Source organism: Megasphaera lornae (assembly GCF_000214495.1).
GTDB classification, from domain to species: Bacteria; Bacillota; Negativicutes; order Veillonellales; family Megasphaeraceae; genus Megasphaera; species Megasphaera lornae.
Window position 1 is genome coordinate 1 of the sequence record NZ_AFIJ01000020.1, and the last position, 57,671, is coordinate 57,671.

General features: G+C 46.4%; 53 protein-coding genes, 2 pseudogenes and 1 other annotated feature (1 of these 56 running past the window's edge). Of the genes and pseudogenes, 12 read left to right on the top strand and 43 right to left on the bottom strand.

Going from position 1 to position 57,671, the window contains the following annotated elements:
* Nucleotides 1–165 precede the first annotated feature (165 nt).
* From HMPREF1039_RS02910 to HMPREF1039_RS02920, 3 genes are all read right to left on the bottom strand, one after another.
* Nucleotides 166–1,482, bottom strand: a complete 1,317-nt coding sequence (locus HMPREF1039_RS02910; RefSeq protein ID WP_007390907.1) for an MFS transporter — start codon at nt 1,480–1,482, stop codon at nt 166–168.
* 93 nt (nt 1,483–1,575) lie between these two features.
* Nucleotides 1,576–2,091 (bottom strand): transcription repressor NadR, encoded by a 516-nt coding sequence (locus tag HMPREF1039_RS02915; protein ID WP_007390933.1) that lies wholly within the window; start codon nt 2,089–2,091, stop codon nt 1,576–1,578.
* A gap of 121 nt (nt 2,092–2,212) precedes the next feature.
* Complete coding sequence (locus HMPREF1039_RS02920; protein ID WP_007390952.1) at nt 2,213–3,466, bottom strand: diaminopimelate decarboxylase family protein; 1,254 nt, start codon at nt 3,464–3,466, stop codon at nt 2,213–2,215.
* A gap of 145 nt (nt 3,467–3,611) precedes the next feature.
* Here HMPREF1039_RS02920 and HMPREF1039_RS02925 point away from each other — a divergent pair, with 145 nt between their 5' ends.
* Nucleotides 3,612–4,469 (top strand): LysR family transcriptional regulator, encoded by an 858-nt coding sequence (locus tag HMPREF1039_RS02925; RefSeq protein ID WP_007390969.1) that lies wholly within the window; start codon nt 3,612–3,614, stop codon nt 4,467–4,469.
* A 108-nt stretch (nt 4,470–4,577) separates the two neighbouring features.
* On the opposite strand, the gene HMPREF1039_RS02930 is transcribed toward HMPREF1039_RS02925, so the two are convergent.
* The 21 genes from HMPREF1039_RS02930 to HMPREF1039_RS03030 all read right to left on the bottom strand — a co-directional run bounded on the left by HMPREF1039_RS02930 (nt 4,578) and on the right by HMPREF1039_RS03030 (nt 20,409).
* Nucleotides 4,578–4,835, bottom strand: coding sequence for a heavy-metal-associated domain-containing protein (locus tag HMPREF1039_RS02930; protein WP_007390914.1), 258 nt, complete (start codon nt 4,833–4,835; stop codon nt 4,578–4,580).
* A 104-nt stretch (nt 4,836–4,939) separates the two neighbouring features.
* On the bottom strand, nt 4,940–5,827 hold the full coding sequence (gene dapA, locus HMPREF1039_RS02935) for a 4-hydroxy-tetrahydrodipicolinate synthase (protein ID WP_007390918.1): 888 nt from the start codon (nt 5,825–5,827) through the stop codon (nt 4,940–4,942).
* Nucleotides 5,828–5,847: 20 nt separating this feature from the next.
* Nucleotides 5,848–6,882: an aspartate-semialdehyde dehydrogenase gene (locus HMPREF1039_RS02940; RefSeq protein ID WP_007390944.1), complete on the bottom strand. Its 1,035-nt coding sequence runs from the start codon at nt 6,880–6,882 to the stop codon at nt 5,848–5,850.
* A 21-nt stretch (nt 6,883–6,903) separates the two neighbouring features.
* Complete coding sequence (dapB, locus tag HMPREF1039_RS02945) at nt 6,904–7,701, bottom strand: 4-hydroxy-tetrahydrodipicolinate reductase (RefSeq protein ID WP_007390917.1); 798 nt, start codon at nt 7,699–7,701, stop codon at nt 6,904–6,906.
* A gap of 66 nt (nt 7,702–7,767) precedes the next feature.
* On the bottom strand, nt 7,768–9,474 hold the full coding sequence (gene recN / locus HMPREF1039_RS02950; protein WP_007390950.1) for a DNA repair protein RecN: 1,707 nt from the start codon (nt 9,472–9,474) through the stop codon (nt 7,768–7,770).
* A 7-nt stretch (nt 9,475–9,481) separates the two neighbouring features.
* Nucleotides 9,482–9,937, bottom strand: coding sequence for an arginine repressor (argR, locus tag HMPREF1039_RS02955; protein WP_007390926.1), 456 nt, complete (start codon nt 9,935–9,937; stop codon nt 9,482–9,484).
* A gap of 39 nt (nt 9,938–9,976) precedes the next feature.
* Nucleotides 9,977–10,549 (bottom strand): class I SAM-dependent methyltransferase, encoded by a 573-nt coding sequence (locus HMPREF1039_RS02960; RefSeq protein WP_007390972.1) that lies wholly within the window; start codon nt 10,547–10,549, stop codon nt 9,977–9,979.
* A 1-nt stretch (nt 10,550) separates the two neighbouring features.
* Entirely contained in the window at nt 10,551–11,423 is an 873-nt protein-coding gene (locus HMPREF1039_RS02965; RefSeq protein WP_007390906.1) for an NAD(+)/NADH kinase, read from the bottom strand.
* Nucleotides 11,424–11,434: 11 nt separating this feature from the next.
* Nucleotides 11,435–12,232: a TlyA family RNA methyltransferase gene (locus HMPREF1039_RS02970; RefSeq protein WP_007390984.1), complete on the bottom strand. Its 798-nt coding sequence runs from the start codon at nt 12,230–12,232 to the stop codon at nt 11,435–11,437.
* A 16-nt stretch (nt 12,233–12,248) separates the two neighbouring features.
* Nucleotides 12,249–13,136, bottom strand: a complete 888-nt coding sequence (locus HMPREF1039_RS02975; protein WP_007390976.1) for a polyprenyl synthetase family protein — start codon at nt 13,134–13,136, stop codon at nt 12,249–12,251.
* Entirely contained in the window at nt 13,123–13,371 is a 249-nt protein-coding gene (gene xseB / locus HMPREF1039_RS02980; RefSeq protein WP_007390978.1) for an exodeoxyribonuclease VII small subunit, read from the bottom strand. The genes HMPREF1039_RS02975 and xseB overlap by 14 nt, the downstream gene beginning before the upstream one ends.
* Complete coding sequence (xseA, locus tag HMPREF1039_RS02985; protein ID WP_007390979.1) at nt 13,358–14,563, bottom strand: exodeoxyribonuclease VII large subunit; 1,206 nt, start codon at nt 14,561–14,563, stop codon at nt 13,358–13,360. The genes xseB and xseA overlap by 14 nt, the downstream gene beginning before the upstream one ends.
* Before the next feature lies 1 nt (nt 14,564).
* Nucleotides 14,565–15,512: a tRNA (adenosine(37)-N6)-threonylcarbamoyltransferase complex transferase subunit TsaD gene (locus tag HMPREF1039_RS02990; protein ID WP_007390940.1), complete on the bottom strand. Its 948-nt coding sequence runs from the start codon at nt 15,510–15,512 to the stop codon at nt 14,565–14,567.
* Nucleotides 15,509–15,934, bottom strand: a complete 426-nt coding sequence (gene nusB / locus HMPREF1039_RS02995; protein ID WP_007390961.1) for a transcription antitermination factor NusB — start codon at nt 15,932–15,934, stop codon at nt 15,509–15,511. Before nusB ends, HMPREF1039_RS02990 begins: the two co-directional genes overlap by 4 nt.
* A gap of 9 nt (nt 15,935–15,943) precedes the next feature.
* Nucleotides 15,944–16,249, bottom strand: coding sequence for an Asp23/Gls24 family envelope stress response protein (locus HMPREF1039_RS03000; RefSeq protein WP_007390913.1), 306 nt, complete (start codon nt 16,247–16,249; stop codon nt 15,944–15,946).
* Complete coding sequence (locus HMPREF1039_RS03005; protein ID WP_007390985.1) at nt 16,233–16,622, bottom strand: Asp23/Gls24 family envelope stress response protein; 390 nt, start codon at nt 16,620–16,622, stop codon at nt 16,233–16,235. The genes HMPREF1039_RS03000 and HMPREF1039_RS03005 overlap by 17 nt, the downstream gene beginning before the upstream one ends.
* A 75-nt stretch (nt 16,623–16,697) precedes the next feature.
* Nucleotides 16,698–17,255 carry an elongation factor P gene (gene efp / locus HMPREF1039_RS03010; RefSeq protein WP_007390964.1) on the bottom strand — a complete coding sequence of 186 codons (558 nt, stop codon included), beginning with the start codon at nt 17,253–17,255 and terminating at the stop codon, nt 16,698–16,700.
* Between the two features lie 14 nt (nt 17,256–17,269).
* Nucleotides 17,270–18,331, bottom strand: a complete 1,062-nt coding sequence (locus tag HMPREF1039_RS03015) for a M24 family metallopeptidase (RefSeq protein ID WP_007390954.1) — start codon at nt 18,329–18,331, stop codon at nt 17,270–17,272.
* A gap of 61 nt (nt 18,332–18,392) precedes the next feature.
* Nucleotides 18,393–19,109, bottom strand: a complete 717-nt coding sequence (locus HMPREF1039_RS03020; RefSeq protein WP_007390945.1) for a pseudouridine synthase — start codon at nt 19,107–19,109, stop codon at nt 18,393–18,395.
* Nucleotides 19,110–19,118: 9 nt separating this feature from the next.
* A complete protein-coding gene (gene cobC, locus HMPREF1039_RS03025) occupies nt 19,119–19,772 on the bottom strand; it encodes an alpha-ribazole phosphatase (RefSeq protein ID WP_007390967.1) in 654 nt (217 codons plus the stop codon).
* A 148-nt stretch (nt 19,773–19,920) separates the two neighbouring features.
* Nucleotides 19,921–20,409 carry a MogA/MoaB family molybdenum cofactor biosynthesis protein gene (locus tag HMPREF1039_RS03030; RefSeq protein WP_007390932.1) on the bottom strand — a complete coding sequence of 163 codons (489 nt, stop codon included), beginning with the start codon at nt 20,407–20,409 and terminating at the stop codon, nt 19,921–19,923.
* 234 nt (nt 20,410–20,643) lie between these two features.
* Here HMPREF1039_RS03030 and HMPREF1039_RS03035 point away from each other — a divergent pair, with 234 nt between their 5' ends.
* Complete coding sequence (locus HMPREF1039_RS03035) at nt 20,644–21,609, top strand: 3'-5' exonuclease family protein (RefSeq protein WP_007390941.1); 966 nt, start codon at nt 20,644–20,646, stop codon at nt 21,607–21,609.
* 91 nt (nt 21,610–21,700) lie between these two features.
* Here HMPREF1039_RS03035 and HMPREF1039_RS03045 read toward each other — a convergent pair.
* The 3 genes and pseudogenes from HMPREF1039_RS03045 to HMPREF1039_RS03055 form a co-directional block, all read right to left on the bottom strand.
* A pseudogene (locus HMPREF1039_RS03045) lies at nt 21,701–26,909 on the bottom strand (TonB-dependent receptor plug domain-containing protein).
* A gap of 184 nt (nt 26,910–27,093) precedes the next feature.
* On the bottom strand, nt 27,094–27,792 hold the full coding sequence (locus tag HMPREF1039_RS03050) for a TVP38/TMEM64 family protein (RefSeq protein ID WP_007390959.1): 699 nt from the start codon (nt 27,790–27,792) through the stop codon (nt 27,094–27,096).
* A gap of 229 nt (nt 27,793–28,021) precedes the next feature.
* Nucleotides 28,022–31,240: an adhesin gene (locus tag HMPREF1039_RS03055; protein WP_007390953.1), complete on the bottom strand. Its 3,219-nt coding sequence runs from the start codon at nt 31,238–31,240 to the stop codon at nt 28,022–28,024.
* 429 nt (nt 31,241–31,669) lie between these two features.
* Here HMPREF1039_RS03055 and HMPREF1039_RS03060 point away from each other — a divergent pair, with 429 nt between their 5' ends.
* On the top strand, nt 31,670–32,284 hold the full coding sequence (locus HMPREF1039_RS03060; RefSeq protein WP_007390934.1) for a DUF4125 family protein: 615 nt from the start codon (nt 31,670–31,672) through the stop codon (nt 32,282–32,284).
* Between the two features lie 75 nt (nt 32,285–32,359).
* On the opposite strand, the gene rplT is transcribed toward HMPREF1039_RS03060, so the two are convergent.
* The 3 genes from rplT to infC are packed head-to-tail and all read right to left on the bottom strand — an operon-like array spanning nt 32,360 to nt 33,485.
* Nucleotides 32,360–32,710, bottom strand: a complete 351-nt coding sequence (rplT, locus tag HMPREF1039_RS03065; protein ID WP_007390935.1) for a 50S ribosomal protein L20 — start codon at nt 32,708–32,710, stop codon at nt 32,360–32,362.
* Nucleotides 32,711–32,750: 40 nt separating this feature from the next.
* Entirely contained in the window at nt 32,751–32,948 is a 198-nt protein-coding gene (gene rpmI, locus HMPREF1039_RS03070; RefSeq protein ID WP_007390957.1) for a 50S ribosomal protein L35, read from the bottom strand.
* Between the two features lie 18 nt (nt 32,949–32,966).
* Entirely contained in the window at nt 32,967–33,485 is a 519-nt protein-coding gene (gene infC, locus HMPREF1039_RS03075; protein WP_176603339.1) for a translation initiation factor IF-3, read from the bottom strand.
* A gap of 635 nt (nt 33,486–34,120) precedes the next feature.
* Between infC and HMPREF1039_RS03080 the strand changes: the two genes are divergently transcribed.
* From HMPREF1039_RS03080 to HMPREF1039_RS03090, 3 genes are all read left to right on the top strand, one after another.
* Entirely contained in the window at nt 34,121–35,302 is a 1,182-nt protein-coding gene (locus tag HMPREF1039_RS03080) for an acetyl-CoA C-acetyltransferase (protein WP_007390928.1), read from the top strand.
* A 188-nt stretch (nt 35,303–35,490) separates the two neighbouring features.
* Nucleotides 35,491–36,816, top strand: coding sequence for a putrescine-ornithine antiporter (gene potE, locus HMPREF1039_RS03085; RefSeq protein ID WP_007390970.1), 1,326 nt, complete (start codon nt 35,491–35,493; stop codon nt 36,814–36,816).
* Between the two features lie 327 nt (nt 36,817–37,143).
* Nucleotides 37,144–39,081, top strand: a complete 1,938-nt coding sequence (locus HMPREF1039_RS03090; RefSeq protein ID WP_007390982.1) for an OPT family oligopeptide transporter — start codon at nt 37,144–37,146, stop codon at nt 39,079–39,081.
* A gap of 81 nt (nt 39,082–39,162) precedes the next feature.
* Here HMPREF1039_RS03090 and HMPREF1039_RS03095 read toward each other — a convergent pair whose 3' ends face one another.
* The gene (locus tag HMPREF1039_RS03095; RefSeq protein WP_007390966.1) at nt 39,163–39,594 is read right to left on the bottom strand and encodes a hypothetical protein; all 432 of its coding nucleotides are present in this window, start codon (nt 39,592–39,594) and stop codon (nt 39,163–39,165) included.
* A gap of 188 nt (nt 39,595–39,782) precedes the next feature.
* Nucleotides 39,783–40,025, top strand: a binding site (T-box leader).
* Between the two features lie 56 nt (nt 40,026–40,081).
* On the opposite strand from HMPREF1039_RS03095, the gene HMPREF1039_RS03100 reads away from it, so the two are divergent.
* A complete protein-coding gene (locus tag HMPREF1039_RS03100) occupies nt 40,082–41,368 on the top strand; it encodes an O-acetylhomoserine aminocarboxypropyltransferase/cysteine synthase family protein (protein WP_007390905.1) in 1,287 nt (428 codons plus the stop codon).
* A gap of 19 nt (nt 41,369–41,387) precedes the next feature.
* The gene (locus HMPREF1039_RS03105; RefSeq protein WP_007390911.1) at nt 41,388–42,314 is read left to right on the top strand and encodes a homoserine O-succinyltransferase; all 927 of its coding nucleotides are present in this window, start codon (nt 41,388–41,390) and stop codon (nt 42,312–42,314) included.
* Nucleotides 42,315–42,363: 49 nt separating this feature from the next.
* Here HMPREF1039_RS03105 and HMPREF1039_RS03110 read toward each other — a convergent pair whose 3' ends face one another.
* From HMPREF1039_RS03110 to ispE, 4 genes are read right to left on the bottom strand one after another with little or no spacing between them, the layout of a single operon-like run.
* Complete coding sequence (locus HMPREF1039_RS03110; RefSeq protein WP_007390977.1) at nt 42,364–43,761, bottom strand: FAD-binding oxidoreductase; 1,398 nt, start codon at nt 43,759–43,761, stop codon at nt 42,364–42,366.
* A 52-nt stretch (nt 43,762–43,813) separates the two neighbouring features.
* Nucleotides 43,814–43,981 (bottom strand): hypothetical protein, encoded by a 168-nt coding sequence (locus HMPREF1039_RS08135; RefSeq protein ID WP_007390910.1) that lies wholly within the window; start codon nt 43,979–43,981, stop codon nt 43,814–43,816.
* Between the two features lie 11 nt (nt 43,982–43,992).
* Complete coding sequence (locus tag HMPREF1039_RS03115; protein WP_007390938.1) at nt 43,993–44,721, bottom strand: GntR family transcriptional regulator; 729 nt, start codon at nt 44,719–44,721, stop codon at nt 43,993–43,995.
* On the bottom strand, nt 44,714–45,589 hold the full coding sequence (gene ispE, locus HMPREF1039_RS03120; RefSeq protein ID WP_007390922.1) for a 4-(cytidine 5'-diphospho)-2-C-methyl-D-erythritol kinase: 876 nt from the start codon (nt 45,587–45,589) through the stop codon (nt 44,714–44,716). The genes HMPREF1039_RS03115 and ispE overlap by 8 nt, the downstream gene beginning before the upstream one ends.
* 176 nt (nt 45,590–45,765) lie before the next feature.
* Here ispE and HMPREF1039_RS03125 point away from each other — a divergent pair, with 176 nt between their 5' ends.
* A complete protein-coding gene (locus HMPREF1039_RS03125; RefSeq protein WP_007390920.1) occupies nt 45,766–46,701 on the top strand; it encodes a YitT family protein in 936 nt (311 codons plus the stop codon).
* A 336-nt stretch (nt 46,702–47,037) separates the two neighbouring features.
* Here the strand turns inward: HMPREF1039_RS03125 and HMPREF1039_RS03130 are convergent, their stop codons facing one another.
* From HMPREF1039_RS03130 to hrcA, 8 genes and pseudogenes are all read right to left on the bottom strand, one after another.
* Nucleotides 47,038–47,379: a histidine triad nucleotide-binding protein gene (locus tag HMPREF1039_RS03130; RefSeq protein WP_039891728.1), complete on the bottom strand. Its 342-nt coding sequence runs from the start codon at nt 47,377–47,379 to the stop codon at nt 47,038–47,040.
* The gene (gene mtaB, locus HMPREF1039_RS03135; RefSeq protein WP_007390955.1) at nt 47,379–48,701 is read right to left on the bottom strand and encodes a tRNA (N(6)-L-threonylcarbamoyladenosine(37)-C(2))-methylthiotransferase MtaB; all 1,323 of its coding nucleotides are present in this window, start codon (nt 48,699–48,701) and stop codon (nt 47,379–47,381) included. The genes HMPREF1039_RS03130 and mtaB overlap by 1 nt, the downstream gene beginning before the upstream one ends.
* A gap of 3 nt (nt 48,702–48,704) precedes the next feature.
* Nucleotides 48,705–49,430, bottom strand: coding sequence for a 16S rRNA (uracil(1498)-N(3))-methyltransferase (locus HMPREF1039_RS03140; protein WP_007390958.1), 726 nt, complete (start codon nt 49,428–49,430; stop codon nt 48,705–48,707).
* On the bottom strand, nt 49,431–50,312 hold the full coding sequence (gene prmA / locus HMPREF1039_RS03145) for a 50S ribosomal protein L11 methyltransferase (protein ID WP_007390962.1): 882 nt from the start codon (nt 50,310–50,312) through the stop codon (nt 49,431–49,433).
* Between the two features lie 31 nt (nt 50,313–50,343).
* Complete coding sequence (gene dnaJ / locus HMPREF1039_RS03150; RefSeq protein WP_007390956.1) at nt 50,344–51,561, bottom strand: molecular chaperone DnaJ; 1,218 nt, start codon at nt 51,559–51,561, stop codon at nt 50,344–50,346.
* A 26-nt stretch (nt 51,562–51,587) separates the two neighbouring features.
* Nucleotides 51,588–53,442: pseudogene (gene dnaK / locus HMPREF1039_RS03155) on the bottom strand (molecular chaperone DnaK).
* A 30-nt stretch (nt 53,443–53,472) separates the two neighbouring features.
* On the bottom strand, nt 53,473–54,045 hold the full coding sequence (grpE, locus tag HMPREF1039_RS03160) for a nucleotide exchange factor GrpE (protein WP_007390909.1): 573 nt from the start codon (nt 54,043–54,045) through the stop codon (nt 53,473–53,475).
* 14 nt (nt 54,046–54,059) lie between these two features.
* Nucleotides 54,060–55,097, bottom strand: coding sequence for a heat-inducible transcriptional repressor HrcA (gene hrcA / locus HMPREF1039_RS03165; protein ID WP_007390930.1), 1,038 nt, complete (start codon nt 55,095–55,097; stop codon nt 54,060–54,062).
* Between the two features lie 214 nt (nt 55,098–55,311).
* Here hrcA and HMPREF1039_RS03170 point away from each other — a divergent pair, with 214 nt between their 5' ends.
* The 3 genes from HMPREF1039_RS03170 to HMPREF1039_RS03180 form a co-directional block, all read left to right on the top strand.
* Nucleotides 55,312–56,595, top strand: coding sequence for a M18 family aminopeptidase (locus HMPREF1039_RS03170; protein WP_007390904.1), 1,284 nt, complete (start codon nt 55,312–55,314; stop codon nt 56,593–56,595).
* Between the two features lie 194 nt (nt 56,596–56,789).
* Nucleotides 56,790–57,143, top strand: coding sequence for a helix-turn-helix transcriptional regulator (locus HMPREF1039_RS03175; protein ID WP_007390947.1), 354 nt, complete (start codon nt 56,790–56,792; stop codon nt 57,141–57,143).
* Between the two features lie 26 nt (nt 57,144–57,169).
* On the top strand, nt 57,170–57,671 hold the 5' portion of the coding sequence (locus HMPREF1039_RS03180) for a YigZ family protein (RefSeq protein WP_007390925.1). Its footprint extends 167 nt past the window's final position; only the first 502 of its 669 coding nucleotides appear in the window; it begins with the start codon at nt 57,170–57,172; its stop codon lies beyond the right edge, outside the window.

Consider the following 57,671-nt stretch of genomic DNA (forward strand, 5'->3'; position numbering starts at 1 on the left):
ATATCTTATTTCCTGTCAAGACCGAATTTATTTTACCGCCGTGTCGTCTTTTCCGAAAAATAAAAGCGGCATAAGAAGTGACGGAAAAATCCCGCACTTCTTATGCCTCTATGTATACGAGTGTCTAAAATAAAGATTTTCTTCTTACAACCATCCGGCTATACTTCATGCCAAATCTTCCAACGCTTTCTTTTTACTTTCTCTTCCTAAAAGAAGGATGAGCGCCGCAATAATACAAAAAACAGCGGCAAACAAATAAAACACGCCATTCATACCGACAGATTCACTTAATAAATATCCTACCAATATCGGCGCCACAATACCGCCGATACGGCCGAATCCGGCAGCCCAACCGCTACCCATCGCCCGAATTGCCGTCGGATATTGTTCCGGTGTATACGTATACAATACACCCCATGCTCCCAAATTAAAGAAAGACATAATGGCGCCGGCACTGATCAACGCCGCTACACTGCCGGCATGACCGAAGAAATAACCGGCAATGCCGCTTCCCAATAAATATATGGCTAACGTATATTTACGTCCCCACCGTTCCACCAAATACGCCGCGCTGAAATACCCCGGCAATTGCGCCAGCGTCATCATCAGTACATATTCGAAGGTCTTAATAACGGCAAATCCTTGTTTAAACACAAACGACGGTAGCCACATAAAAATACCATAATAACTAAAAATAATTCCGAACCAAACAAGCCACAACAAAATAGTCCGCACGCGATAAGAAGGGCTCCATAACGTCCGAAAACTTTGCTTAACTTCCGGAACATCCGCTTCCGCATCCGTCATACCTGTCGTTCTTTCTACATGCAATGCAGTTTCCAAGGTCGATACAATTTGTTCCGCCGCTTCTCGTTTTCCCTTGCTGAGCAAGTACCGCACCGATTCCGGCATATGTAACCGAATAATAAAAATATACAGTGCCGGGATCGCCCCGATCAGAAAAGTAAGTCGCCAGCCGTAATGCGGAATAAATAAATACGCAATACACGCCGCTCCAATCCAACCTACCGCCCAAAAACTTTCCAATAAGACAATGAAGCGCCCGCGTACCCGTGCCGGCGCATATTCCGACACTAAAGTTACGGCCACAGGCAATTCCCCGCCCAAACCGAAACCGACTAAAAATCGGCAAAGCAGCAAACTGTGGTAAGTAGGCGCCCACGCGCAAAGTCCGGTAGCCAACGAATACAAAAGAATCGTAAAAGAAAACACATTTTTTCGTCCCCAACGGTCGGCCATCGTTCCGGAAACTACCGCACCCAACGCCATGCCGGCTAAACCGATACTGCCGATTAATCCCATTTGCGGCGGAGCTAAATGCCACTCTTTGGCCAATACGGGCAGGACAAAAGCAATCAACCCCGTATCAAACGAGTCGAACATCCAGCCTAACCCGGCCACCCCCAACAGTTTATAATGAAAACTGCTGACCGGTAATTCTTCTAAACGACGTAAAATCATGTATAGATCCTCTCTTTCCATTGTCATGACAGCTGTCTATACATAATATACTCTTCTATCTCAAAAAACGCAAGTCCTTTCTTTATGCGCCGTCTATCCGTGATATAAAATTTTTAATTCTTCCAAGGCCTGCCGAATCACTTCCAGCTCCTCTTCCGTATCGGCCCTCACGGCATGAGTATGAACGCCGCCGCTAAGACAGCAAAGCATTTCCGCTCCGGACTCAAGCATTAACGACAAATAATGCTGTAAATCCCGCCGTGATCGCAAATTCAATTTCGCCTCCAACGTGCCGTATACTTCATGTTCAACCACGACATTTTCCACAATGCCGCCATTATCAATAATCGCTTCCAATTCTGCCCGCATTTGATCCATTCCATGGCGACACACGAAAATCTTCCGCCTGCCTTTTTCTTCCACCTTTAAAAGTTGATATCCGCGCGGCGTGGAAATAATCTCCGTACCTTCCGCTCGCAAAATGGCAATATCCCCCACAATAATCTGACGGCTGACTGCGCATCGTTGCGATAAAACCGTGCCGTTCACAGGCTTTTGTGAGCGACTTAAAATGTTGATAATTTCGTTACGTCGTGCTGCATTATCCATAACCGCCTCCTTATTTTCATTATAACATGTATCCCCCGATCCTCAAACGTCTCCGAATGCAAATAAAAAAACATGTTTTTCCGCGCCGCTCCGAGGGCCCGTAAAACATGTTTTTTATTCTTTATAATGCCGAAAAATCCAAGGTGGCAAATAAGTCTTCCAACGTTTCGGCACGGCGAATTTGCCTTACCTTGCCGTCTTTTTGTAACAATAATTCTGCCGAACGCAACTTGCCATTATAGTTAAATCCCATAGAATGGCCATGAGCGCCGGTATCATGAATAACTAAAATATCACCGTCTTCAATCTCCGGCAAGGCCCTGTCCACCGCAAATTTATCACAATTTTCACAAAGTGATCCCGAAATGTCATAAATATGATCTTTCGGAAGATGTTCTTTTCCCATAACGGAAATATGATGATACGCCCCGTACATACCGGGACGCATAAGATTGGCCATGCACGCATCCACCCCGATATATTCCTTCCAAATATGTTTGTGGTGAATAGCTGTCGTCACTAAATAGCCATAAGGCCCGGTAATGGCGCGACCGCATTCAAATGCCAATTGCACCTGCCCTAACCCGTGCGGTTTCATAATCGTTTCAAAGTGTTGCCGTATCCCTTGACTCAATTCGTCATAGGAAACAAATGATTCTTCCGGTCTGTACGGCAAGCCGATACCGCCGCCGAAATCAATAAATTCGACAGTAATCCCCATATGCTTCTGCACATCCGCCGCCAATTCAAACATCATCTTGGCCGTATGAATTAATCCTTGTACAGCCAATTCATTGGATACAACCATCGTATGTAACCCGAAATGGCGTACGCCTTTTGCCTGTAAAATACGAAAAGCTTCAAAAATCTGTTCCCGTGTCATGCCGTACTTCGCTTCTTCCGGTTTCCCGATAATCGCGTTTCCTTCCTGCAACAGCGGTCCCGGATTATAGCGTGCGCAAATCCGGTCCGGCAAGGAGGCATGTTGTTCTAAATACGCAATCATGGAAATATCATCTAAATTAATCAGCGCCCCCATTGCCAAGGCTTTTTGATATTCCGCATACGGTGTATCGTTAGATGAAAAAACAATATCACGGCCGGTAATTCCCACTTTTTCGCAAAGCATCAATTCCGCCATCGAACTGCAATCCGCGCCTACCCCTTCCGCCTTTAACAACTTCATAATATACGGATTCGGAGTCGCTTTCACGGCAAAATATTCCTTAAAAGACGGCGCCCATGAAAATGCCCGTAAAAATTGACGTACATTATCAATCATCGCCTGTTCATCGTAAATATGAAACGGCGTAGGATAGTCAGCTATAATGTGTTGTATCTGTTCCTTTGTAAAAGGTACGGTTTTGGAATTCATTTTCATCCCCCTATACTATAACCCATAAACGACATTGTCATGTATTGTTTCTATATATTTTTTATTATATAATAAGGCTATATTATTTGTAAAATAGATTATTTCAATTCAACCGATTCGTTTTTATAATTACAATGAGGATAGTATGGATACATCGACACTTCGCACCTTTATTGCTTTGTCCCAAATAAAAAACTTTACCAAAACCGCCCGTCAACTTTATATTGCGCAATCTACCGTCACCAATCGCATTCGCGACTTGGAAAAAGAATTGGGCGTATTACTCTTTACCAGAAATCGCAAACAAGTAGAATTAACCTCGGCAGGCGAAAAATTTTTACCCTATGCCCAACAACTGATTCGTATTGAAACCGCCGCCTTACAAGATGTACATATTTCGCCGCATGACACGCACCCAATCCATATCGGCACTACCAATACCATTTATGAATGCCATTTGCAAAAACGACTCCATGTCTATTTACAAACCGCCTCGCACGCCTCCCTGCACATTACCATCGGCCATACGCCGGATATGTTGGCACAATTACAAGACCATGTCTTCGATGCCGTATTTTCATTCAATCCCTTACTGCGCGACGGCTACATTTCCCTTCCCTATCGTACAGATACGTTAGTCTTGGTCTGCGCCTACAACAGAACGACCTATGCACAGGGAATCCGTAAAAACGAATTACAACACATAGACTATCTGTTTTGCAACTTCGCCCTACAAGGTATCGGGCTCTATATTCGCGATCTTTTTCCCAAACATCACCGTTTTCCCCTGGAAATAGATAACAGCACCAAATTGCCGCACTATGTGGCTGCCGGTTTCGGCTATACTTTTTTACCGCAAAGTCTGATTGAAGATACTGTCGCTTGTAAAAAACTGCGAGTCATTCCGCTGCTGGATTTTGCCGCCCCCAAAGTGGACAGCTATTATATTACGCGCAGCCCCTCTACCGTTCCCGATACGCTGACCCGCATTTTATGGGAATAAACCGAACTAAAAACATAAAAAAATCGACACAAAGGCTTTCACCTTTATGTCGATACAACAAACCGGTTGGTATACTGCTGCCGGTCTATACCCGTTATTTTTCCGGCATCAGTCGTCGGAAATTCGCGTTACCGTATAGCCTGCCTCACTGACGGCCTGCGTCAGCGCTTCATTCGTAACCTGTGCCGCCACTACCACTTGGGCTTGCCCGGACGACAGGTTCACGCGAACCTGTTTTACGCCCTCTACCCCTTTCAAGGCCGTTTCTACATGTTTCACACAGTTTTCGCAGGTCATGCCGGTTATACAAATGTGCTTTTTTGTTCCTTCCGCCTTACTGCCGAATAATCCGCTCAAAAACCCCATGCGAATCCCCCCATTCTTTTTGTTTTTCCGTCTCTTTCATTATATTCGTCCGGTCGCGTAAACACAAGACGAAATTTCCGCACTTTACGCCTTGCGGAACACCCTTATTTGATAATATGAAATTGTTGCAACAAGCGTGTTAAAAATTGTTTTTCTTCCACCGAAGCTTCCACCAACGGCAACCGGAAGGGACCCGAAGGGCGTCCCAGTATTTGACAGCACGTCTTTACGGGAATCGGATTGACAGTACAGAATACGCCGTTTAATACCGGTAAATACGTCTGATGCAACGCACATGCTTTTTGTACATCTCCGGCCTTATAAGCTTCTATCATGGTTTGCAGTTCCCGTCCGATCAAATGCGAAGCAACGCTGATCACGCCGCAACCGCCGACGGCCAATATCGGCAAGGTTAAATTATCTTCACCGCTATATACCGAAAAATGCTCATCCGTATCTCTTGCCATTACGGTCACTGCCGATAAATCACCGCCGGCTTCTTTAATACCGACAATGTTTTTGAATGCCCGCGCCAACCGAACAACCGTAGCGGCTTCCAACTTGCCGCCTGTCCGTCCGGGAACATTATACAATATAACCGGTGCGGTCACCGCTTTGGCTACTGCCGCAAAATGGGCATAACATCCGGCTTGATTGGGCTTGTTGTAATAGGGAGTAATCACTAAAAGCGCATCGACGCCCGTTTTTTCCGCTGCTTGGGCAAAAGCGACAGTCTGCGCCGTATTATTACTGCCCACATTCGCTATAACCCGTTTATGCGGCGGCAAAGCCGTACGGACCGCCCGAAACAATGTCAACTTTTCTTCTTCGGTCATGGTCGCGCCTTCTCCCGTAGTTCCGGCAAGCAACACACTGTCCGAACCGTTTTGACACAAATCTTGCGCCAACTGTACGGCCCCTTCATAATCAACACTGCCGTCTTCATAAAAGGGAGTAATCATCGCTGTAATAACATTCCCCAATTGTACCATACACCCTCACTCCTTTATTTTTACAGCATATTATGAGCCAGCATATATTCTGCAATTTGCAGTGCATTTAAGGCGGCGCCTTTGCGAATTTGATCTCCCGACACCCATAAATTCACCGCTTTGGGATTAAATAAATCCTTCCGAATACGACCTACATAACAGTCATACTTTTCAGACGTATATAAAGGCATGGGATACTGCATATGTTCAAGATCGTCCTGCACTTGTACCCCCGGAAATTGTTGTATAGCATTGCGTATGTCTTCTACGTTCAACGCCGTCGCCGTTTCCGCATAAATCGCTTCGGCATGACTTCGAAATACAGGTACCCGCACGGTTGTAGGAGAAACGGCAATCGTGTGATCATGCAAAATTTTGTGGGTTTCATGTACCATTTTCATTTCTTCTTTAGAATACGCATTATCTAAAAATACATCAATATGCGGAATCAGATTAAATGCAATCGGATAATGAACGGGTAAACTTTTCGTCGGTAAAATCTTGGGCATCATCGGTTCGCCCCGCATATATGCCGACACTTCTTCCCGCAATTCTTCAATAGCTTCTTTTCCCGCGCCGGAAACGGCTTGATACGTACTGACTACAATCTTGGTAATAGGAGACAGGTCATAAATGGGTTTTAATGCCATCAGCATAATAATGGTCGAGCAATTGGGATTGGCAATAATTCCTTTGTGCAGCGCAATATCCGCCGCATTCACTTCCGGCACAACCAAGGGAACCTGCGGATCCATGCGAAACGCGCTGGAATTATCAATTACCACACAACCGCGTTGCACCGCTTCGGGAGCCAACACTTTGCTGATCGAACCGCCGGCAAACAAGCCTATATCAACGCCTGCAAACGATGCCGCCGTAGCTTCTTCTACAGCATATTCGACACCGTTTACCGCCATTTTTTTTCCTACGGAACGAGCGGACGCCAGTAATTTTAATGCGCTGTACGGAAATTTCCGCTCTTCAATTAACCGAATAAATTCTTGCCCCACTGCACCGGTGGCGCCTAAAATTGCTACTACAGGTTTCTTTTTCATGTGCCGACTTCCTCTCATTGGTTATAAATAACGCTCCAGTCCGAAGGTCAATCCCGTATGCCCGCTTACCTTCTTGATCGCTAATAGAACGCCGGGCATAAACGACTTACGATCCAGTGAATCATGGCGCAAAGTCAGTAATTCTCCCTGCCCGCCGAATAACACTTGTTGATGGGCCACATATCCCGGCAAGCGTACGCTGTGAACGGGAATGTCTTCCACTGTCGCACCGCGGGCGCCGCGCAAACTTTCTTGCGTATGAGCCGGAGCCGCCGCCGCGCCCGCCTGTTTACGGGCCGCCGCCACGCGTTCCGCCGTAAGAATGGCAGTACCTGAAGGAGCATCCAATTTATTGTTGTGATGCAACTCAATAATTTCCACGTTCGGCAAATACGGTGCCGCTTCAGCGGCAAACCGCATCATCAACACGGCACCGATGGAAAAATTCGGAGCAATAAATAACCCGACACCATTTGCCGCCGCCAATTTTCCCAATCGTTCTCGTTGCACCGCCGTCAAGCCGGTAGTGCCTACAACCATATGCACTCCTTTGGTTAAGCAAATTTCAGCGTTTTCATAAATAGCATCGGGAGTGGTGAAATCCACCGCCACCTCCGGATGACAAGTGTCCAACACTGCAGCCAAGTTATTTCCCATAGAAATTCCCAACGCCTGCATGCCTGCCGCCACCCCTATATCTTCGCCGACATGCGTCAAACTGACGCCGCCGACCAACGCCAATTCCGCATCGGCCGTAACCGCCTTTACGACTTCACTGCCCATGCGTCCGTCCGCTCCGTTTACGACTACCCGAATCATGATCCGTCCTCCCTGCTACAGTTTATTAAAATGTAAGAATACTATATACCTATTACAAGGTTTACGTCAAGAACCGCCAACGGTTTCACAGTCACTTTGTTTACTTTTGGCAATTAATCCCCTGGCGGCGGTCAATCCGGCTTCGCGTATATCATCGCCACCGAACATCCGCGCGATTTCCTGTACATGTTCCTCTGCCGTCAATGCTTTCACTTGCGAAACGGTTCGTCCCTCTATTTCCTGTTTATAAATAAAATAATGCTTATCTGCCGCCGCCGCCGTCTGCGGTAAATGAGTAATACAAAAAATCTGTCCGTCTTGACATAATTTGCGAATATGCTTCGCCACTTGCACCCCGGTTTGACCGCTGATACCGACATCAATTTCATCAAAAATCATTGTTTTTTCCGCCTGCGTGCAACCGCTTACCGATTTTAAGGCCAAGGCAATACGGGATATTTCACCGCCCGAAGCAATTTTAACCAGCGGCATCATAGCTTCCCCGGCATTGGCCGAAAAATATAACGCTACCGTTGCCGCTCCCAAAGGCGTAATCTCCCGCATCGGTTCTATATGAAAAGCAATACGGCTGCGCGCCATACCCAATTCCTTCAACGTCGCGGTCATTTGTTGTTGAAAGTCTTTTGCGGCTTGCAGTCGTAATACCTGCAAGCCGGCGGCTTTTTCCTTCGCCGTCTGCGCCGCCTCCCGCTCCTTCTTTTGCAACGCCGCCAAAACGCTTTCCGATTCCTCCAGCCGTTCGTATTCCTTTTGCGAGCGCGCTAAAAACGCCAATATATGGGGAATGGAAAACCCGTATTTTCGTTTTAATTTTTCAATAACCGCCAACCGCGACTGCATCCTGTCCAACGCCCGCTCATCAAAATCGAAAGCCTCGGCATACGAAACAAGGCTGTCATGCACATCCGCCACTTCATAGATCAAGGCTTCCAAACGCGTCGCCATTTCTTGAAAAGAAGGGTCATACGAGGCGGTTTTAAGCAATACCCGTTGCACCGTTTCCAACTGTTCCAACAGTCCTTTTTGCCGTTCCCCGCCCTCAAACGCAAACAACATATCTTGTATATTATTTTTAATATGTTCACTATGGGCGGCCGTCTTAATATGATGTTCCAGCTCGTCGTCCTCGCCTTCGCGCAATTGCGCCGCTTCAATTTCTTTAATTTGAAACTCCAACACGCTCAACAGACGGGCCTTTTCACTTTCCTCTTTTTGCAATGTCTTTATTTCTTTAACAATTCGTGCCCATGTTTTATACGCCAGGTCATAGGCGCGACGCGCTTCTGTCAATGCCGGCGTTAAAGAATCCAATATTTCCACATGATACGCGGCATCAAAAATTAAGCGATTATCATATTGCCCGTGAATATCCAGTAATTGTTCACCGATTTGTTTTACTGTCGTTAACGGCACCAACGTTCCGTTAATCAAAGTCGTGCCGCGGCCGTTTCGACGGAATTGTCGTGAAATCACGAGCTGCCCATCTTCCGCCTCTATATGATTAGCCGCCAATACTTGTTGAAGAACTTCATTTTCATTAGAAAAAAAGAAGGCGCCTTCAACAACAAACGACTCCGTGCCTTGTCGCACGAAGGATGCTGAAGCGCGCTTTCCTGCCAACATGCCCATGGCATCGAGCAGAATCGATTTCCCCGCACCTGTTTCCCCGGTAAAAATCGTCAACCCGTCGCCAAAGTGAATATGCAATTCTTCAATTAACGCAAAGTGCCGAATATGAAGGGACTGCAACATATATACCTCATTCTTTCATTAAAGACAAAATAAGTTTTACCAACTGAGGTACCGCATCTTCCCCATTCGTAATAATCAAAATGGTATCATCTCCTGCCAGCGTACCGATTACATTTTCCCATCGCGCATGATCAATCGCCGCGGCTACAGGATTGGCCGAACCGGGCAAGGTGTGAATAACGATCTGATTCACGGCCGCATCCACCCGGATAATCGAATCTTGAAACAAGCGTACCATACGGTTCTTGGACATTAATAAATTTTGTTCCGGCGACAGCGCATACCGATAATGCCCGTCACTGGTGGGAACTTTAATTAACATTAATTCTTTAATATCCCGAGATACGGTAGCCTGCGTTACTTCAATGCCTTCTTCCTGCAAAGCTTTCGCCAATTCTTCCTGCGTTTCAATCGGTCTTGATTGCACAATTTCCTTTATTTTTGAATATCTGAATCTTTTCATAATACAGCCTCTCCTTTTTATGTCCTACGTTTCAAGCAATTAACTTCTTCGTTGTACAATATATAAAATAGGCGGTTCATGTATTTGATTTAACGGTTGCCACAACGATACATGGTATTGTTCCTGCGGTAATTGCTGTAAAAACTCGGCCACCCCCATGGCCTCTTCCGCCCCGGCACGTGTACCGGGATATGCCGCCATTATGATCATACCTTTTTTAGAAAGTTTATGCAAGCAAATTTTCAATGCTTTTAAAGTAATTGCAAATTCTGTATGAATATTATGATTTCCTGCCGGTAAATAGCCTAAATTGAATACACAAATATCGATCTCCGCGTCTATCATATGTATTAATTTTTCATGCGATCCCTGCCGCAAAATAACCTGTTCATCCCATTTTCCGGCTTGTTGCAGCCGTTTTTTCGTGGCCTGCACCGCCGGTTCCTGAATATCAAACGCATACAATGTTGCCCGCGGCGCCAAACGCTCCCGCAAAAACAGCGTATCATGCCCATTTCCGCACGTCATATCAACCACAATCGAAGCGTCGGCAACATAGGATTCAAGTAATAAATGACATAATGATACGGCATTATGTAACGTATAGCTCATATTACTTCCTTCCTGTCATTTTCGTAAATAAATTAGTGTAAAAATAATTTTCATCAAAGCGGATCATCTGTAAAGTATACGGCGACCGTTTCACCCGCAAGGTAACGGAACGAGGCAATTCTTGATCTCGCATGCCGTCTATGGAAATCCGTACGGCATTCCGACTGTGGGCGGCACTGAACGTAATTACCGCATCTTCCCCCAGTACTAACGGCATTTTCAATAATAAATGCGGACAAATAGGGGACACCATCAAACATTTCACTTGCGGCGCCACAATCGGCCCGCCGCCGGAAAAATTATATCCCGTGCTCCCCGTAGCAGTAGATACGATCATCCCGTCTCCCGGATATTGTTGCACAAAATACCCGTTAATACTCATATCCAAGCGAATCATTTTCCCCACATTACCGTGCGCTACAACAATTTCGTTCAACGCCGTCGGCAATTCTTGCACCGAACCGTCGGCACAACATAATTCGGAGTGCAATAATGTACGTTCTTCCAAGAAATATAACCCCTGCAAAATTGCCTCCAACCGCGTTTCCATTTCTTCCGGCTCTACTTCCATCAAAAATCCCAGGGAACCGAAATTAACGGCACACACCGGCACCTTAGCCAAAGCAAAAGAACGGGCAAATTTTAAAATCGTCCCGTCACCGCCCAATACAAACGCAAAATCTATCGTATTCATAAGTTCGGAAAAAGGTTGATAATGAACGGCGGCAATTTCCCGGTATATAGTCTGTTCACTTTCCGCCACATACGCCGGCAATAACGCTTCCACCCCATGTCGCCGACAACCGGCCATAAGTTTTTGTACCCACGGTGCACATTCTCGTTTCGTTACATTGGGAAAAATTCCAATACGCATTCTTCTCTCACCTACATTTCATGCGATTCATTCACTACCGCCGTAAGCCGCTCTATAGAAACGGGCGTTGACGGTATGCGTGTACTGTATAATAAATACTCGATATTGCCGTCCGCGCCCTTAATGGGCGAAAACGTCAAGCCGATCGGATACACCCGACATGCCTCAAACCCGGCAATTATCCGCCGCAACACCTGATAATGAATCGCGCGATCCCGTACAATACCGCCCTTGCCGACATATTCACGTCCCGCTTCAAACTGCGGTTTAACCAGCGTAACCATGGTACCGTCGGTACGCAACAACGGCACAACGGCAGGCATGATTTTCAATAAAGAAATAAACGAAACATCAATCGAAATAAAATCCGCCGCTTCCCCAATCATAGACGGGTCTATATACCGAATGTTGGTCCGTTCCAAATTCACAACGCGCGGATCCGTACGTAATTTCCATGCCAATTGCCCATACCCGACATCAACGGCAAACACTTTACGTGCGCCGTTCTGTAACGCACAATCCGTAAAGCCGCCTGTTGAAGCGCCGATATCAATCATACATTTTCCCGTCAGGTCAAGGGAAAAATAAGAAATAGCCTTTGCCAATTTTAAGCCGCCCCGCCCGACATACGGAACGGCATTGCCTTTTACCGTAATCCGCACATCTTCGGAAAATTTCGTACCGGCCTTATCCACTCGTCGATTCTCCACAAAAACCAGGCCTGCCATAATCGCGGCTTTGGCCTTTTCCCGACTTTCCGCCATGCCCCGTTCGGTCAGCAATATATCCAATCTTTCTTTACTTTGCATGCCTTACCTCATCTTCTCACTTCACACGCACTAAAAGATACTCCGGCAAATCCCGTAAAAACCGGGCCGACGCTCCTAACGGCGCTACTGCCGCCACTGCCTGTTGTGCCGATTCTTGCGCTAATTGCTTCGCTTTGTCCAATGAAAATAGGGTAACATAGGTTGCCTTATTATTTTTAACATCGCTGCCTACGGGTTTTCCCAATTCCGCTTCCGTACCGCAGGCATCCAAAATATCATCGGTAATTTGAAACGTCAGCCCGAGTTGCTCCGCATACACCTGCAACACTTGTCGTACAGCTGCGGGCGCCGCCGCCAAAATCCCGGCCATGGACATAACGGCTTCAAAAATAACCCCCGTTTTTCCCCGATGCATCAACTTCAGTCCTTCCGTACCGATATCCCCATGTCCTTCCGACAATAAGTCATACGCTTGTCCGCCCACCATGCCGGCCGGACCTGCGGCATGTGCCAATACACGGATACATGCGCCGATTTTTTCCGCATCCGCTACCCGTTGTCGCGCCAACAGCTCAAAGGCGAACGTCAACAAACCGTCACCGGCTAAAATCGCCATTCCTTCCCCGAAAACCCGGTGATTCGTCGGTTTACCCCTTCGCAAATCGTCATTGTCCATAGCCGGCAAATCATCATGAATCAAAGAATACGAATGCACACATTCCAAGGCGCAGGCCACATCCATATATACAGACGACTCTTTTCCCAACGCTTCCAACGCGGCCAAAAATAAAATCGGCCGAATCCGTTTACCGCCGGCCAATAAACTGTAATTCATCGCTTTATATAATGGAGCAAACGCCGGTTCCGTAACGGGAAGCAATTGCTGTAAGTGTGCTTCTATCACCGTTTTCTTGGCTGCCAAATAGGCTTCACACGGATTCATCGTCCGACTCCCGCACACGTTCCGTCAAAACAGGCCGGGTATTTGCCAATTCCGTCGCCCGTTGTTGCGCATAATCCAACGCCTGTACACATGCATTGGACACTTTCATGGCCTTTTCATAGATATCCAACGACTCTTTTAACGTCAAATCCGTGGCTTCCAATTCATTTACCAACGTTTCCAGCTTGGAAAAATTCGCTTCAAAATTTTTTAGCTGTTCACTACCTTTTGCCATATGGTTTCACTCCCTTAACTACCGTTTCCACAATACCGTCCAATACTTGTATCTGTAACGTTTCCCCCGTTTGCACCGACTGTACGGAGGCGATAGGTTGTCCGTCTTTGAAAACCTGACCATATCCCCGACGTCCCAAATTCTCAGGATTCAGCCCCGCCAATCGTGCCGCCAACGTTTGCAGGTCTCCCCGCTTTCGCATTTGACATACATGCCACTGCCGCTGCGCCAAGGCTATGCGGGATATCGCCTGTTGTCGCCGCAGCGTTAAATACTCCCGGTACCGGTCCGGTCGAATCGCCGCTATCGCTTGCCGCAGGCTGTGTCTGTATCGCTCTTGTCGTTCTTGCATCCTTTGTATTGCCGTTTCGGTTAATTGTGTCAGTAATAACTGCAAATCCGCAAAAGAAGGAAAGGCCAATTCCGCCGCATGTGTCGGCGTTGCCGCCCGCACATCCGCCGCATAATCCGCCAACGTGGTGTCCGTTTCATGTCCGATAGCCGTAATAACCGGCACGGCAGCCTCATAAATAGCCCGTACCACCTCCGAATGATTAAAACACCACAAATCTTCCATCGAACCGCCGCCGCGCGCCAAAATCAACACATCCAATGTACGATTTGCACCGGCCTTGCGCAAAGCCGCCGCGATCTCCGGAACCGCACTCTCTCCCTGCACCGGAATCGGATACAAGTGAACGGTTATATACGGATTTCGTTCCGACGCAATTTTCCGAATATCGTGCAAAACCGCTCCCGTATGCGAGGTCAACACACCGATATGCCAAGGAAATCGCGGCAACGGCTGTTTATGAGCCGCATCGAAATACCCGGCCGCCGCCAGCCGTTTCTTTTGCTCCGCCAATTGTACTTGCAAACTCCCCATCCCCTGAGAATACAGCCGTTCAATCAGAAAAGATACGGAGCCGCCTTTTTCATATACATTTAAAGAGCCGACAACGATTACTTTATCGCCTTCCCGTACGTGCGCCATCGCCTGTCCCGCTCGACCTCTAAAGAACACGGCATGAATCGAACTGTACGCATCATGCAAATTCATATAATAATGCCCGGTAGAAGCACGTTTTAAGCCGATAATGTTACCTTCCATCACTATATGTTGCAACTGATTATCGCCTTCCACCTTTTGTTTCAGTCGTTTTACAACGTCCGTAACGGATATACTTTCCATGTCAGCTCCTTTCCCGCCATGCCGCCCAAAAAGCGGCGCCGGCGCCATTATCCGTACTGTATCCCGGAGGTGCCAACAGCAACCGCACCTGCCGTTCCTGACAATACTTTGCCATTTGCCGACGTAAATACCCGTTGGCCATCACCCCGCCGGCCGCCACCAATTGTGTCATATGTTGCGCCGCAGCCGTGTCCAACAACTGTTCCAATCCTCGCCATACGGTTGCCAACGTATGCGAACAACATCCGGAAGGCGTCCTTTTCTTCGCCTGAATATCCCGTTGAACCTGTGATTCGGGACCGGAAAAACTGATATAGCCGTCCTTGCAAAAAACCGGCGCCCCGACGACTGTCGAAGCTTCGGCAGCCGCCAACCGTTCCACATGCACGCCTGCCGGAAACGGTAATTGCAACGCCACGCCGACCCGATCAATAAATTGCCCGGCACTTAAATCGCTCGTCCCGCCGATACAAGTAATTTCCAACCCTTGTGCATCCGGACGGACATGCAACAATTCCGTTGTTCCTCCCGATACATGCAGCGCAAAAAAAGGAGCGGTGGCAATATTTCCCACAGCACGCAACACCGCCAACATATGATTTTCCTGATGGCTGATGATATATACGCGTATGCCCAACATAGCGGCAATAGAACGGGCATATCCCAATCCCGGCAAAAATGCCGGCATATACGATTCCGGTCTTCGTCGCGGTTGTCCCGTCACGCCCACACCGGCCAACTCATATTGCTGAAAAATAGGTTGCAGCCGTTCAAACAATTCCGGCAAATTGCGCGTATGTTGATAAATCATATTCGCTTGTGACAGCCCGCGTTCTCCGGAAGGTACCTTTAATATTTTACGGGCATCCGCTAAAATTTGAAATTTTTCATCCACCACACAAAGCGACGTGGTGTAACAACTGGTATCGATTCCCAAAAAAGCTTTCATTCTTCCTTCATCCTGCTATAAGTTCCTAACACGCCATTGACAAAACGAGCCGCCTCACTGCTGCAATATTCTTTTGCCAACAACACCGCTTCATTTAAAACCACGGCCGTCGGCACCGGTTCTTTCGGATACTTCATTTCACATAAAGCCAGCCTCATAATATTCTTTTCCGTATAATTCAGCCGCTGTATATCCCAGTCTTTCGCCAAAGAACCGATAATCCGATCCAATTCTTCTTTCCGCGCTCCTACAGTTTGCACTAAGTACATACAATACGCGCGTCGTTCCGGCGTTAAGGCACGTGCCTCCGCCGCAGTATGATCAAATATTTCCTGCTCCGCATATTGTATATCATCGGGTGCATGAAATTCTCGCGAATACAATATTTCCAACGCCTCTTGGCGTTCTCTGTGTCTACTCACCTGTACCTCCTATCCTGCCGCTTCGGGAAACAAATCTTCCACCTTTACCTGTACCGTCCATCGCGTCGCTGTCGGTAAAGACTGCAACGCCCGCACGACCGCCTGTTGCACCTGTAACGCTGCGGTCCGCACCGATTTTCCCTGCTGTACAGCAATACGAATCGTTACCACCGCCTCATTTTCCCGTTGCCGTACCCGCACCCGCCGCGTGTCGCACAGCGCAACATACGACACGGTCTTTACCGCCGCTTGTACGACATCGGCAACGGCAGCGGAACGAACGACATACGAAAACCGCTCATTGTTCCGATCCATGTTCCGCACCGCCTATACCGACCGAAGAAAACACCACCGCTTGTACGGCAATATGTACTGCCGTTACCTGACAACCGGTCATTTGTTCCACCGTTTCTTTCACTGCTTTCTGAACCGCCAATGCCACATCGGGAATACGACAACCGTAAACCACGACAATACGCACCGTAATTTCTATGTCCTGTCCGGATATTGCCGTTTCCACCCCGTATGAATGCTGCGTACGCCCCATTTTTCGTGCCGCCGTTTCGGTCAACGTCGCTTCCAAATCCGCAACATTCGGAATACGCCGCGCCGCGCCGGCCGCCAACAGAGAAATCACGCGCTGTGAAATATGAATATCCCCGAATATCGTCGTTTCCGTCGTTTCCATCCTGCGTCCTCCGTAAAATTCACAAAAAGCGATGATATTCTCATCGCTTTTAAAAAATCGCTCCTTTATAATGTATTACGCTCTGCCGATATATTGCCCCGTTCTCGTATCAATCTGCAGGACTTCGCCTTCATTAATAAAGAGAGGCACTTTGACAACATATCCGGTTTCCAACTTCGCCGGTTTACTGCCGCCCGTTGCCGTATCACCGCGTACGCCGGGATCCGTTTCAATAACCTTTAATTCTACGGCGGCCGGCAAATCAATGCCGATTACCTTGCCCTTAAACATCATCACCGAAACTGTCATCTCTTCTTTCAGGAAATTCGCGGCATCCCCCAGATTATCCCGATTCAATTCAATCTGTTCGTATGTTTCATTATCCATAAAACAGTACATGCCGTCATTTTCATACAAATATTGCATTTGACGACGATCCACATGTCCGTCCTGTACTTTTTCTCCGGCATTCCATGTGCGTTCCACGACAGCCCCGGTTTCCAAATTTTTAATTTTCGCACGGACAAACGCGGCACCCTTTCCCGGCTTTACATGCTGAAATTCGACAACCTGCCATACTTGACCGTCAATTTCAATTGTTACTCCCGGTCTGAAATCATTACTTGTAATCATCGTTAAAATTCCTCCTAAAACAGCTCCATCAACTCTTTAGATGTCTGTGTTAATACTTCACAGCCAGTAGCTGTAACGGCAAGGGAATCCTCTATACGGACACCATATTTGCCTTCTATGTATAATCCCGGTTCAACCGTGACTATCATATTCTTCCGTAACGTCGCCGTAGAACGCGGCGACAAAATCGGGGCTTCATGAATTTCCAGTCCCGTTCCATGTCCCAAGGAATGAGTAAAATACTTCCCCATGCCCCGTTCGGTCAAAAACGCTCGCACCTCGGCATCCGCTTCCCGACAATTCATTCCGGGTTTGATAAGCGAAAGGCCTAATTGTTGACTTTCCCGGACTAACCGATAAAACTCTTTCTGCTCTTGCGAAGCGTGTCCCAACACAATCGTCCGTGTCATATCCGAATGATAGCCGTTCCAAACGGCGCCAAAATCAAACGTAATAAAATCCCCCGTTTCCAAGGGTTTATCCGTCGCCGTACCGTGAGGCATGGCGGAACGTTTACCGGAAGCGACAATCGTCGTAAACGACTTCTCTTCCGAACCGGCCAAAAGCATTTCACATTCCAGTTGCGCCGCCGCCTCCCGTTCCGTCATGCCGGGATGCAATCGCGGCAATACCTTGGCAAACGCCGCATCGGCTATAGCACACGCTTTACGAGTAGCCGCAATTTCCGCAGACGTTTTAACCGCCCGCAACGGGGTCAAATCTACGCCGACAAATCGCCCCTGCGATCGTGCCGCCAACGCTTCATACATGTAATGGGTCAACACTTGTTGTTCATACAACACCTGTCCGGCCGCCGCCAAAGACCCGCTTATAGCGGCCGCCAATTTTCCTTCATGATTTTTAACCGCATACACCGTTCCGGATTGCAATGCAGCTTGCTCCGTATACCGTGCATCGGTCCACAATTCCGCCGTGGCATGCGTCACTACCAACGCTCCTTCGCCACCGGTAAAATCGCTGAAATAGCGCAAGTTTTCCGGCTGTAGAATAACGACACCGTCGGCATGTTGCGTAGCCATATATGCTCGTAAATTCTTCACTCTTTCTTGTATCATGCGCATCTCCTAATTTATATTTTACATCTTATCTTACCATATCGACGGCCATTTGAACAGCTTATTTATTCACAAAAGGCAACTCTCTTTCAACTTCCGTCAACTTTCGCCACTGTCCCGGAGAAAGTGCCGGATCCAAACCTAACGCCCCTATCTTGCGACGATGTAGAGAAAGCACTTGTAAACCGACTGCGGCACACATGCGTTTCACTTGATGATACCGCCCTTCGTACACGGTAATTTCCACGGTTTGCCCGTCAGTGTGAAGCGCTCGTGCCGGCAAACAAACTGTGCCGTCGGCTAATACAATCCGTGATGCAAAACGTACTGTCAAATCTTCGGGAATATTGCCGGACACGGTCGCTTCATAGACCTTATGGCAATGTTTTTTCGGCGACAAAATCCGATGCGCCCACACGCCGTCATTCGTTAACAACAACAGACCCGTCGTATCTTTGTCCAATCGCCCTACCGGAAACACCCCGCCGGTACGACATGACGGCGGCAAAAAATCCAATACTGTGCGACAGACCGCATCGGTTGTTGCTGAAATCACGCCGCGCGGCTTATGCAACATAATATAATAAAACTCTTCATAACACACAGGTTGTCTATCAACCTGTACCCTATCGACGCCCGTTTCCACAAGCTGCGCACCGTCCCGACATATCTCCCCGTTCACCAGTACCCTTCCTTGCCGGCACAGATCCCGCACCTCTTTACGGCTTCCCTGCCCGCTGTGACTGAGCCACTTATCCAATCGCAATCTCTTTGCCATCGCTTACTCCTACAACCGATTCGTATTCGTCCAATTCGTTTGACATCCCGACGTACCGACCAAATGATTCGTACAATTAATCAACGTCGCCACACTACGTTCCCCGTAATATTCCACCACATTAAATGCCGTGTTGTACTGCTGAAAACACCAAATACGGGATAATTCCAGTCCCAATAATCCGAACAACATACAACGAATCGCCGCACCGTGAGAAGCAATAAGCACCTTGTCCCCATCCGCATGGTGTTCCATCAACCGGTGAATTTGCTCTACCGTGCGTTGTGCCACATCACAGAAAGATTCGCCGCCACGCGCCTTCATCATGCCGTCGGAACGATAAAACGCTTCTATTTCACCGGGCCATAATTCCCGAATTTCTTCATACGTATGCCCTTCCCAAGCACCGAAATCAATTTCACGCAAAGCTTCATACGTCCGCACCGTCAATCCGTGCGGACGCGCTACGATTTCCGCCGTTTCCTTGGCACGTGACAAAGGGCTGCTGTATATTGCTTGAAAAGGAAAGTCTTGAAAATACCGCCCTAAAGCCTCCGCCTGTTCTCTTCCTCGCGCATTTAACGGAATATCGGTTGCTCCCTGATACCACCGTTTTACATTCCCGTCCGTTTCCCCGTGACGTACTAAATATAACGTAATCATAAATCCGCTTTCCTCCCTTTCTTCCGCCCTGTCCGTAATCTATCCCCTACGCCGACCGTACCACTTCCGTCGGCACGCCCCTTTCACCGGCGTGAAAAAACGTTTCCTCCCGTATAGCGGGAGGAAACGTAACATCCTGTAAGAATGTTCACTTTTTTATTTCTCCGTACAAATGCTCTATTTCAGGCAAAATAATTTTCTCCATACTGATTTTAATTAAACTCGGTAATCCCGGCAAAGCAAACACGGGACATTGATGAATCAAACCGGCTGCCGCCCTATATGTCAACGCTTCCAAGCCGCACGCTTTACGATATGCAAAAAACAACACCATCTCCGCAAATCCGGGAATGGTCTTTTCCATCAGCGGAACCAACGTTTCCAACGTAACATCCCGTTTGGCCAAGCCGGTACCGCCGCTGGTGATAATCATATCCACACTGCATACCCATTCATGAATATGACGCAAAATAGCCGCTTTATCATCCTTTACAATCGCATAATCCACCACTTGATGACCATAATTTGTCAAACAGGACTGAATCATCAAGCCGTTAGTATCATCGGAAAACGTCCGACTGTTGCTAATCGTCAAAATGGCGGTTCGCAACGGCTGCCGCGTACTTTTTGTTACCACCTTTCAAGCCTCCTTTTACAGTACTACAACCATTCTGTATAGACTCTTATTTTTATTATACCATTCCTGTTCTATAAAAAGAAAGTATGTACGCCGGAAAAAATAGTACTGTTCATGCCGCATTTATACAAATACGCATTTTTTTGTTATACTGTACATAATACGATTATATGTATACCTACGCGTAGAACTTCTTACGAAGTCTGCCAATTCTTACAAAGGACGGAAGCTACTATGACTCAATTGCTGCATTGGGGCGGCAGTGCCGTTACCCTGATCTTTTTTATCGCTCTCTGCTATTCCCTTTTCACCGCTTGGCGTAAACGCCGACGCGAAAACCGTCGCCGCCAAGACTTACAAACCAAAACACATACGAAAGTAAAACAGGTTCATCAATACGATATTAAACCGGTAAAAGGAAACTATCGGTACCCCTTGGAACCCGTCGCCACCTTACGACGTCCCGTACACACCACCATCGGTCTGGACTTGGAAACCGCTACGGAACAGCCGTATTCCATTGCCCTCATGGCCTTGACCTTTTATACGGAAGAAACCTGCAAAGCCCAACGCTATTTTTATGTCCAACCGCCCGAAAACGACTTGCATTGTCTCCGCAGAAAAGACATTACCTGGTCATCGCTCCGCTTAGCCGATACCTTTGATGAGTACTGGCAAGCCGGATTAAAAGACTGTTTTTCCCAAGGCGTGCTTGTCGGTTGGAATATGACGGAAAAATTGGGAGCCGTCGCCCATGCTTTAAAAATTTACGGTCTTCCCATGGTTTCCTGTCGCTACATTGATGTAAACGACATCCGTCGGGATCTGTACACGGGCGTTCCCAAAACACCGACCGCCACGGCCCGAGCTGTCGGCGTTACCTGTCCGGACGAAGATATCCCGCTGACCCGAGCGCATCTTGCCGTGCAAATTCTCCAAACCGTCCAACGGGACTATCCCCTCTATTTACCTCGCATTCGCTATGTAGGCCAAGCGCCGGATATGCAACAACGCAGTGCCGCCGTTATTGCCGCCGCCCATCATGAACCGGTCGGCATCCGGGAAATTTTTACGACGACACCGCCGGACAGGGACTTACTGCAGACCTTAATCAAACAAAATTATCTCACCTATCAGGCTGAAAACGACACCTATTACGCTACCGAAACGGGACTTGCCTTTGCCTATACCTGTCAATAAATACTGCCTGTTATGTTCTGCAAAAAAAGGACACGAACTTCCGCTGAAGTCCGTGTCCTTTTTCGCTACCCGCCTGCCGCTTTCTGTCCCGTCAGAACTTATACGTAAGCTGAATCCGCGAGTAATCGCCGAGCGTAAAGTGTTCCGCCCCATAAATCGTATCCCGTTGCCGCGTACCTTTCGCATCAAAGGTAAAGTATCCTTGTAAAAGCAAATCCTTCTTAGGTACATATCCGGCACCGACCGTAAAGCTGCTAATGCCGTCCAAATATCGATCCGGCACACCTTCCGCACCGGTACCGCCGAAGAATGCACCGTGCCCGAACGACTTATAATCGGCAAAGAAATTCCAGCTTCCCTCTTGCGAGGCATCACTGCGACCTATATCCAACCGCACCACCCGGAAGGACGGCGTAGACCCGATATTTCTGCCAAGTACTCTAAAATCAGCCGTGCCTTTCGTATGCTCAAAAATACTCGAGCCGTTCATAAAACGCCCGTAATCCGTATAATTGCGACCGTAATCCAGGGAAAGCGATACGTCCGGTCCCATTTGCCACTTGGCGCCGATACCGAGAACCCGCACCGTTTTATCAAAAGTAATCGTTCGATTCTGATTTTCTTGTCCCGCATGTGCCTCGGCATACACCACTTTTTCACGGGTATCGCCTTGCGATCCGAAATACCAGGCTTGCAGCCCCAATTCAGAATTTATTTGATGTTTTACTTGTATAAAAGCCCCTCTTGCCACCGAAGGAATTTCATCCTTACGAGTAACCAAGCCGTTTTTTACAAGAATCGGACGTCCCAGGATCTTTTCAAACGCAGCTCGCGGTCCCGTTGAACCGCTGTCACTGACCCGTAAAATAGTCTTATCCAATTGTTCTAAGAATTTTGCCACAAACTCAGGAACATGTAATTTGTAAATACTGTCTGTTCCTACTCCATTATTTCTGGCCAAGGTGTAATTTGCCTTATACAAAATCGTGTCCATTTTGGCCATATAATTATCAAATGTATACATTTTTCGCGAAGGATATTTCTTTTTTCGCTTCTTCCGTTGCCTTCGCATCTTCCGTCAAAGCCCCTACCAGCTGGGAATCCGGAGTATCTAAAACCCACTCATCCTCTTCTGCATTCTCTAAAGAAATCCCGTTACCGGCATAACGATAGGTCTTGGAATCACTTGAATCTTGATACCATTCCCCTGTATCAGTCCGTTTAAAAAAATTACCGTCATTATTACTCTTCAAATTCGCTCCCTTATAGTTATCTAAGTCACATAACGCATTAGCACGCCCCAATAAATTATATGACGCTTTTAATTCGGAATTTATCTTTTGAAACGCCGCAATGCCGACAGTACCGTCTGCATGGTGCACTATCGTCAAGGCCTCCGGATCGTTCAATTTGACGCTTCCCGCATTCTGCAACGCCTTCTTCGCCTTTTCCCGTGCAGCTTTTACAAGGTCCGAATCAAACATTGTCGGTTCTACACCGGTATTCCCTGCTCTGCGATAAATATACTCACCCTTTTTATTCTTCAAACGATATATATAGATATTCTTATGAGCATCATCCTGTCCCTTTGATAAATCTTGTTCCACGCCCATAGACTTGGGTTCCCCTGACCGGGTTTCAAAAACATCGGGATACGCCTTTATCAATATTCCTTGGAACCGTTTCACTAATTTTAATTGCCGTTCAACAAATTCCGTTTCTTTTTTCGCCTTTTCCGCCTCGGAAGGATTTGTTTTCAAATAGTTATCCCATTCATCCGAAATATCTTTTAATTGCTGATAAAAAAACATATCTACCTGTTTACCCGCTTTTACATCGCTCTGATATTTTGCTTGGTAAAGAGCGTTATATGCCTTCGTTTGGGTATCTATATCCGTATCACCGGCTTCATCATAGGCCAACCCTATCAGCTCGGTCGGTTTTAAAGGTCGATAAAAATCAGCATATACAGAATGTGTATACGGCGAATCACCGATCCCTGTACTGTGTGCAAAAGAACCGTATCCCACACGCACTTGTGTATTTTTATTCGTATAAACCGCCCGCACCCCGTCAAAGGTACGCCCGAACCAGTACCCGCTCACGCCCATCGGCTCCGTCAATCGGCCAACGGAAAAATCCCACGTTCCGGCATGCCGTGTCAAGTCCGCTTTTTCCAGACGTACTTTCGTCAAGCCGCGATGAGGAGCCGTCGTATATTGCGTATCGCTTTGATTGCTTGCCGACAAACTTCCTGCCACTTGCAACGATGTATGAGAAGTAATGTTTCCCCCTACACCGACTGTAAATCGCTGTTCCCAACGATGTTCCGGTTTATCCTGTAAATTTCGCCAAGCATTTTTTTCACTCATCGTATTTTCTCGGAACGGCGGAATGGCACGATTTTTTCCTCCCATAGCATTAAATCGCATTTGATAAGAACCGAATACATGTAGCCCTACACCTTGCATATTCCCCGACGAAGTTTCAATAAAATCGGATAATACGGTCTTCTTCAATGTTTTCCGCACATTTACGGCAGAAATGGACGGTGCCGCACCGAACTTAAAGTTTACACCCCACCGATATGTACGCGCTTGTGTCGCCCGATCATCATCTCGGTGATTAAAAATATTATTAATACCGAAGTAGACTTTCGCATCGTCAGATAATTTTTTTTGAATCATCAAATTCCATGTTCCGAAGGTTTTACGTTCATACATATCCGCACTTTTTGCAGAATTAGCAGGCTGCTTAGTCTGTAATATATCCGGCCAATAATTGCCTTTATTTTTCAATGTATGACTATCCAACATATGAATATAATAATTTCCCCAAAGCTGTCCGCTCCAACCGCTCTTCTTATTATCATAAGTTAAAGAAATATCTACCTTATGTATCGGTTTATCCAGCAATTGTTTCGGCAAAAGAGGGTCACTTTTATTAACAGCATGCAACCATGTCCAGCCGGCTTTAAGTGCCCAATGTTGTCCGAAATGTTGTTTCACTTCCGCTTCCGCACCGGTAATTTCTACTTGCCCTATATTCTTAAAACTATATACTAAATCAGGTGCTTGTATCCATTTATTATCCTCAGATAAATCAGGCGCAAAATCTTGCCATTCTCCCGTATAATATACAGTCATATAATTCTTGATTTTATTATGAAAAACACCCAATCTGGCATATGTATTTTTGTTTTCTCCTTCTATACTCATATCCATATTCACAGATGTTTCCGGTTTTAAGGAAGGATTCCCCTTCCAATACCATCCCATCTTGGCATACCCCATCCCCACAGGATTACTGCCGTACATTTCCCAATTGTACCAAAGTTCTCCCATACCGGGCTCCGTATACCCCGTACCGACATTCACTTTAAAACGGCGATGCGGATTATGATTTACCTGATACGTCATGCCCAAGTTTCCCGATACATGAGACCCGAATAACGAACTGTGATCCAACCGAATAATCGGCATAAAAATCGTATTTTCATCGGCTTGAATCGTATCTTGCAAGAAAATATTATATTTTTTAATTTTTCCCCAACCTGTGGTAATGCGATTATTGCGCTCATTATAATTTTGTAAAAAACGCTTGCCGTTTAAAATAGGAATATCTTTCTCCAACTTCTTCCAATCTTCCGGGTTTTGCTTATTAATATGCGCCTTATATTCGTCATATTCAATGCCGTATTTAAAATAATCACTCACAATATTACCGCGTTTAGTATTCCCGCCATGCTTCGACGTTTCCTCTTCCAACCGTTTCTTCAACGCCTTCCACGCCTCTTTTTTCGCATCGGACATCGTACTATACGCTTCATTATCAATATCTCCGCTCGTCCATAATTTATAGTCCACCCAATCATTTATGGTCAAAGTCGGGTTAAAACTCGTCCGGTCCTTTTCATTATACCCGTAATACTCAAATTCTTTATTCCACTTCCCATCCGGTTTGAATTTATAATCATGCAAATGCGACCAAATATATTCCCCCTTCCGATCATCCGCCTTCATAAAACTGTCTAATTTTTCTACCAGCAACTCTTTATCATAGTCAAACGGATCAACATATTTATATCTCGTATGAGGAGAGGATTTTAACCGACTTCCTTCTCCATATTCGGAAGAATACGAGCCGCCATAAGAAAGTAAATGTTTATCATTGATTTGTGTATTGGCGGCAGCCTTAATATCAGTCTGTCTATGTCGTATATCATCAACATAACGCAATTCATTTTTTCCGTCAAATTGCGACTTGCCAAAATAATTAATTAAGGAAATATCGTCTTCTTGCAATTTGGAATAGTTTACTTCTATATTCCAATCGGTATTTCCTTTTCTGCCGTCCCACGCGACATTATAGCTGTCCCGTGTTGAATTACGACGAAAAATTTGCTGCGGCTCCAATTCATTATCGGAATGTTTCATCGTGCGTTCTAAATCTTCCGTATACCGATCGCCGCGGAATTTCAAAGTATGATTACGTTTTAGCGCATACGTTCCGGTAATCCCTACATCTTTCGCCTTACCATAAAATCGCAACGCATTCGGTTTAAATCGGTTTTGATCTTGTCCTTCCAAAATAGAATTAGTTTTCTTCCACTCCCGTGTTGCCAATACGGGCATCACATCCCGTTTACTCATGTATACGCCGACCCGCGCTTTGCCGATTTGTCCCGAATCGGCCCGCAAAAAATACGTGCTGTACGGGGCCATGCCGCTCATGCCGTTCGTGCGCATACCGCCTGCATTAAAAATAATTTGCGGTTTTTTAGCGGCCTTTTTCGTAATAATATTAATTACGCCGCCGATAGCATCGGAGCCGTATTTTGCACTGGCCGCCCCTTGAATCACTTCAATATGATCGACATTTTCCGTCCCGATCCGCATGACTTCGTCCATTTGTCCGGAATATTTCGCCAAATCCCCCATAACGGCCTGGCCGTCTATAAGAATCAACGTATGCCGCGGTTCCGCGCCTCGTATGGATACGCCTACACGCCCCATAGAATCGACAGTACGCGATACGCCCGTTTGTGTAAAAATAATATCTTCTACCGTTTTAGCCTGCTTTTGTTCAATATCTTTTGCCGTAATAATCGATACTTGCTGCGAATTAAATTTCGCTTCTTCTTCCGCTGCCGTAGCCCGTACATATACATCCTTCGTGGAAACCCCGGCCGCCGTCACCTGTCCCGTACCCGTCAAAGGCGCCGTCATCCAGAAAAACACCGCACAGGACAACATGGTTCCCCATGTCATTTGTTTCTTACTCCTACCGGAAAAAATCATCCTATTCCCTCTCTTCTCTTGGTAAAATACGCATTTTTTGAATATGTATATCATTAACAATTTGATAATAGCAAAAATTACTTTCATCTGTCTACTCTGTTTGTCCAAAAAATACTCCATTCGGACATTTATTTTAGCCAATAAAAAAAGTCCCCTTCTTCCAAAGAAGGGGACTTTTCCCGCATCAGTCCGTCATCGGCTTTACCTTATGCCGTTTCACCCAATACACCACTGCGTATCCCGCCAAAAGACAGACCAATAAAATACAAAAACGCTGCCAATGTTCATGCAATTGTAATAAGTCATGTCCCAGCCAAACTTCGACACAAACAGACGGCAACTTGCCGGCAATATTGGCCAAAAAATGATCTTTATAGGAAATACGGCTCAACGCACTTAAGGCCGTAAGTGCCACATTAGGCGTATACGGAATAGCCCGTCCCAGCATAATCGTGCGCATATTACAATGAGAATCCAGTTTCTGCAACTTACTGCTTTTTTGAATAATCTTTTTCGCTTCACCGCGAAACAAAGTACGCATAAAAAAGAAAGCAATCTCAATCCCGATTACCTCTCCGATCCACGAAATAACAATTCCCGGACCCACTCCGAAAACCAGACCGTTTAACGTTAAAAATTGAATGGACGGAAACCCTACGGCATTGACCATAACAATTAAAAGCATACACAGCCCGACCGCACCGTATCCGAACGAAGCAATATACGTACTCAGTCCCTGTACATCTCTATGCCATACATAATGCGCCACGGTGTGATAAAAATGAGGAATAACCGCATGAATCAACCCTAACACGAAGACAATTAACACCGCTCCCAATAATTTGACGAGCCACTTTTTTTTCGTTTCCGCACTTATCGACATGTATCTCTCGCTCCCTCCCATGCCATACCCGGACGACTATCGCCACGAATTTCTTTCATTTTTCAGGAGGGTAGGAAAAACAAAAAAGCCTTCCTGTACATATCCTCATTATAGCATAAAAAAAATGCTTTTACAGTGCTTTGTTTCTAATAAACATTCTTTAACTATAACAGGTGCGAAGAAACAAAAACTCTTCGCACCTGTTATAGTTTTTATATGTAATACGGGTTTATTTCCTAGACGACATGACTGACGTGTATTGTACTAATAATTGTTTTACCGCCGCTAATTCTTCTTTTTGTTTTGCCACCGCCGCCTGCAACTCGGCAACTTTTTTTGTCATATCGTTCGTGTGAACCGATTTACCGAAAGCGAAACTTAAACTCCCGTTAATAACATTTTGTTTCGCCCCTAAAGACGAACCGAAACTCCAAAGCGTTTGCGCATTCGGACGATAATATATGCCTAATGCCATGACATTAGTATTACCTGCATGTCCGAAAGCCGCGGACAGATTCCAAGTACGACTCGTATCCCCTGCCGGATGTAAGGCTGCCAACGCTGCCGCCCCGGCACTATACGACTGTGACTGCGTATCCAGGTCATTAACATGTGCCGTCAATTGATCCATCCGTCCCTGCATAGAAGTCCGGATATTATCCACTCGCTTTCCCAAATCTTTCAGCTGTCTTACATTAACCGCATCCGTATCATAACTGCCGGCAGCGACGTTAATAATTTGGCGAAACACATTATGATCCGCATCGCCAACGGATACCGCTCCGCGCGTACTTATGTATCCAGAATCCGCATTATCCGCCTCTCTGTCACCGTTAGCAGGTTGCACGACATGCGCTTTTTCCTGCAAAGGATCATATCCCAAAGCTGCCGCCCTATCCTTATTTGCAGGACGATCCGATACCGCCTCCGAACCTAAAGCTACATTTCCATTCCAAGTTGCCTGTGCATTAGCCCCAATAGCAACAGCATTCTCACCGCGCCCTAATGCCGTGTCTCCGATAACAATACTTCCCTTAATTACTGAGCGTGCATTATTCCCAATAGCAATACCGCTATCTTTTTTAGTCATTGCTTCGGTTCCAATCGTAATCCCCGGGCCTTTTCCTACAGATACTGCCGGTGTAGAAGATGTAGAAGTCATGGAAGCCTGCATTTTCTTTTCCAACGCTTTCAATTGCGCTACGTTAACAGCGTCTGTGTCTTCGCTTCCCGCAGCTACCCCCACAATTTGTCGTAACACATTCTGATCCGCAGCCCCAACGGATACAGCCGCACGCGTGCTGACAAACGGATCGATTCCGGAAGCATCCTGTTCCTGCACATGCGTCTTTCCGGTAAACGGATCATAGCCGACCGCCGTCGCATCTTCACAACCGGCTTCCCGCATAGCTTGGGAATCCGCTCCCAGCGCTACTGATTTAGCCATGGCAGCCATCGCTTTTGTACCGAACGCCACACTGTTTTTTCCATTGCTGTACGCCTGTGCCCCAATGGCGACAGCATTGCCGTTACTTACCGATTTCATGCCGATCGCAATACTGTTATCGGCTTGAGCGGCGGTACCTAAAGAAATAGAATTATTTCCCAGTGTTTTCGCCAACGTGCCAATCGCAATCGTATTAATCCCGCGTCCTGAAGCGGAAGTCCCGATAACGACTAAATTCGTATCCGCTTTTTCGCTCGCATGATTAGGGCTGTCGGGAGTTCCGGCTTGTGCTTTTACCCCCAAAACAATAGATTTGTCAAGTTTACGCCGCACCAGATCCGCCTTATCCGGCGCTTCGCCGAGAATAATGTTTTCTTGCCCTTGTATATTCATTCCCGCACGCGCGCCTACGTATACATTAGCATCTCCTTTCGCGGCAATACCTGCGTCACGCCCTATTGTAATACCGTCTATGCCGCTATTTTCCGCACCGTTCCCAATCGCCACGGCATTTTCGCCGGTAGCTTTAGCGCCTTTTATAATATTTTTATACCCTTTACCGAAAGAAATATTTTTCCACTTCACCATAGTTTCTTGCGAAGGTACGGGAAGCGTAGGTTCCGACGTTGTATGAGGCGTAGTGTCCGTCGTAGAAGACGTGGAACCGGTACCGGCCGTAGTACTGCTTCCCTGTCCACTATGGGCGGAAACTGTCCCTTGTAGCAACCCGGCATACTTTTTATCCAGCGCTTTTAATTGCGCCACATTAACGGCATCCGTATCATAACTACCGGCGGCGACGTCTGTAATTTGTCGCGTAATCCCGTTGGCAAAGCACCCTACAGAAACAGCGCCTTTTGTAGCTGACCAAACAGCGCTCTGTTGATAATACAAAGTTTGTGCATTAGTCCAAACTGCTTTCTTGGTTTCATTATCAGGGTCATCGCCCAATGCCGTATCCGCATTCTCAAAAGCTTTTTTCAACTGCAATTCTTTAGCAGTTTGCCGATATAATCCATCTTGAGCCGCCGGATCGTATGCCGGTTTATGGGTCCTAGCCTGAACATATTCTTGTGCGGTCACACCAATATTCGCTTTTCGATAAGCATTGGAAAAAGAACCTAATGCTACCCCATCATCTATATTAGTATACGCATCAAATCCGATAGCCACACTATGTTCACTCATGCTCCTCGCTTTTTCCCCTAAAGCCACACTCTGTTTTTTACTATTCGAGTCCGCGCCGACAGCAATACTGTTCAAACTTTTTGCATTTGTTCCTACAGCAATTGTATTCGTGCCGTTTCCTAAAGCATGCGTACCGAAAACAATCACATCCTTGGTAACAGCATTGCGAATCTTCCACATATTGGCTACACCATCATTCACTCCGGCCATCGCTTGATATCCCAGCACTACGGAATTTTCCACTTTTACCGTTTCCAGCGTTTGCGTTCTTCTCCGCGCACCGATCGGTGATTTGGGAATATCGCGACCTACCCCCAAAATAATATTATTATCACCTTGTGTATTCTTGCCGGCATTAGTACCGATATAAACATTATTTACACCGATCGATTGCGCACCGGCTTGTGCGCCTACTGCCAGCAAATAGGATGCGGAAGAATTTAATCCGGAATCAACACCAATGTAGACCGAAGCCTCTTGTTGTGTTTTATCTTTTTCCGCTCCCGTTTTAGATGTATCTGCAGGTTTGTTCTTACCGGCATTTCTACCGATAGCGACACTATTTTTGCCGTTACTTTCCGTTCCTTGTCCGATAGCTACCGAACCGGCTCCGACCGCCCCGTCATTATTGTAATTTTTATCTTGTGTTGCCGAACTTCCCTCGGCCTTAACAGAAACGAAGTGTCCCCCCCCATTAGACACTTCTGCAGCCATTGTCCCGGATAACCCCAACGTGCAAAAAGCTGCTGCTAAAGCGGCTGCTGCTTTCCAATGTACTGATTTCTTACTTTTTAATTTCCTATATGTTTTCATAGACCCCTCCTAATTTTAATATTTTGATAATTAATTTCAATTACCATGTTTTATATTTTACTTATATTTACAAATAATGTCAAATTTAAATTGCACAAATATCCCCTACACCTGTTCAACAGGCAATCGGATTTACGTGGCATCCATTATTTTAGTGGCATTACTTATTAAGTATTTAAAAACATTTTCGTGTATACCTTGCTGACCGCTTATAGAGTAAATACTATTACTTTTACTATTTTCTATAGCCTACGATACGACCGCTCATAGGTCCCAAAAAAAGACAACAAAAAAATAGCATATCCGAACCATATACACGCTTGTAATCTGATAAAATCTTTCGTTACAATAAAAGTATCCCCTAAGAGATTCTTAGAAAATACCCGGTATTGCTCCGGTTATCAAGGGGTTTGCACAGAGGAGGTCCGCATGAATAAAACTGTCAATTCTCGTCACCGGCTGCTCGCCGCCATTCTTTCGATAGAAGGACAACTGCATACTGCCGCCGCATATACCGACTTACTTCCGACTGTATTGCCGAATACGCTGCCTTTTTTATTACATCGTGCCGGTACCTTACAAGCTTGGGACTCGCTTTCGCTTTGTTCTTATTATGCGGATCTGCTAAAATCAAAAAAACGAAACTGCAATATTATATACGAAAGGTATCTGTATATTCAATCTCACCTCTATCCGGAAAGGCAATCACCGCCGGCGCTATATTTACGACAACGAGCCGCTGAAAAACAATCGCTTATACACTACATTCTCCGCGAAGAATTACGTTGGGAAGCGCAATTATATCGCCAATATCCGCGTTTACGAAAAAAGGGTGCGCCTCTATACCAAATCCATACGCCCCGACCCGACATTTCTTTTGAACTCTCTATACAAGGAGAACTATATACGTATTCGCGGTTAACGTTGCAGACTTTGTTGGCCTATATCACTCAATTACGCACGCGGCAACGAAACTTCAATAAAATGGTTTGGCAAAATATTTGCCGTATATCCGGATACGCGTACTTGCAGGAAGAAGCATAATCGTCGCGCGCCCGTAAAAAAAGCCCCTATACGCACGTTCTATGCGTATAGGGGCTTCCTGTTTACGTGTACTTTTTACTGTGCTTTGGCAACTTCTACTAATTTAGCAAAAGCAGCGGCATCATTTACCGCCAAATCGGCCAACATTTTCCGATCCACCGCCACGCCTGCTTTCGTCAAGCCGCAAATAAAGCGACTGTAACTTAAACCGTGTACGCGTGTAGCGGCATTAATACGGGCAATCCATAATTTACGAAATTCACGTTTTTTGACCCGACGGTCACGACGTGCATAAAACAGGGCTTTCATAACACTTTCGTTTGCTTTTTTGAACAAACGGCTACGTGTTCCGCGATAGCCTTTAGCCATTTTTATAATTTTTTTATGACGCGCGTGTGCAGTGACACCAACTTTAATTCTAGCCATAATTCCATTCCTCCAACTTTATATTAATATTTACTCACTCTTAAATGTACGGGCACATTTTGCGAACAGCTTCCGTCATGGTTTTAGAAACAAGCGTAGCTTTTCTCAAATTACGTTTACGTTTCGGGGATTTGGATTCCAATATATGGCTTTTATACGGTTTCATCCGTTTTACCTTACCGGTTCCTGTAGTTGTAAAGCGTTTTGCCGCAGCACGGCGAGTTTTTAATTTCGGCATAATAACGACTTCCTCCTCTTACTTCGCTTTATTAGTAGCCATGACCATGGTCATATTTCTACCTTCAATTTTCGGTTCTTTTTCTACGTGAGCCGATTCTTTCAGCTCATCAGCAAAACGTATCAGCAAGTCGCGCCCTAATTCGGGATGACTCATTTCCCGACCGCGGAACATAATCGTCACCTTAACTTTGCTGCCATCTCCTAAGAAACGTTGTGCCGCCTTCATTTTGACATAAAAATCATGATCTTCAATATTCGGGCGCAGTTTTACTTCTTTCAACACCAAAACTTTTTGCTTTTTCTTCGCTTCTTTTTCCCTTTTTTGTTGCTCATACCGATATTTGCCATAATTCATAATACGACAAACAGGCGGTTTTCCATTCGGAGCCACTTCTACTAAATCCAGATGACGTTCTTCCGCTATCTGCCGGGCCGAACGAATAGACATAACACCCAATTGTTCATTTTCGTCACTGACCACACGAACTTCACGGACCCTAATTTGATCGTTGATACGTACTTCCTTACTAATGATCTTTCACCTCCATAAAAAAAAGAACGAACAGCACACGCTATCCGCCCTCATACATTCATCATAAACCCTAGTAACATTGCGTCTTGTAAGGTGAGAAACGGATAGTCTCTGCTTGGTTTTAACGAAAAATATTATACCAAACAGTTCTTTATTTTGTCAAATTTTTTACGAATAAAACCTGCCTATGCCATACTATACTAAAAATCGCTTACTACCGTCTATCGCCGGCTAATTTTGTTCTTTTTTTCACTATTAATATATTATTGAACCAAAAACCCCGACAGATATATTCGTTTTTTTTCGCTAAACCGATGACGATATTTTTAATACGAACAACAATTTTAAGAACCCAAACTTCAAATTGCATGATTTTTTTATCTCATTATAAAAACGTCTTGCATATTTAGCATGATGAATATCTTTTTTTCTCTTGCATTTGTTTGTGAAAAAATATACTATATACACAAAGAGTTTGTGAAATTTAGAACTCTTATTCATGCATATCCATATATGCAATCCCATTCGGCTCCTTTATCCGCCCCCGGAAAAGGAGCTTCCCTCCGAAGTTATTGCGAGATAAGCTCGCTATACTTATATATATTACATCTATTAATATTTTTAAAGGAGTGGTCATCATGAAAGAAGTCGTAATTGCAAGTGCTTGCCGTACAGCTATCGGGAAATACGGCGGCGGATTAAAAGACGTATCCGCACCCGAATTGGGCAGCGTCGTTATTGCGGAAGCTATCAAACGGGCAGGAATTAAAGCCGATCAAGTAAACGAAGTGGTCATGGGGAACGTATTACAAGCTGCAGGCGGACAAAACCCCGCTCGTCAGGCAATGCTCAAAGCCGGCATGCCCGTAGAAATTCCCGCTATGACAATAAATAAAGTATGCGGTTCCGGATTGCGTTGCGTTTCTTTGGCGGCTCAAATGATCAAAGCCGGAGATGCCGATATTGTAGTTGCCGGCGGCATGGAAAATATGTCTCAGGCGCCTTATGCCATCCCCAAAGCGCGCTGGGGCTATCGCATGGGCAACGGCACCTTAATAGATACTATGATCAAAGACGGTCTCTGGGATGCGTTTAATGATTATCATATGGGCATTACGGCGGAAAATGTTGCCGAACAATATGGTGTTACCCGGGAAGAACAAGATAAATTAGCCTATGCTTCGCAAAAAAATGCTTGCGCGGCAATCAAAAACGGCTTATTTAAAGACGAAATCGTACCGGTTGTAATTAAAACGAAAAAAGGGGAAGTCGTATTTGACACGGATGAATTCCCGCGTGAAGGAACGACGTTGGAAAGTTTAGCCTCCTTAAAACCGGCCTTCAAAAAAGGCGGTACCGTTACTGCCGGCAATGCGTCCGGGATTAATGACGGAGCGGCCGCTTTCGTTATCATGTCTGCAGACAAAGCCGCTGAATTGGGAATTAAACCGCTGGCCAAAATCACCTCCTATGCTTCGGCCGGCGTAGATCCCAAAATCATGGGAACCGGTCCCATCCCCTCTTCGCAAATCGCCTTGAAAAAAGCCGGCTTGACAGCTGCCGACATGGACGTGGTCGAAGCCAATGAAGCCTTCGCCGCCCAAGCTGCGCATTGCTGCAAAACATTGAACCTTGATATGTCCAAAGTCAATGTACACGGCGGCGCTATTGCTTTGGGTCATCCTATCGGTGCTTCCGGTGCCCGTATTCTGGTTACCCTTTTATATGCGTTACAACAAGCCAAAGGAAAATACGGGTTAGCTACCCTTTGCATTGGCGGCGGACAAGGCGCAGCCTGCGTAGTGGAAAACCTGAAATAATAAATTATCGCCCCCTATTCCCCTTGTACGGATCCGTCCGTACAAGGGGAATATTTTACGCCATTAGCGACGTTTATACATCGCTATGAAAAAAATAATTTTTTCAAAAATGATTTGATTTTAAAGCTAAAAATGTTAAAATTAACGTACTTGCTAAATAACGATTTGATATGAAAGAAGGACTGATAATGAAAACTGCACACCGTAAAATGTCTTTGGTACAGCTGACCTTTGTTACCGCCGCCAATATGTTGGGAGCGGGAATCATTATGTTGCCGACCAAACTTGCCGAAGTAGGCACGATTTCCCTCTTGTCTTGGATTATTACTTCCTTAGGTTCTCTGGCGCTGGCACTTACCTTTGCCCGTTGCGGAACATTTTCCGCTAAGCCCGGAGGAATGGGCGGATATTCCGAATATGCCTTCGGACGAATAGGACATTTTATGGCCAACTATGCGTATGCAGTTTCCATTGTCATCGCCAATGTGGCGATCGCAATTTCCGCTGTCGGTTATGGTGCCGGCTTTTTGGACACTTCCTTCACTCCGTTACAGACCTGTCTCTATGCCATTGCCCTGCTCTGGCTGGCCGCCGTCTTAAATTTCAGCGGCTCTCGGTATTCGGGAAAACTCAGTGCCTTAACCATTTGGGGGGCAATTATTCCGGTCTTGGGACTTTCTCTGATAGGCTGGCATTGGTTTCACCCGCATCTCTGGCTCGCTTCTTGGAACCCCCATCACTACGGTTATATTACCGCTGTCGGGAATTCCATCGCCTTAACCCTTTGGTCTTTTTTAGGATTGGAATCGGCCGCCGTCAATATGGATGCCGTAGAAAATCCGCAACGCTCCGTTCCTATTGCGACATTTATCAGTACAGTCTGTGTCGCGGTCATCTATATTTTATCCACTAACGTCTTAGCGGGAATTGTTCCCAATAAAGACATTTTAAACTCCGGTGCGCCTTTCGGCTTGGCATTTGCCCACATGTTGGGTTCTACTGCCGGAAAAGTTGTCATGGGCATGATGGTATTTTCCTGTGCCGGCTCGCTGCTTTCTTGGCAATTTACCTTGGCTCGCGTCTTTAAAACCAGTGCCCAACGCGGTCTGTTTCCCAAAGTCTTTGCCAAAGTAACGCGTGCCGATGTTCCTGTCAAAGGTATGATCGCCATTTTAGCGATGCAAAGCGCCTTGGCCTTTATGACCATCAGCCCTACCTTGGCTAAGCAATTTGAATTATTGGCAAATTTAGCCGTCGTAACGAATGTAATTCCTTATATTCTTTGTGCCGGCGCCTTGAAAAGTATCCTCAAGAAAGAACACGTGCCGCTTGCTGCCTGCAACAGAAATACGGCGTACTTTTTGGCCGGAGTTTCCATAATTTATTGTTTTTACTCTCTTACCACCACAAATATGACCACCTTTACCGGCGGCTGCATCGCCGCCTTTGCCGGTTGGCTTATTTATGTCGTACGATTTACATTATTAAAACGAACGATTGTAGAAATAAAATAAACGGCAAAGCGGTCACCGCCTACGCAGAGAAAAACGCATATGGTATTACCGAGTAACTTTCTTGTACCTTACCGTAATACGATACGAATAAAAAGGAGCGGTACCGAAAGGAGAATATTTATCTCCTTTCGGTACCGCTCCTTTTTTCTCTACGCCGCATCTCCCCGGCGCCTTATTATGCCATATTCGGATACGAGGTTTTCTTTTATATTATTTATTGTTTTATCACTAATACAAATTGACGAAATGACTTATTATTCTTACAATAAAATTAACAACCGTAAATTTCACGACATACAACAATTTTTTCCAAAGGAGGTCTATACTATGTCGCATACGCAAAAACCGGAACCGGGCGCTCCGTCCAATCCCTCCATGTCGCCACATCGTTCCTATGAAGAAATCAACGCCTATGTAGTAGGATGGGGATTATTTTTTGCCGCCCTATTTTCCCTTGCCGTCGGCTACTTATGTTTGAAAATCGGACAAACAGTCGATGCCTTTGCTCCCGTATCGGTCTTAGCCATGGGCATGGCGATTCTGTTCAAACGCAAGAACGCCTTTCCCGAAACCGTTCATATTCAAGCAATTGCCAGTGCCGGCACCAACATTCTCGGTGGTACCATGTTTATCTTACCGGCCCTGTTCATCTTGCATATACACGGTGTTTCGTTTGCGGAAATGGTTATTCCCATTATTTTAGGCGGTATTTTGGGCGTATTTCTGGCGACCGCTTTTCGCCGCTATTTTTGTGAAGAAATGGATGCCGCCTATCCGTTTCCTTCCGGACGCGCCGCCGCGGAAGTATTACAATGCAATGAAGGCGCCAAAGCCCGCATCATGGTACTTAGCGGAATACTTGCCATGGCCTATGACTTTATTTTAAACACCTTAGGCTGGTGGCGTGAAGTATTAAGCACCCAAACCTTCGCTTGGGGGCAAGCGTTGGCGGATAAACACAAGCTCTTATTCAGTTTGGATAACGATGCGGCGCTGTTAGGCATCGGTTACTTTACCGGTCTGCGCTATGCCGCCATCATTGCCGCCGGTTCCTTTTTTTCATGGTTCGTCTGCTTACCGGTCGTATACTACTTGGGCGGCTCCCACGTCATGATCGTCGACGGTCAATCCGTATTATTGTCACAAGCCCCCATACGAGAAGTATTTAACCAATACGTCCGTCATATCGGCATAGGAATGCTGGCCATGGCAGGAATCATCGGCCTGCTCACCATGTCCAAAGTTGTCGGACGTGTCGTCAAACGAGCCCTCCGGGATGCCTTTTCCGGGCAAGTAACCGTCGCGACCGGTTTATTACGTACGCAACAAGACCTGGCCATGTCGCGCATCGGTTTCGGCACCTTACTGATGGCCGTCTTCTTTGCAATTTTCTTCCATATTACTTGTGCCCAAACCATCGCCCAAACGCTCTTAGCCTTCTGTATTGTCTTAATTTTTGCGTTTATGCTTTCGGTTGTAGGCATCAGCTCTATCGCCTTTACAGGCAATGAACCGGTTTCGGGGATGACCATTTTCATGATCCTCGTATCGGCCGTCATCATGAGCGCCGCCGGAATGCACGGAGAAAGCGGCATCATTGCCATTTTACTGATGGCCGCCTTCCTTTGTTCTACCTTGGCCGTTGCCGGCAACTTCATGTCGGAATTAAAAGTGGCCTACTTGACAGGCGCTACGCCAAAAAAAATGCAACAATGGCAACTGGTTTCCATCCTGTTGGCCGGCGTCGTTTCTGTCGGGGTCATATATCTCTTAAATCATGCTTACGGATTTACAGGCGCCAATGCCTTAGCCGCACCACAGGCAAACGCCATGGCCGCTATTGTCAAGCCGATGATGGACGGCGGTGCCGCACCTTGGCCGCTCTATATGGCCGGCGCCTTTTTCGCCGTGCTCCTTTGGATGATGAAAGTGCCGCCGTTGGCCTTTGCATTGGGCACCTATTTACCTATGGAAATCAATACACCGGTTCTCATTGGCGGCATTATTTCCTATTTGGTTTCCCACAGCAGTACCGACGAAAAACTAAATGCCCGCCGCTTAAGCGAAGGCGGCACCGTAGCTTCCGGGTTTGTTGCCGGCGGCGCTATCGGCAGTTTATGCAGTGCCGTCTTACATATCGGCGGCGTCCGTTGGTTTCAGGAAACATGGGTCACCTCTCCGGAGGCTACCTACTTGGGTGCATTGACATATTTGGGCTTATGTGCCTTTATTTATTACATGGCCAAACGTATAAAAAAATTTTAATAAAAAAAATCAGCTGCACCGCAAGTTACCGCTCCCCTTCCATCGACTGCCCGGGAGACCGTCAAAAGTACAGCTGATTTTTTATTCCCTACACTGCCGGTCATGCCGGCAAGACAACAGACCGGAAAACCCGTAAGCCACGACTAACGTCACACTGACAAACACATACATAACCGCAATAAAAACTATATCGCGAGCAATCGTCGGCCACTGCCAAAAAACAGACATTTGCCACCACGTTTTTTGCACTGCCGGAACCCAACAACTGCCGCCGGCCAGCAACAACCAAGCCGCTATATAGGCGCACACGGAAATGGCCTTATCCTGTCGACCGAAGCGGGTTTCACGACTCCGTATATAACACAAAGGGACGATAAAAGACAAAACCCCATATACCGCCAGCGCCACTACGGCACTGGAACCGCTATGAATCGTATACGAGCCGATCGGAATAGGGATAATAAAAAAACAAAGAAAAATACTTTGCCTCCATATATCACGCCACCAACTCATTTCTCATTCCTCCTGTGTATCGTCGTTTTGTTAAGTATACCATAGGTATAAACGATATACCAAACTATATCCGATTCATTCTGTCTTATTTTTGTAATATATGACAACTCTCAAACAACCGGTCAATTCTGTTTATTTTTTATTGACACCCTTTTCATTCCGTGATAGACTTACGTCAACAACTCAAAACCAAGGCAATGAAGAGAAGAGTAAACAGAAGGGACCGGCACAGAGAATTCCCGCTCGGTGAAAGGGAATCCGGAAAGTTCTGTCGAAGATGGACTCGGAGCCGATCGGTTGAATAATTAAACCGTCCGGTTGCACCCGTTATCGTGCTATGGTATTCAGGGCTGCGGCCTGCGTACCTGAAGAGGTTCGATTTGTAAAAATCGAATAAAATTGGGTGGTATCACGGAATTTCCGTCCCTTACGGGGGGCGGAATTTTTTTTTTTATTATTTCAATCTTTTATACTTGGAGGAAATCTCATGAAAAACCAATCTACCTATCACTTTGAAACCTTACAACAACATGCCGGACAAACTGCCGATGCCGTAACCGGAGCTCGTGCCGTCCCGATTTACCAAACCACTTCCTATGTCTTTCAAAACACACAGGACGGGGAAGACCAATTCGCTTTGAGAAAACCGGGGTATATTTACAGTCGTCTCGCGAATCCTACGCAAGAAGTACTGGAAAAACGGATTGCCGCCCTCGAAGGCGGTACGGCCGCGTTAGCAACCGCCAGCGGTTCGGCCGCTATTGCCTACAGTATTATTAATCTGGCCGGAGCCGGTGATGAAATTGTAGCGGCTCCCACCTTATATGGCGGTACCTTCGAACTGTTTACGGAAACCTTTAAACACTTGGGCATTACTGCACATTTTTCCGATATCGACAACCTCACGTCCATAGAACAGGCCATTACCGCTCGCACCAAAGCAGTCTACATAGAAAGTTTAGGCAATCCGGCCATAAACATTCCCGACTTTGAAGCCATTGCCGACTTGGCACACGCCCACGGCCTGCCGCTAATCGTCGACAGTACCTTCGCTACTCCCTACCTCTTTCGACCTTTAGCATATGGCGCCGACATTGTCGTCCATTCTGCGACTAAATTTATTGGGGGACACGGCACCACCTTGGGCGGACTGATTGTAGAAAACGGGTCTTTTGATTGGGGCGCTTCCGGTCGTTTCCCCGAATTTACCGCTCCCGACGCCTCTTATAACGGCATCAACTTCGCCGCTGACATTCCCGATGCGCCTTTTGTCACTCGCATTCGCGCCAAATATTTACGTGATCTCGGTGCCTGCATCAGCCCTTTTAATGCCTGGCTCTTACTGCAGGGATTGGAAACCCTGTCCTTGCGTGTTGAACGGCATGTACAGAATGCGGAAAAAATAGCCGCTTATTTAGCGGCTCATCCTAAAGTGGCGACTGTCAATTATCCTTCCTTACCGACTTCGCCTTATTATGCGTTAGCTAAAAAATATTTTCCCCGCGGTACCGGCTCCATCTTTTCCTTTACCCTGAAAGCCGGCTATACAGCGGCCCGTACCTTCATTGATAAGGCGGAAATTTTTTCCGATCTCGCCAATGTGGGAGATTCCAAATCTTTGTTGGTTCATCCGGCTTCCACTACGCACCAGCAACTTTCTCCGGAAGCCCAAAAAGCCTGCGGCATTACACCGGGAACCGTACGTATTTCCGTCGGTCTGGAAAATGTAACCGATCTCATTGCAGCCTTGGATAAGGCGCTGTGCCAAGTATAATAACAGGAGAAATACAGTTATGCCAATTCAAATTTCCGACGGCTTGGCCGCCAAAAAACAATTACACGAAGAAGGCATCGCCACGATTGACAATCAGACCGCCTTACAGCAGGACATTCGTCCGTTACGCATTCTCATTCTAAATCTGATGCCCCTGAAAGAACAGACGGAATTACAATTTTTACGACTCTTGGGCGATTCTCCTTTGCAGCTGGATGTCGATTTTTGTCACATGACCAGCCATACCGGTACACACACAGATAATTCCTATTTGGAAAAAAATTATTATACCTTCCGTGACATACAACACCGACGGTATGACGGCTTCATTATTACGGGCGCCCCGGTGGAAACGCTTCCCTTTACTGCTGTCGATTATTGGCCCGAACTGACACACTACCTGGAATGGGCCAAAACCCGGGTGTTCTCCACGTTATATTTTTGTTGGGGTGCGCAAGCCGGCTTGTACTATCATTACGGCATAGAAAAACGACCGTTATCACAAAAACTGTTCGGAATCTATGAGTACGGCCTTACGGTTCGCAATCACCCCTTACTGCGCGGGTTTGATGATCGCTATTTTATTCCCCAATCGCGACATACAGCCATTGACGATACCCGTATTTATTCCGTTCCGTCTTTGGAAGTCTTATCCCGCTCGGAAGAAAACGGCATCAACATTACCGGTACCTGGGATTACCGTCGCATTTTCGTGCTCGGTCATTTTGAATATGATCGCTATACATTGGAAAACGAATACAAACGAGATCGTGCCAAAGGCGCGGACATTGCATTACCGCAACACTATTATCCGCAGGATGATGACGGAAAAACTCCGCGTTTCAATTGGTGCAGTTATGCCCATCTGTTTTACCATAACTGGCTGAATATTGTATATCAAAACACTCCCTACCGCTTACAAGACCTGGTTCCTCTGTCGGAATAATCCGGACCGCAAAAATAAGCAGCTGCATAAGCTGCTTATTTTATTGCCGTTATTCTTCTCGAAGCACCTTACCGGGATTTAAAATTCCATGCGGGTCCAAGGCATTTTTTATTTTCTTCATCACCGCCAATTCTACCGGATCGGTATACGCTTCCATATACGCTACGCGTTTACACCCGATACCGTGTTCGCCCGACAGCCGACCGCCCGAACGATACACAAAAGGATACGCAAATTTCCGAAAATCGGCCACTTCCGCTTGCCATACAGCTGCCGGCAAATCCCCGCGTAACAGTTGAAAATGCAAATTTCCGTCACCGGCATGCGCCAAACAAAAGGCTTCAAAAGAATACGTTGCCGCTTTTTTCATTAAAGTATGCAGACAATTCCCGATCTGCAGCAACGGAACGACCAGATCCTCCGAAGTCGACTCGCGGGACAATTCCCGCGTACTTTCCAAGCAATTTCGACGCACTTTCCAAACCCGTTCGTCCGCCTTGACCATATCCACGGCGCCGCAAGTTTCTCCCAGGGCGACCAAGGTTTCCGTCATGCGCGCCAATTCTTCCGAACAAAACGCTTCCAACGTAACAATGACATAATACGCATCTTGCCAATGCGGCAACGGTACTCGACAATACTGCACGGCACGACGTACAAATTTTTTATCCATAAATTCAACAGACGTCGGATTTACTGCACTTTGCATTAATTTCGGTACCAACGATACGGCCTGTTCTAAAGAAGAAAATATAATAAGACCGTCAAACCGATACGGCGGCAAGGGAACCAACTTCAGAATAACCTTAGTAATAATCCCTAAAATTCCTTCCGAACCGATAAGCAACTGCTCCAGACAAAACCCGGTAGAACACTTTTTCAATACCGAACCGAATTGCGTAATTTCACCGGTCGGCAATACCGCTTCCACCGCATACACCTGCTGCCGCGTCGTGCCATAGCGAACCGCTTTATTGCCGCCCGCATTCGTTGCCAAATTTCCCCCGATAAAACAACTGTCCGAACTGCACGGATCGCCGGCATATAACAACCCTTTTGCCCGGGCCGCCGCCTGTATATCCGCTGTGCGTACACCGGCTTCCGCCACCAAATACAACCCGTTTTCCCGAACTTCCAAAATGCGATTCAATCGCTCCATAGATACTACGATACCGCCATATACAGGAACGACGCCGCCGCATACCCCCGTACCGGCTCCTCGCGGTGTAACCGGAATCCGCCTCCGATTCGCCAATTTCATAATACGGCTGATTTCCTCTGCCGTACCCGGAAATACTACCACTTCCGCTTGCCGGTGTGCAAGCATACCGCTTTCATCCTCGCTGTAAGATTGTAAAATATGCGGTGCCGTTTTTACATGTGCAGCACCTGTAATCTCCCGCAATTCCTGTAACACCGCTTCAGTTACTGCCTGATACGTTTTCACCTTATGCCTCCTATAAAAAACATGAAACCGCCTGCGCAGTTTCATGTTTTTTTTATATCCCTAAAAATAAATTACACCGCCCCATGTACCAAGCAACAAGCATGCGTATCACTAATAGCCCCAACAATACCGTCGTTATAGTATATAGAAAATTCTCAAAATCTTCCATATGAGCCGTTCGCGCACGCCACCCTTGCCAAAGTTTTTTCAAATACGCCATACACGCTACTCCTATATGTCCGGATATAATTCTTTAATTGTTCGCGCCGCTTCTTCGTCCTTCTGAATGCCTTTCAACAACGTCTTTTCCGAATTTTCCATATGTCGTTTCGCTACTTTGCGAGCCATCGCACTGTTGTGATTGGCTATATTTTCTACCATTTGCCGATGCTCCTCCCAAGTAGCCGATAACCGCCCCGGATAATGCATGGAAATAGAGCGAAACCGCAACATTTGTTCTCGTAAATTATGCAAAATATCCACTAACCGCTGATTGCGGCTGGCTTGATACAACACATCATGAAACCGTACATCCGCATCCACAATTTTAGCAAAATCATCATGTTCCATGTATTCATTGATTTCCACTAAAATGCGTTCCAGACACTCCAATTCATCATTGGTAATACGTTCCGCCGCCAACCCTGCCGCCAATTCTTCCAATGCGCCCCGAATTTCAAATACTTGAGCAATATCTTTCAACGAAATATCCGCCACATAAGTCCCGCGTCGCGGTACCATGACCACAAATCCTTCTTGCTCCAACTTACGAATCGCTTCCCGAATAGGCGTCCGACTGACCCCCAATTCGTCGGCCAGTTTAATTTCCATCAACCGCTGTCCCGGCTGTAAGACGCCGTCTTTAATAGCCTGTCGCAGGGCATCACTGACCACCTCCCGCAACGGCTTATACGTGTCCAACTGTATAGGAGTTAACATATTCCGCCCTTGCTTATCCATCGTTCTGTCCGTTCCCCCTAACCAAATGCGTCCGGTATACTTCGATCCCCGCCGTGTTCGCTTCCTGTTGCAACCGTCTAAAGGACGAAGCCACTATTGTCGGCGGTATAAACGCAAAGACAGTCGGTCCGCTGCCGGATAACAGCGGTACCAAGCCATGCGTTTTCAATATATTGCGACACTGCGCGGCAGCCGGTACACGCGGAAATACCGACGATTCAAAACTGTTTCCCCAACAGCCGCTTAACCGCTCTCTGTCTGCCGATTGTACACTCTGTACAATCTTCTCCATCCATACTTCTTCATGTACTTGTTGCTCATCGAACCAGGCATATGCCATACCTGTCTGTACGGATACCGGCGGATGCAAAATACATACCGGCCACGACGGTAAAGGCGCCATAGGCGTTAACACCTCTCCCGTTCCCTGCCCGCGCTGCGTGCCTCCCTGCACACAAAACGGCACATCGGCACCTAGCGTGGCTCCTATATGACATAAAGTCTCCGCTGTTAATCCCAACCGCCAAAACCGATTCAACCCGCGTAACACGGCTGCCGCATCCGCACTGCCGCCGGCCAACCCGGCCGCCAAGGGAATCCGTTTTTCCAAATGAATATGTACCGCTGACGATGATTTATTTCGATACGCGCCCAATGCCGCATATGCTTTATACGCCAAATTGGAAGTATTACAAGCTAACGCCGCCTGCGAACAGGTGAGCTGAAATGAATCTGCCGCTTCTATATACACCGTGTCATGCAATGCAATAGACTGAAATACAGTATCAATCCTATGATACCCGTCACTGCGTTTTCCTATAATGGACAATCCTAAATTAATTTTCCCATATGCCCTTTCTTGTATCATTCCAATCTCCGCTCTGCTTATAAAATAAAGGCCGTGTATTTAAAACCGCAAATCCCTATGCTATAATTTAACTACCTTGAGAAATGTGAACATACGCAACCTTATGATTCTCCTCTCAATTATACTTTTTTTTAATACTTTTTCAATTCTTTCTCCCCTTGATTGGAGCGGATATTATGCATACTAAGTCATTATCATCTATAGTAGACACGGCCAAACCTTATCTGGCCGCCGTCATCGGCAACATTATTTGCGGACTGGGTATTAACGCCTTTTTTATTCCTCATCATTTATTAAGCAGCGGTCTGAGCGGAATCGCCATCATTATTTACTACGCCGTAGGGTTTCCGGTAGGCACGGTCGTCTTCATTTTAAATATTCCCATTATGCTCGCCTGTTATAAATATATGGGGCGAAAATACACCCTCATCAGTTTAATCGGCACCGTACTATTTTCCGCCTCCATTGATTTAACCGCCTACACCTCCCAATGGGTGATTATTAAAGACCCCATTCTCTCCGGCGTAGCCGGCGGTCTCATGACCGGTCTCGGCTTCGGCATCTTGTATAAATACGACGTGAACAGCGGCGGTATGGATGTAGTGGCCGCCATTGTAAAAAAATATTATTCCCTGGAAATGGGCAATGTCGTCATGATTATAAATACACTGGTACTCTTTTGCTCGGCATACATGTTTTCTTTAGAACCGGCCGTCCTTACATTTATTGCCATTGCCATCGCCACCTTTATTACCAACAAAGTCGTTATCGGCATGAAACAACGAAAATCCGTCATTATTATCTCCAACCGCGCCGAAGAAATCGCCAATATTCTCATGCGCTACATCGGACACGGCGCCACCTATATTTACGGGCAAGGCGCCTATACAATGCAGGACAAACGCATCATTTATGCCGTTATTAAATTAACAGAAATCTCTAAAATAAAAGATATTATCAACAAAGTAGACCCCTCCGCCTTTATGATTATCAGCGATGCCTCCGAAGTAGTCGGGCGCGGTTTCACCGGCCCTGCCGTACACTACCATACCTATCCCGGTGCGGATATGGTTATGCCGCACACCAAAAACACCCGCCCTCCTGAATATTAATAGTACATCTTACAAAAAAAAAGAGCCGCTTTCCTACCATTCTTGCATAGGAAAGCGGCTCCTCTTTTTTCACTTCCTCCCACCATCTCCCCGGACAAAGTCCGAAAGCAGAATACCCAAAATCTGCGTGTGCGGGAAGAACAATGGTATAAGAACTATATTCACGACCATTTTAATTTCTTTTTTCAAAAATATAAAAAAAGCGGTGACAAATTTTGTCATTTTCTTGTTATACGCCGGTAACGACGTCGCACATACTTTCTGCGCCCGATAAAAAGGCTCCCTACGGATAATCCGTAAGGGCCTTTTTATTGTCCCTATTTTTTTACTTAATGTTTATACTCCCGGCCAAGCCATTTCTTTGCCGCCCAAAAGGTGCGCATGCATATGGTGAACCGTTTGGCCCGCTTTTTCACCCGTATTAAACACCACCCGAAACCCGTCGGTTAATCCGAGTTGTGCCGCTACTTTTTGAATAACAAAAAGCATATTCGCGGCAATCGGACGATCCGCCTCTGTTAAAGAGGCAATACCGGCAATGTGTTTTTTGGGAATAATTAAAACATGTACCGGCGCTACCGGCGCAATGTCTTTAAACGCATAAAATTGTTCATCTTCATATACCTTCGTGCTTGGAATTTCCCCTTTGACAATTTTACAGAAAATACAATCATCCATCATTTATTCTCCTCCTTTAATGCCAGCAGTTCCTTATCGCGCCTGCCGATCACTTTTACTGCTACCATATCGCCGACTTTTATCGCCGGCGCCTCTTGAATGGAAACGCGCTCATAATTTTCGCAAAATCCGCTCGCCAGGCCCGCTTGTACTTGTTCTATCAATACATGTACCGTTTTTCCTAAAAATGACTGTTGTACTTGTTGTTTTTGTGCCGCCGAAAGTGCATTTACCGCTTCTACCCGGCGTTTTCGTTCGACCGGTGAAACTTGTCCCGCCATCATTGCCGCCGGAGTTCCTTGTCGCGGGGAAAAAGGGAAGGCATGAATATGTGAATACGGAAGTTGTCGCAGCGTTTCCATGGTTTCTTCAAAGAGAGCCTCTGTTTCACCGGGAAATCCCAAAATAAGATCCGTTGAAAAAGTTATATTCGGAATGTGTTGTTGTAAGTGCGCAAGGAGACCGATGTATTCCTGTTTAGTATATTGTCGATTCATTGCTTTTAAAATCGTATCGGATCCGGCTTGTATAGGAATATGCAAATGAGGACAAATACGCTGTTCCGCCTCATTGATGATCCGTATTAAGTCGTCATCCACTTCCAAAGAATCAATCGAGCCCAACCGCAACCGCAATACATCCGTTTCTTCCACTAAACGACGCAAAATATGTGCCAATGTCGGTTTTTCCGCAAGCTCTTTACCATAAGCCCCCAAATGAATTCCCGTCAATACCAGTTCTTTAAACCCTGCTTCCACAAGTCGTTTCGCTTCTTCCACGATAGCATCCGGACGACGCGATTTCAGTTTTCCGCGAGTATACGGAATAATGCAATATGTGCAAAAATTATTGCACCCTTCTTGTATTTTTAAATCGGCGCGGGTATGTGTTACTGCCGCCGGATACAGAGGAATTTCTTCAAATTCATCCGGGCTGTGCCGTATATCGTGAATAGCTGTAAGCGCATGTCCGGACGGAGCCTGCAAAAGGGTTTGTACAATCGTCACAATCTTTTTTTTCTCATTCGTACCTACGACGGCGTCAACCCCTTCCATAGCCGCCAATACGTCCGGCGAAAGTTGTGCGTAACATCCTGTAACGACCACCACGCTGTGAGGATTCTGCTTTTTGGCTCTACGAATAAGTTGTCGGGATTTCTTTTCCCCCATTTGCGTAACCGAGCAGGTGTTGATAACGTAAACATCCGCCGTCTCCGTAAAAAGTGCAGTACGGAAACCTGCGGCCGCAAAAAGACCGCGCATACTGTCCGTATCATATTGATTAACTCGGCAACCCAAGGTAGCAAAAGCAATAGTTGACATTCATTAAAAACCTCTCTCATACATAAGGATCGATAAACTCGCCAAAGCCGCCGTTTCCGCCCGCAAAATCCGTTTTCCCAAGGAAACCGTACGACACCATGCGGCTTGTGATACGGCATACGCAATTTCTTTAGGGCTAAATCCGCCTTCCGGGCCGATGCACAGAACAACATCGCCCTGTTGTACTTCATGACAAACTTCTGCTAAAGACGTAGTTTCCCGTTCATACGGAATGACAAAACGACTCGTTCCGTACGCTTGAAAAAGTTCGGTAAACGGCATTACCTCCCGAATGATCGGAACATCATCACGACCGCACTGCTTCGCCGCTTCTACCGCAATACGTCGCCAACGTTCAAACTTACCGCTACGATGATTATCATTTAATTTTACTACACAATGCTCCATTTGTACAGGAATGATCGTGTGTACACCCAATTCCGTCGCTTTTTGAATAAGCCATTCAAATTTATCATTTTTTAATAGGCCTGCCGCCAACACGACTTTTCCCGTCTCCTGTGTACGGCAGGATAACCGCTCTTCAACTGTCAACACGGCACTGTGTCCGGCAATACTGTCAATCCGACAAGCATACGTCGTGCCGGTACTGTCGGTCACGGCAATGCGATCCCCCACGCCGTGCCGTAATACGACCAGCACATGACGGGCATCGGCGCCGTTGAGTTCAAAGCGGGCTTCTAAAGGGAAATCCGTAAATATTTTGCGCATTTACTCCTCCTGTTGCAAATAAAGTGCATACCAACCGTTACTTTTCTTTTCCTCGCGGACAATAAATCCGTACCGCTTAACCGCAGCGTATACCTCTTCTATACGCGTATCGATAATACCGCTCACAATCAGATGGCCGCCTTTTTTTATAAACCGATGTACGCCGGCTAATAAGCGTACTACCGGATCGGTAACTAAATTGGCAACCACTAAATCGACGCCGTTTTTCGGCGGTGTCAGGTTTTGTAACAAATCCCCGCGTTCTACTTGCACTTGTGCGGCAACATCATTGCGTTGCACATTCTTAACGGCTTGTTGTACCGATGCTTCATCAATGTCCACCGCTTTAACCGCCGCCGCTCCGTATTTTGCCGCCGCAATTGCCAAAATTCCCGTTCCCGTTCCGATATCCCATACCTGTTGTTCCGACCGCACATATTTTTCCAATAAGCGTATGCACATTGCCGTAGTTTCATGCAGACCGCTCCCAAAAGCGCGTCCCGGATCAACAATAATATTAATCTCATTTTTTTCAGCCGTATTGACTTCCCATGCAGGAATAATTCGACAACGACGCGTTACATCCGTAGCATGAAAGTATTGTTGCCAAGTATACAACCACTCCGTTTCATCCGCGACCTGCGGTTGCCACGCAATAGCTAAAGAAAGGTTTTCCCCGGTTGCCAAAACTTGCAATTTGTTATTAATTTCCTTTTCTATATGCGGTTGCGACGGAAAATACGCAGTGATCCGTATACGTCCGCATTCATCCGTCTCTTCATCATGAATAACGGCCCCGTTGCTGCCGCATTCATATAAAAGAAGAGCCACCGCATCAGTGGCTCTCGGAGCAACCGCAATGTTTACCTCTTTCCATTGCATCGTCTATTCTCCTATAATCATAATTCGTCTTTCAACTTACTCCAAAATCCTTTTTTATTTTTTCTTTTTCCGTGCGTGCATCGGTCCGCGCCTTATTTTCCGGGGTCGCTGCAGACTCCTCCGTCGTGCTCTCTCCACACGCTGCGGCGAATGCCTGTAACAATTCCTTTTGCTTAGGCGTCAATTTTTTCGGCACCGCAATTTGTACACGTACATGATGATCGCCGCGACGATTCCGCGATCCCAAAACAGGGACACCTTTATCTCGAATACGGAAAACCGTGTTGTTTTGCGTACCGGCCGGAATTTTTAAATCGACCGTTCCATCCAACGTACGTACCCGAATGGAAGCCCCCAATGCAGCCTGTGTAAAGGAAATCGTTTCATTGGAGATAATATCGTTGCCGTCTCTGACAAATTCGGCACTTTTACGCACAAAAATGTATACGTATAAATCACCGTATGAACCGCCCCGTTTTCCCGGTTCCCCTTCACCGGAGACTCGCAATCTGGCGCCTGTATCCACACCCGCCGGAATTTTCACCTTAATCTTTTTGCGAACTTTTACCGTACCCGTGCCGCGACATTTAACACATTTCTTTTTAATAAACTTGCCGGTTCCGCCGCAATGAGAACAAGTACGCATATTAACCATCGTACCGAAAGGCGTATTATGGGTAACTTGTTCTTGTCCGCTGCCATGACACTGCGGACATGTTTCCGCCGTTGTCCCCGGTTCCGCACCGGAACCGCCGCAACGTTCACAGCGATCTTCTTTCGGCACTTGAATTTCCATTTCTGTACCGAATACCGCTTGTTCAAACGATACTTCTATATCAAAACGGAGATCCGAACCGCGTTGCGGACCGTTACGATATTGTCGATTTCCCTGACCGCCAAAAAAATTATCGAAAATATCTTCAAAACCGCCAAAACCGCCGCCTTGACTGAAGCCCCCAAAACCGCCGAAGCCGCCGAAGCCTCCCTGTCCGAATCCGCCGGCACCGGCGGCATTCCCGTTTTGGAACGCCTCCGGTCCGAACTGATCATACTGTGCCCGTTTTGTCTTATCCGACAACACACTATAGGCTTCATTTATTTCCTTAAACTTTTCTTCTGCAGCTTTGGGGTTGTCCCGATTTTTATCAGGATGATATTGTATTGCCAATTTTCGGAAGGCCTTTTTTATTTCCGCTTCATTGGCGGTTTTCGGCACTCCCAACACTTCATAATAATCTCGTTTACTCATAATGGGCAACCCCTTTTATCTGCCTTTTATTTCTTATCATCATCAACAACCGTATAATCCGCGTCGACAACTTTTTCATCACCGGCGCCTTCTTTTTCCGGCTTTTCCGCCGATTGCTGCTGTGCCTGTTCCGCTTCCTGCCGAGCTGCCGCGTCTTTATACATTTCACCGGACAATTCATACAACGGCTTGGTCAATTCTTCCGATGCGGCTTTAATCTTATCCACATCTCCCGAATTCATCGCTTCTTTTAATGCGGCAATCTTTTCTTTGATTGCATCCGTTTTAGCCGCATCCGCTTTATCGCCCAATTCTTTCAGCGTCTTTTCGGCTTGATAAATCAACGTGTCGGCATTATTCTTGGCTTCAATACCGGCTTTCCGCTTTTTATCTTCCGCTTCATGTGCGGCAGCTTCTTTCACCATCCGATCAATTTCACTTTGGTCCAAATTCGTCTTGGACGTAATCGTAATTTTTTGTTCTTTACCGGTTCCCAAATCTTTCGCCGTTACATTTACAATGCCGTTCGCGTCAATGTTGAACGTTACTTCAATCTTGGGAACGCCACGCGGAGCGGCCGGAATCCCTGTCAATTCAAACCGGCCCAACGATTTATTATCCGCCGCCATTTCCCGTTCGCCTTGCAACACATGAATATCTACAGACGGTTGATTATCGGCAGCCGTGGAGAATACCTGACTTCCCGATGTAGGAATCGTCGTATTGCGGTCAATAATCTTAGTGAATACACCGCCTAACGTTTCAATCCCCAAAGAAAGCGGCGTTACGTCCAATAAAAGAACGTCTTTTACATCGCCTACGAGTACACCGGCCTGAATAGCCGCGCCGATAGCCACACATTCATCCGGATTTACGCCCTTGCTCGGTTCTTTTCCTAAAATAGATTTAATAGCTTCTTGTACGGCCGGAATACGGCTGGAACCGCCGACTAAAATAATTTTGTCAATTTCATCAATACTTAATCCCGAATCGGCAATCGCTTTGCGCGTCGGTTCCATCGTGGCATGTACCAACTCTTCTGTCAACTCATTAAACTTGGCACGTGTCAACGTCAGATCCATATGTTTCGGACCCGAAGCATCTGCCGTAATGAAAGGTAAATTAATATTGGTGGACATAACAGTCGACAATTCAATTTTTGCTTTTTTCAGCCGCTTCTTTCAACCGTTGTTCCGCCATCTTGTCCTGTGACAGATCAATCCCCGTCTGACTCTTAAATTCTTGAATCATCCAGTTCATCACGGCATTATCAAAATCATCTCCGCCAAGATGCGTGTTCCCGTTGGTCGCCTTTACTTCGAATACACCTTCGCCTAATTCCAAAATAGATACATCGAATGTACCGCCGCCCAAGTCAAATACGAGAATCTTACCGTCTCCGCCTTTATCCAGGCCGTACGCCAAAGCGGCGGCTGTCGGTTCATTGACAATACGCAAGACATCCAATCCGGCAATCTTGCCCGCATCTTTTGTGGCCTGACGCTGGCTGTCCGAGAAATATGCCGGTACCGTAATTACGGCCTGTGTAACTTTTTCTCCCAAATATCCTTCCGCATCTTCCTTTAATTTCTGCAATACCATAGCGGAAATTTCCTGCGGCGTATACTTCTTGCCGTTTACATCTACTTTATAATCTTCCCCCATATGGCGTTTTATAGACGCAATCGTGTTTTCCGGATTGGAAACGGCCTGCCGTTTTGCCAATTGTCCTACCAGCCGTTCTCCCGTCTTGGAAAAGCCTACTACGGAAGGAGTTAAACGCGAGCCTTCCGCATTTGTTATAACAGTAGGTTCGCCGCCTTCCATTACGGCTACTACCGAATTTGTGGTCCCTAAATCAATACCGATTACTTTACTCATAGTATCTGCCTCCTATATATATCAAAAGATTTATCCGTTAAATACTACTTTTACCATCGCCGGGCGTAATGTTTTATCACCCAACAAATATCCTTCCTGCAAAACTTCCGCCACCGTATCATTTTCATACGCATCACTGGCTACGCGCGTAACGGCTTGATGATACTGCGGATCAAAGGGCTTGCCTACAGCCTCCATTTTCGTCACGCCTTCTTTCTCCAACACCTCACGCAATTGCTTATAAATCATTTCATAGCCGGCAACAAAAGATTGCATTTCTTCGCTCATCGTTTCCCGCGGGCTTTGCAGGGCCCGTTCAAAATTATCCATAATGGGCAAAATGCGAATTAATACTTCCGTTTTTACTAACTCGGAAAGTTGCAATTTCTCAACATTCGTGCGTTTTTTAAAATTGGCAAAATCCGCTTGCAACCGCACATACCGCTGATGTTCTTCAGCTGCCGCCGCGGCCGCTTCGGCCGTCCCTTGTCCGTCGGGAGCCGCCGTCGCCTCTTCCCGCTTTTCTTCCGGCGACGCAATGTTTGTATCTTCCGTTACGGATTCCGCCTCTTCCCGAGTTCTTCCTTTTTCTTCTTCACTCATCGCTCCGTAGCCTCCTAAGGTTTGTCTTCATAATGCTCTAAAATCTGCTTTATATGTTGCTGCATAAAATGAAGTAAGCCGATAATCCGCGCATACTCCATTCGCGTCGGTCCCAACACGGCAATCTTACCGACTACAGCATTTCCCGCTGTAAACGTAGCTTCAATAATGCTGCAATCCGTAATCGGTTGCAATTTTATTTCATCGCCGATGCGAACGGTTACCTTATCCTGTCCGTCATTGCCGAAAAGTCCCGACACCACTTCTTGTTCTTCCAGCAAAGTAACTAAATTTTTAGCTTTATGCACGTCTTTAAATTCAGGCTTATCAAACAACTCCAGTGTACCGCCCTTATACACTTGATGTTCCCGTTGAAATGCCCGATGTAAAGTTTGAAAAGCAGTACGATATAATTCCAAATCATCTACAACGGTTTCGCGAAAACGATTAAGAAAATCTACATCCATTTGCCCCAACGCTTTTCCCGCCAAACAACACGTTAACCGCTCGGCAATATGGTTCAGCTCATCCAGAGAAACCCCTTCCGGTCTGTCAAAAAGACAGTTTTCAATATGCCCCGAATCGGTAACCACAATCATAATTGCACGACGGTCATCCAACGGCAGAAACCGGACATACTTCAATTTAGCCTGTACTTGTTGCGACGCCATCACAAAAATCGCATTATGTGTCATTTGTGCCAATACTTTTGCCATGGATTGAAAGATTTGATCCACACCGCTGACTTTATGATGAAACCATTCTTCCACCATTTTGCGCTCTGCCGGCGCCACAGCGGTGGGTTCCAACAAACAGTCTACATAAAAACGATATCCTTTGACGGACGGAATCCGTCCGGCTGACGTATGAGGCTGTTCCAAAAACCCCAACATTTCCAAATCAAACATTTCATTACGGATCGTCGCGGCGCCTACACCTAAATCGTATTTTCGTGCTATAGTACGGGAGCCGACAGGTTCTGCCGAGGTGATATAGTCTTGAATAATGGCTTGTAAAATTCTTTTTTTTCGCTCATTCAATGTCAATGTCATCACCTCTATCTGCGGGCTTGTATTAGCACTCTTCATATTCGAGTGCTAACAACCATCTATAAGATAGCATGCCGGTTTTTATTTGTCAATAGATTTCAAGCCAAAAATCGGCTTTTTAGTCAAAAAGTCAAATTTTATTTTATCATGAATCTCCGTTTTTCCTATGCTATAATAAATACATTCAGTAATATATAAAAAGAAAGGAATGATTTTCATGAATGAAATCGCCACAGGTTTACTTTCCTTTATTCATACATCCACGTCTCCGTTTCATACCGTACGCACCGGAGCCGCCATGTTGGCGGCTGCCGGTTTTTGCGAACTCTCTCTGCATGAACCGTGGACATTAACGCGAGGCGGCGCCTATTACATACGTTTTTTCGACTCCACTTTACTCGCCTTTACCCTCGGCGATCATCCGCGCGACCATCTGCGCATTGCCGCCGCCCATACCGATTTTCCCGCGTTGCGTATTAAACCGCAGGCCACCTTGCACACCCCCGATTATGACACTTTAAATGTCGAAATATATGGCGGTCTCATGCGCGAATCCTGGTTGGATCGCCCCCTTTCTTTTGCCGGTAAAGTCGTCTTACAGGGTGAACAGGTTTTTACGCCGCAAGTACAACTGATTGATTATAAAAAACCGGTCTTTATCATTCCGCGTCTTGCCATTCATTTAAATCGCAAAGTCAATGACGGCTTGCCTTTAAATCCGCAAAAAGACATGCTCCCGTTACTGAGTTTATCCGACGAAAAGCCGTCCTCTTTTACCGATTTTCTCGCTGCCTATATGCAAATAGAACCTTCCCGCTTACTAGCCTATGATTTGACCGTCTATCCTTGCGAAGAAGGCTGCCTGCTGGGAATGCATCAAGAGCTTCTTTCCGCTCCCCGCCTGGATAATTTAACATCCGCATATGCCTGCCTCATGGGTATGATAGACAGCCATCCGGCAGACGGCTTAAATATGATTGCGCTCTTCGATAATGAGGAAGTGGGCAGTCGTACCAAACAAGGTGCCGCCTCCCAAGCCCTGCCGCGTATCCTGCACAGCATATACCGAACCTTGCAATATACGGAAGAGGAGTATCGTTGTGATATGGCCGATGCATTTTTACTTTCCGTAGATGTCGCACATGCTCTCCATCCCAATATTCCCGAAAAATGCGATCCGTCACACCGCCCCGTTATGGGCAACGGTCCGGCATTAAAAACCGCCTGCAGTCAAGCTTATGTCGGCGATGCGGAAGCCTTGGGCATGATTAAAGGACTCTGCCGAAAATATCAAATTCCTCATCAACATTTCGTAAATCGCAATGATGTTCCCGGCGGCTCAACGCTGGGCTCCATTCTTTCTGCAGGCTTATCCGTCCGCGGCTTGGATGTGGGAATCCCTATTTTAGCCATGCACTCGGCGCGGGAAACCATGGGCATTGCCGATCAGGAACGGTTGCAACAATTATTGACCTGTTATTTCCAAGACCGCAATCAGTGACCCTTCTTTTTTATTTTTATACAGTATACGGAATTTTTTTACTTGTTTATCATTCTTACTTTTTTAAACAATACCATTTTTCTATACTTTTTACTTAAAATTTCAAAAAATTCCTTGTGTTGACTTGAATTTATATTCATACTATAATGTAACCGCATTAGCAAAATTTATGACATTTCAGGAAGTGAATATAAATGACCTTAGGACAAGAAATAAAGTTTTATCGCAAAAAAAAGGGCTTAACACAAACCGAATTCGGTGCCGTTTTCGGAATGTCCAAACAAGCCGTTTATTCTTGGGAAACGGGCTTATACGCACCGGATATCTCCGTATTACTGAAGATGGCGGATTTTTTTCAAATCCCCATTTGCATGTTAGTCGGACGTCCCGGCGTGTACTGTCGCGATCAGGAAGCCACCGCGGACCATTCGGACTGTACCTTCGTTTCAAAAAAAGACAGTCGTATTTTACAAGCTTTACATTATTTATCGCCGGAAGAACAGCAAGCCATTGAAATACTGCTCCACATTCATGAAAAGCAAAGCTGAGTATCTTCCGCACAAAGGAGGTAATTATGCCGTTGCCGCTGTATCGTTCTCTGCACGGACAAGCGATTGCCGAACATACGGTCAAAAAATCACGTTTTATTGCCACCGCAGCTCATATCACCTCACCGGCAGAAGGACAAGCCTTACTGCAGCGTTGTCGACAACGCTATCACGATGCCCGTCATCATTGCAGCGCCTATTGCCTCGGCATTCATCAGCCGCTGCAAAAAGCGAATGATGACGGAGAGCCGTCGGGCACTGCCGGTCATCCGATGTTGGCCGTCCTGCAAAACCATGCGCTGACCGATACGGGCGTAGTCGTCACCCGTTATTTCGGCGGTATTAAATTAGGCACGGCCGGTTTAATTCGGGCGTATAGCCGGGCCGTTACCTTAGTATTGGCAACCGCCGCCATCGCCGAATATTATGAACGGGAAATCATCACCATCACCGCCTCCTATCCGTACATTAATTCGTTGGAACGCTTTGCCGACACGCATGCGCTCACTATTGTACATCGTAATTTTG

Excerpts from the sequence above, each read along its gene's own strand:
- HMPREF1039_RS02910 (WP_007390907.1), bottom strand. The coding sequence starts at position 1,482 with ATGATTTTACGTCGTTTAGAAGAATTACCGGTCAGCAGTTTTCATTAT.
- HMPREF1039_RS02915 (WP_007390933.1), bottom strand. The coding sequence starts at position 2,091 with ATGGATAATGCAGCACGACGTAACGAAATTATCAACATTTTAAGTCGC.
- HMPREF1039_RS02920 (WP_007390952.1), bottom strand. The coding sequence starts at position 3,466 with ATGAATTCCAAAACCGTACCTTTTACAAAGGAACAGATACAACACATT.
- HMPREF1039_RS02925 (WP_007390969.1), top strand. The coding sequence starts at position 3,612 with ATGGATACATCGACACTTCGCACCTTTATTGCTTTGTCCCAAATAAAA.
- HMPREF1039_RS02930 (WP_007390914.1), bottom strand. The coding sequence starts at position 4,835 with ATGGGGTTTTTGAGCGGATTATTCGGCAGTAAGGCGGAAGGAACAAAA.
- dapA (WP_007390918.1), bottom strand. The coding sequence starts at position 5,827 with ATGGTACAATTGGGGAATGTTATTACAGCGATGATTACTCCCTTTTAT.
- HMPREF1039_RS02940 (WP_007390944.1), bottom strand. The coding sequence starts at position 6,882 with ATGAAAAAGAAACCTGTAGTAGCAATTTTAGGCGCCACCGGTGCAGTG.
- dapB (WP_007390917.1), bottom strand. The coding sequence starts at position 7,701 with ATGATTCGGGTAGTCGTAAACGGAGCGGACGGACGCATGGGCAGTGAA.
- recN (WP_007390950.1), bottom strand. The coding sequence starts at position 9,474 with ATGTTGCAGTCCCTTCATATTCGGCACTTTGCGTTAATTGAAGAATTG.
- argR (WP_007390926.1), bottom strand. The coding sequence starts at position 9,937 with ATGAAAAGATTCAGATATTCAAAAATAAAGGAAATTGTGCAATCAAGA.
- HMPREF1039_RS02960 (WP_007390972.1), bottom strand. The coding sequence starts at position 10,549 with ATGAGCTATACGTTACATAATGCCGTATCATTATGTCATTTATTACTT.
- HMPREF1039_RS02965 (WP_007390906.1), bottom strand. The coding sequence starts at position 11,423 with ATGCGTATTGGAATTTTTCCCAATGTAACGAAACGAGAATGTGCACCG.
- HMPREF1039_RS02970 (WP_007390984.1), bottom strand. The coding sequence starts at position 12,232 with ATGCAAAGTAAAGAAAGATTGGATATATTGCTGACCGAACGGGGCATG.
- HMPREF1039_RS02975 (WP_007390976.1), bottom strand. The coding sequence starts at position 13,136 with ATGAATCCGTGTGAAGCCTATTTGGCAGCCAAGAAAACGGTGATAGAA.
- xseB (WP_007390978.1), bottom strand. The coding sequence starts at position 13,371 with ATGGCAAAAGGTAGTGAACAGCTAAAAAATTTTGAAGCGAATTTTTCC.
- xseA (WP_007390979.1), bottom strand. The coding sequence starts at position 14,563 with ATGGAAAGTATATCCGTTACGGACGTTGTAAAACGACTGAAACAAAAG.
- HMPREF1039_RS02990 (WP_007390940.1), bottom strand. The coding sequence starts at position 15,512 with ATGAAAGCTTTTTTGGGAATCGATACCAGTTGTTACACCACGTCGCTT.
- HMPREF1039_RS03000 (WP_007390913.1), bottom strand. The coding sequence starts at position 16,249 with ATGGATCGGAACAATGAGCGGTTTTCGTATGTCGTTCGTTCCGCTGCC.
- HMPREF1039_RS03005 (WP_007390985.1), bottom strand. The coding sequence starts at position 16,622 with ATGGAAACGACGGAAACGACGATATTCGGGGATATTCATATTTCACAG.
- efp (WP_007390964.1), bottom strand. The coding sequence starts at position 17,255 with ATGATTACAAGTAATGATTTCAGACCGGGAGTAACAATTGAAATTGAC.
- HMPREF1039_RS03015 (WP_007390954.1), bottom strand. The coding sequence starts at position 18,331 with ATGATACAAGAAAGAGTGAAGAATTTACGAGCATATATGGCTACGCAA.
- HMPREF1039_RS03020 (WP_007390945.1), bottom strand. The coding sequence starts at position 19,109 with ATGGCAAAGAGATTGCGATTGGATAAGTGGCTCAGTCACAGCGGGCAG.
- cobC (WP_007390967.1), bottom strand. The coding sequence starts at position 19,772 with ATGATTACGTTATATTTAGTACGTCACGGGGAAACGGACGGGAATGTA.
- HMPREF1039_RS03035 (WP_007390941.1), top strand. The coding sequence starts at position 20,644 with ATGACTCAATTGCTGCATTGGGGCGGCAGTGCCGTTACCCTGATCTTT.
- HMPREF1039_RS03050 (WP_007390959.1), bottom strand. The coding sequence starts at position 27,792 with ATGTCGATAAGTGCGGAAACGAAAAAAAAGTGGCTCGTCAAATTATTG.
- HMPREF1039_RS03055 (WP_007390953.1), bottom strand. The coding sequence starts at position 31,240 with ATGAAAACATATAGGAAATTAAAAAGTAAGAAATCAGTACATTGGAAA.
- HMPREF1039_RS03060 (WP_007390934.1), top strand. The coding sequence starts at position 31,670 with ATGAATAAAACTGTCAATTCTCGTCACCGGCTGCTCGCCGCCATTCTT.
- rplT (WP_007390935.1), bottom strand. The coding sequence starts at position 32,710 with ATGGCTAGAATTAAAGTTGGTGTCACTGCACACGCGCGTCATAAAAAA.
- rpmI (WP_007390957.1), bottom strand. The coding sequence starts at position 32,948 with ATGCCGAAATTAAAAACTCGCCGTGCTGCGGCAAAACGCTTTACAACT.
- HMPREF1039_RS03080 (WP_007390928.1), top strand. The coding sequence starts at position 34,121 with ATGAAAGAAGTCGTAATTGCAAGTGCTTGCCGTACAGCTATCGGGAAA.
- potE (WP_007390970.1), top strand. The coding sequence starts at position 35,491 with ATGAAAACTGCACACCGTAAAATGTCTTTGGTACAGCTGACCTTTGTT.
- HMPREF1039_RS03090 (WP_007390982.1), top strand. The coding sequence starts at position 37,144 with ATGTCGCATACGCAAAAACCGGAACCGGGCGCTCCGTCCAATCCCTCC.
- HMPREF1039_RS03095 (WP_007390966.1), bottom strand. The coding sequence starts at position 39,594 with ATGAGTTGGTGGCGTGATATATGGAGGCAAAGTATTTTTCTTTGTTTT.
- HMPREF1039_RS03100 (WP_007390905.1), top strand. The coding sequence starts at position 40,082 with ATGAAAAACCAATCTACCTATCACTTTGAAACCTTACAACAACATGCC.
- HMPREF1039_RS03105 (WP_007390911.1), top strand. The coding sequence starts at position 41,388 with ATGCCAATTCAAATTTCCGACGGCTTGGCCGCCAAAAAACAATTACAC.
- HMPREF1039_RS08135 (WP_007390910.1), bottom strand. The coding sequence starts at position 43,981 with ATGGCGTATTTGAAAAAACTTTGGCAAGGGTGGCGTGCGCGAACGGCT.
- HMPREF1039_RS03115 (WP_007390938.1), bottom strand. The coding sequence starts at position 44,721 with ATGGATAAGCAAGGGCGGAATATGTTAACTCCTATACAGTTGGACACG.
- ispE (WP_007390922.1), bottom strand. The coding sequence starts at position 45,589 with ATGATACAAGAAAGGGCATATGGGAAAATTAATTTAGGATTGTCCATT.
- HMPREF1039_RS03125 (WP_007390920.1), top strand. The coding sequence starts at position 45,766 with ATGCATACTAAGTCATTATCATCTATAGTAGACACGGCCAAACCTTAT.
- HMPREF1039_RS03130 (WP_039891728.1), bottom strand. The coding sequence starts at position 47,379 with ATGGATGATTGTATTTTCTGTAAAATTGTCAAAGGGGAAATTCCAAGC.
- mtaB (WP_007390955.1), bottom strand. The coding sequence starts at position 48,701 with ATGTCAACTATTGCTTTTGCTACCTTGGGTTGCCGAGTTAATCAATAT.
- HMPREF1039_RS03140 (WP_007390958.1), bottom strand. The coding sequence starts at position 49,430 with ATGCGCAAAATATTTACGGATTTCCCTTTAGAAGCCCGCTTTGAACTC.
- prmA (WP_007390962.1), bottom strand. The coding sequence starts at position 50,312 with ATGCAATGGAAAGAGGTAAACATTGCGGTTGCTCCGAGAGCCACTGAT.
- dnaJ (WP_007390956.1), bottom strand. The coding sequence starts at position 51,561 with ATGAGTAAACGAGATTATTATGAAGTGTTGGGAGTGCCGAAAACCGCC.
- grpE (WP_007390909.1), bottom strand. The coding sequence starts at position 54,045 with ATGAGTGAAGAAGAAAAAGGAAGAACTCGGGAAGAGGCGGAATCCGTA.
- hrcA (WP_007390930.1), bottom strand. The coding sequence starts at position 55,097 with ATGACATTGACATTGAATGAGCGAAAAAAAAGAATTTTACAAGCCATT.
- HMPREF1039_RS03170 (WP_007390904.1), top strand. The coding sequence starts at position 55,312 with ATGAATGAAATCGCCACAGGTTTACTTTCCTTTATTCATACATCCACG.
- HMPREF1039_RS03175 (WP_007390947.1), top strand. The coding sequence starts at position 56,790 with ATGACCTTAGGACAAGAAATAAAGTTTTATCGCAAAAAAAAGGGCTTA.